General features: G+C 56.8%; 58 protein-coding genes, 1 tRNA gene and 3 pseudogenes (2 of these 62 running past the window's edge). 33 read left to right on the top strand and 29 right to left on the bottom strand.

From position 1 onward, the window contains the following. The 8 genes from C4J90_RS09440 to C4J90_RS09475 all read left to right on the top strand — a co-directional run. Positions 1–443 carry the 3' portion of a hypothetical protein gene (locus C4J90_RS09440; protein ID WP_124419687.1) on the top strand. 178 nt of this gene lie to the left of the window's left edge, so only the last 443 of its 621 coding nucleotides appear in the window; its start codon lies beyond the left edge, outside the window; the stop codon is at positions 441–443. A gap of 202 nt (positions 444–645) precedes the next feature. Continuing rightward, a complete protein-coding gene (locus tag C4J90_RS09445; RefSeq protein WP_124366566.1) occupies positions 646–990 on the top strand; it encodes an FKBP-type peptidyl-prolyl cis-trans isomerase in 345 nt (114 codons plus the stop codon). 11 nt (positions 991–1,001) lie between these two features. Next, a complete protein-coding gene (locus C4J90_RS09450) occupies positions 1,002–1,601 on the top strand; it encodes a GNAT family N-acetyltransferase (protein WP_124419688.1) in 600 nt (199 codons plus the stop codon). 562 nt (positions 1,602–2,163) lie between these two features. Continuing rightward, a complete protein-coding gene (mgtA, locus tag C4J90_RS09455) occupies positions 2,164–4,869 on the top strand; it encodes a magnesium-translocating P-type ATPase (protein ID WP_124419689.1) in 2,706 nt (901 codons plus the stop codon). Between the two features lie 28 nt (positions 4,870–4,897). Further along, a complete protein-coding gene (locus C4J90_RS09460; protein ID WP_124362147.1) occupies positions 4,898–5,614 on the top strand; it encodes an MgtC/SapB family protein in 717 nt (238 codons plus the stop codon). Between the two features lie 303 nt (positions 5,615–5,917). After that, on the top strand, positions 5,918–6,544 hold the full coding sequence (locus C4J90_RS09465) for a response regulator transcription factor (RefSeq protein WP_124362148.1): 627 nt from the start codon (positions 5,918–5,920) through the stop codon (positions 6,542–6,544). Between the two features lie 6 nt (positions 6,545–6,550). Beyond that, a complete protein-coding gene (locus C4J90_RS09470) occupies positions 6,551–10,165 on the top strand; it encodes a transporter substrate-binding domain-containing protein (protein ID WP_124419690.1) in 3,615 nt (1,204 codons plus the stop codon). Positions 10,166–10,298: 133 nt separating this feature from the next. Continuing rightward, a complete protein-coding gene (locus C4J90_RS09475) occupies positions 10,299–10,721 on the top strand; it encodes a chemotaxis protein CheY (RefSeq protein WP_124419691.1) in 423 nt (140 codons plus the stop codon). Between the two features lie 43 nt (positions 10,722–10,764). Here C4J90_RS09475 and C4J90_RS09480 read toward each other — a convergent pair whose 3' ends face one another. Beyond that, complete coding sequence (locus C4J90_RS09480) at positions 10,765–11,844, bottom strand: 3-deoxy-7-phosphoheptulonate synthase (protein WP_124419692.1); 1,080 nt, start codon at positions 11,842–11,844, stop codon at positions 10,765–10,767. A gap of 340 nt (positions 11,845–12,184) precedes the next feature. Further along, positions 12,185–12,319 carry a hypothetical protein gene (locus C4J90_RS27055; RefSeq protein ID WP_256658946.1) on the bottom strand — a complete coding sequence of 45 codons (135 nt, stop codon included), beginning with the start codon at positions 12,317–12,319 and terminating at the stop codon, positions 12,185–12,187. A gap of 141 nt (positions 12,320–12,460) precedes the next feature. Here C4J90_RS27055 and C4J90_RS09485 point away from each other — a divergent pair, with 141 nt between their 5' ends. The 8 genes and pseudogenes from C4J90_RS09485 (at position 12,461) to C4J90_RS09520 (ending at position 19,571) form a co-directional block, all read left to right on the top strand. Further along, the gene (locus tag C4J90_RS09485; protein ID WP_124419693.1) at positions 12,461–13,210 is read left to right on the top strand and encodes a carbon-nitrogen hydrolase family protein; all 750 of its coding nucleotides are present in this window, start codon (positions 12,461–12,463) and stop codon (positions 13,208–13,210) included. After that, a complete protein-coding gene (locus C4J90_RS09490; protein ID WP_124414350.1) occupies positions 13,211–13,648 on the top strand; it encodes a GNAT family N-acetyltransferase in 438 nt (145 codons plus the stop codon). A 141-nt stretch (positions 13,649–13,789) separates the two neighbouring features. Then, entirely contained in the window at positions 13,790–14,155 is a 366-nt protein-coding gene (locus C4J90_RS09495) for a helix-turn-helix domain-containing protein (protein ID WP_124366573.1), read from the top strand. A 151-nt stretch (positions 14,156–14,306) separates the two neighbouring features. Continuing rightward, positions 14,307–14,948 (top strand): UvrY/SirA/GacA family response regulator transcription factor, encoded by a 642-nt coding sequence (gene uvrY / locus C4J90_RS09500; protein WP_017530522.1) that lies wholly within the window; start codon positions 14,307–14,309, stop codon positions 14,946–14,948. 1 nt (position 14,949) lies between these two features. Further along, on the top strand, positions 14,950–16,773 hold the full coding sequence (gene uvrC, locus C4J90_RS09505; protein WP_124362155.1) for an excinuclease ABC subunit UvrC: 1,824 nt from the start codon (positions 14,950–14,952) through the stop codon (positions 16,771–16,773). Between the two features lie 32 nt (positions 16,774–16,805). Continuing rightward, complete coding sequence (gene pgsA / locus C4J90_RS09510) at positions 16,806–17,366, top strand: CDP-diacylglycerol--glycerol-3-phosphate 3-phosphatidyltransferase (RefSeq protein WP_034119069.1); 561 nt, start codon at positions 16,806–16,808, stop codon at positions 17,364–17,366. 59 nt (positions 17,367–17,425) lie between these two features. After that, positions 17,426–17,501: transfer RNA gene (locus C4J90_RS09515), tRNA-Gly, on the top strand. Positions 17,502–17,736: 235 nt separating this feature from the next. Further along, positions 17,737–19,571: pseudogene (locus C4J90_RS09520) on the top strand (tyrosine-type recombinase/integrase). A gap of 82 nt (positions 19,572–19,653) precedes the next feature. Here C4J90_RS09520 and C4J90_RS09525 read toward each other — a convergent pair. The 5 genes from C4J90_RS09525 to mobH all read right to left on the bottom strand — a co-directional run bounded on the left by C4J90_RS09525 (position 19,654) and on the right by mobH (position 24,380). Continuing rightward, positions 19,654–20,325 (bottom strand): hypothetical protein, encoded by a 672-nt coding sequence (locus C4J90_RS09525; protein WP_124403688.1) that lies wholly within the window; start codon positions 20,323–20,325, stop codon positions 19,654–19,656. Then, positions 20,322–20,699 (bottom strand): hypothetical protein, encoded by a 378-nt coding sequence (locus C4J90_RS09530; RefSeq protein WP_124403689.1) that lies wholly within the window; start codon positions 20,697–20,699, stop codon positions 20,322–20,324. The genes C4J90_RS09525 and C4J90_RS09530 overlap by 4 nt, the downstream gene beginning before the upstream one ends. 181 nt (positions 20,700–20,880) lie before the next feature. Further along, positions 20,881–21,459 carry a hypothetical protein gene (locus tag C4J90_RS09535; RefSeq protein WP_124409517.1) on the bottom strand — a complete coding sequence of 193 codons (579 nt, stop codon included), beginning with the start codon at positions 21,457–21,459 and terminating at the stop codon, positions 20,881–20,883. Beyond that, positions 21,452–22,429, bottom strand: a complete 978-nt coding sequence (locus C4J90_RS09540; protein ID WP_124362159.1) for a hypothetical protein — start codon at positions 22,427–22,429, stop codon at positions 21,452–21,454. Before C4J90_RS09540 ends, C4J90_RS09535 begins: the two co-directional genes overlap by 8 nt. Positions 22,430–22,652: 223 nt before the next feature. Then, positions 22,653–24,380, bottom strand: coding sequence for a MobH family relaxase (mobH, locus tag C4J90_RS09545; RefSeq protein ID WP_124403691.1), 1,728 nt, complete (start codon positions 24,378–24,380; stop codon positions 22,653–22,655). 221 nt (positions 24,381–24,601) lie between these two features. On the opposite strand from mobH, the gene C4J90_RS09550 reads away from it, so the two are divergent. Further along, positions 24,602–24,799, top strand: coding sequence for a hypothetical protein (locus C4J90_RS09550; RefSeq protein ID WP_007901093.1), 198 nt, complete (start codon positions 24,602–24,604; stop codon positions 24,797–24,799). 131 nt (positions 24,800–24,930) lie between these two features. On the opposite strand, the gene C4J90_RS09555 is transcribed toward C4J90_RS09550, so the two are convergent. Both C4J90_RS09555 and C4J90_RS09560 read right to left on the bottom strand, forming a co-directional pair. Beyond that, complete coding sequence (locus C4J90_RS09555) at positions 24,931–25,893, bottom strand: ArdC family protein (protein WP_124403692.1); 963 nt, start codon at positions 25,891–25,893, stop codon at positions 24,931–24,933. 132 nt (positions 25,894–26,025) lie between these two features. After that, a pseudogene (locus tag C4J90_RS09560) lies at positions 26,026–26,354 on the bottom strand (hypothetical protein). Between the two features lie 437 nt (positions 26,355–26,791). Here C4J90_RS09560 and C4J90_RS09565 point away from each other — a divergent pair. The 3 genes from C4J90_RS09565 (at position 26,792) to C4J90_RS09575 (ending at position 28,679) form a co-directional block, all read left to right on the top strand. Beyond that, positions 26,792–27,523 (top strand): hypothetical protein, encoded by a 732-nt coding sequence (locus C4J90_RS09565; protein ID WP_011334428.1) that lies wholly within the window; start codon positions 26,792–26,794, stop codon positions 27,521–27,523. Continuing rightward, on the top strand, positions 27,523–28,116 hold the full coding sequence (locus C4J90_RS09570) for a hypothetical protein (RefSeq protein ID WP_124403693.1): 594 nt from the start codon (positions 27,523–27,525) through the stop codon (positions 28,114–28,116). The genes C4J90_RS09565 and C4J90_RS09570 overlap by 1 nt, the downstream gene beginning before the upstream one ends. A gap of 179 nt (positions 28,117–28,295) precedes the next feature. Continuing rightward, positions 28,296–28,679, top strand: a complete 384-nt coding sequence (locus tag C4J90_RS09575) for a DUF3742 family protein (protein WP_124419694.1) — start codon at positions 28,296–28,298, stop codon at positions 28,677–28,679. 9 nt (positions 28,680–28,688) lie between these two features. On the opposite strand, the gene C4J90_RS09580 is transcribed toward C4J90_RS09575, so the two are convergent. From C4J90_RS09580 to C4J90_RS09600, 5 genes are all read right to left on the bottom strand, one after another. Further along, positions 28,689–30,233, bottom strand: a complete 1,545-nt coding sequence (locus tag C4J90_RS09580; RefSeq protein ID WP_124403695.1) for a conjugal transfer protein TraG N-terminal domain-containing protein — start codon at positions 30,231–30,233, stop codon at positions 28,689–28,691. Between the two features lie 10 nt (positions 30,234–30,243). Continuing rightward, entirely contained in the window at positions 30,244–30,552 is a 309-nt protein-coding gene (locus C4J90_RS09585) for a hypothetical protein (protein WP_124403696.1), read from the bottom strand. A 3-nt stretch (positions 30,553–30,555) separates the two neighbouring features. Continuing rightward, positions 30,556–31,938, bottom strand: a complete 1,383-nt coding sequence (locus tag C4J90_RS09590; protein WP_124403697.1) for an integrating conjugative element protein — start codon at positions 31,936–31,938, stop codon at positions 30,556–30,558. Next, positions 31,935–32,891, bottom strand: a complete 957-nt coding sequence (locus C4J90_RS09595; protein WP_124403698.1) for a TIGR03756 family integrating conjugative element protein — start codon at positions 32,889–32,891, stop codon at positions 31,935–31,937. Before C4J90_RS09595 ends, C4J90_RS09590 begins: the two co-directional genes overlap by 4 nt. Positions 32,892–32,996: 105 nt before the next feature. After that, positions 32,997–33,251 carry a helix-turn-helix domain-containing protein gene (locus C4J90_RS09600; RefSeq protein ID WP_093432220.1) on the bottom strand — a complete coding sequence of 85 codons (255 nt, stop codon included), beginning with the start codon at positions 33,249–33,251 and terminating at the stop codon, positions 32,997–32,999. Between the two features lie 169 nt (positions 33,252–33,420). On the opposite strand from C4J90_RS09600, the gene C4J90_RS09605 reads away from it, so the two are divergent. The 3 genes from C4J90_RS09605 to C4J90_RS09615 all read left to right on the top strand — a co-directional run bounded on the left by C4J90_RS09605 (position 33,421) and on the right by C4J90_RS09615 (position 35,230). Next, positions 33,421–33,693, top strand: a complete 273-nt coding sequence (locus C4J90_RS09605) for a LasR-specific antiactivator QslA (protein WP_124403699.1) — start codon at positions 33,421–33,423, stop codon at positions 33,691–33,693. A gap of 248 nt (positions 33,694–33,941) precedes the next feature. Beyond that, complete coding sequence (locus C4J90_RS09610; protein ID WP_124403700.1) at positions 33,942–34,511, top strand: hypothetical protein; 570 nt, start codon at positions 33,942–33,944, stop codon at positions 34,509–34,511. Further along, complete coding sequence (locus C4J90_RS09615; protein ID WP_124403701.1) at positions 34,505–35,230, top strand: hypothetical protein; 726 nt, start codon at positions 34,505–34,507, stop codon at positions 35,228–35,230. Before C4J90_RS09610 ends, C4J90_RS09615 begins: the two co-directional genes overlap by 7 nt. A 200-nt stretch (positions 35,231–35,430) precedes the next feature. Here C4J90_RS09615 and C4J90_RS09620 read toward each other — a convergent pair whose 3' ends face one another. From C4J90_RS09620 to C4J90_RS09660, 9 genes are read right to left on the bottom strand one after another with little or no spacing between them, the layout of a single operon-like run. Further along, the gene (locus C4J90_RS09620; protein WP_124403702.1) at positions 35,431–38,184 is read right to left on the bottom strand and encodes a conjugative transfer ATPase; all 2,754 of its coding nucleotides are present in this window, start codon (positions 38,182–38,184) and stop codon (positions 35,431–35,433) included. After that, complete coding sequence (locus C4J90_RS09625; RefSeq protein ID WP_124403703.1) at positions 38,184–38,600, bottom strand: TIGR03751 family conjugal transfer lipoprotein; 417 nt, start codon at positions 38,598–38,600, stop codon at positions 38,184–38,186. The genes C4J90_RS09620 and C4J90_RS09625 overlap by 1 nt, the downstream gene beginning before the upstream one ends. Continuing rightward, a complete protein-coding gene (locus tag C4J90_RS09630; RefSeq protein WP_124403704.1) occupies positions 38,563–40,080 on the bottom strand; it encodes a TIGR03752 family integrating conjugative element protein in 1,518 nt (505 codons plus the stop codon). The genes C4J90_RS09625 and C4J90_RS09630 overlap by 38 nt, the downstream gene beginning before the upstream one ends. Next, a complete protein-coding gene (locus C4J90_RS09635; RefSeq protein WP_124362172.1) occupies positions 40,070–40,882 on the bottom strand; it encodes a TIGR03749 family integrating conjugative element protein in 813 nt (270 codons plus the stop codon). The genes C4J90_RS09630 and C4J90_RS09635 overlap by 11 nt, the downstream gene beginning before the upstream one ends. After that, positions 40,879–41,520, bottom strand: a complete 642-nt coding sequence (locus C4J90_RS09640) for a PFL_4703 family integrating conjugative element protein (protein WP_124362173.1) — start codon at positions 41,518–41,520, stop codon at positions 40,879–40,881. The genes C4J90_RS09635 and C4J90_RS09640 overlap by 4 nt, the downstream gene beginning before the upstream one ends. Then, positions 41,517–41,930, bottom strand: a complete 414-nt coding sequence (locus tag C4J90_RS09645; RefSeq protein WP_124362174.1) for a TIGR03750 family conjugal transfer protein — start codon at positions 41,928–41,930, stop codon at positions 41,517–41,519. The genes C4J90_RS09640 and C4J90_RS09645 overlap by 4 nt, the downstream gene beginning before the upstream one ends. A gap of 7 nt (positions 41,931–41,937) precedes the next feature. Next, complete coding sequence (locus C4J90_RS09650) at positions 41,938–42,309, bottom strand: TIGR03745 family integrating conjugative element membrane protein (RefSeq protein ID WP_124362175.1); 372 nt, start codon at positions 42,307–42,309, stop codon at positions 41,938–41,940. 17 nt (positions 42,310–42,326) lie between these two features. After that, complete coding sequence (locus C4J90_RS09655) at positions 42,327–42,566, bottom strand: TIGR03758 family integrating conjugative element protein (RefSeq protein ID WP_124362176.1); 240 nt, start codon at positions 42,564–42,566, stop codon at positions 42,327–42,329. Next, on the bottom strand, positions 42,563–42,898 hold the full coding sequence (locus C4J90_RS09660) for an RAQPRD family integrative conjugative element protein (RefSeq protein ID WP_124365133.1): 336 nt from the start codon (positions 42,896–42,898) through the stop codon (positions 42,563–42,565). Before C4J90_RS09660 ends, C4J90_RS09655 begins: the two co-directional genes overlap by 4 nt. A gap of 329 nt (positions 42,899–43,227) precedes the next feature. Between C4J90_RS09660 and C4J90_RS09665 the strand changes: the two genes are divergently transcribed. From C4J90_RS09665 to C4J90_RS09680, 4 genes and pseudogenes are all read left to right on the top strand, one after another. After that, entirely contained in the window at positions 43,228–43,446 is a 219-nt protein-coding gene (locus tag C4J90_RS09665) for a hypothetical protein (protein ID WP_124403705.1), read from the top strand. Between the two features lie 244 nt (positions 43,447–43,690). Beyond that, a complete protein-coding gene (locus C4J90_RS09670) occupies positions 43,691–44,020 on the top strand; it encodes a hypothetical protein (protein WP_124362178.1) in 330 nt (109 codons plus the stop codon). A gap of 107 nt (positions 44,021–44,127) precedes the next feature. After that, a pseudogene (locus C4J90_RS09675) lies at positions 44,128–44,768 on the top strand (transposase); the annotation flags it as partial. A gap of 14 nt (positions 44,769–44,782) precedes the next feature. Next, on the top strand, positions 44,783–45,727 hold the full coding sequence (locus tag C4J90_RS09680) for an MFS transporter (RefSeq protein ID WP_256657463.1): 945 nt from the start codon (positions 44,783–44,785) through the stop codon (positions 45,725–45,727). On the opposite strand, the gene C4J90_RS09685 is transcribed toward C4J90_RS09680, so the two are convergent. After that, positions 45,640–46,551: a LysR family transcriptional regulator gene (locus tag C4J90_RS09685; protein ID WP_124403706.1), complete on the bottom strand. Its 912-nt coding sequence runs from the start codon at positions 46,549–46,551 to the stop codon at positions 45,640–45,642. The genes C4J90_RS09680 and C4J90_RS09685 overlap by 88 nt on opposite strands. Positions 46,552–46,694: 143 nt before the next feature. Here C4J90_RS09685 and C4J90_RS09690 point away from each other — a divergent pair, with 143 nt between their 5' ends. Genes C4J90_RS09690 through C4J90_RS09700 form a run of 3 tightly spaced genes read left to right on the top strand, consistent with a single transcriptional unit; the run spans position 46,695 to position 49,432 of the window. Continuing rightward, positions 46,695–48,092 (top strand): amidohydrolase family protein, encoded by a 1,398-nt coding sequence (locus C4J90_RS09690; protein ID WP_124403707.1) that lies wholly within the window; start codon positions 46,695–46,697, stop codon positions 48,090–48,092. 11 nt (positions 48,093–48,103) lie between these two features. After that, on the top strand, positions 48,104–48,577 hold the full coding sequence (locus C4J90_RS09695; RefSeq protein WP_124362181.1) for a DMT family transporter: 474 nt from the start codon (positions 48,104–48,106) through the stop codon (positions 48,575–48,577). A gap of 39 nt (positions 48,578–48,616) precedes the next feature. After that, a complete protein-coding gene (locus C4J90_RS09700) occupies positions 48,617–49,432 on the top strand; it encodes an SMP-30/gluconolactonase/LRE family protein (RefSeq protein WP_256657465.1) in 816 nt (271 codons plus the stop codon). Between the two features lie 413 nt (positions 49,433–49,845). On the opposite strand, the gene C4J90_RS09705 is transcribed toward C4J90_RS09700, so the two are convergent. Further along, positions 49,846–50,034, bottom strand: a complete 189-nt coding sequence (locus tag C4J90_RS09705; protein WP_124403708.1) for a hypothetical protein — start codon at positions 50,032–50,034, stop codon at positions 49,846–49,848. Here C4J90_RS09705 and C4J90_RS26865 point away from each other — a divergent pair. Next, a complete protein-coding gene (locus tag C4J90_RS26865; RefSeq protein WP_164484523.1) occupies positions 50,033–50,296 on the top strand; it encodes a hypothetical protein in 264 nt (87 codons plus the stop codon). The genes C4J90_RS09705 and C4J90_RS26865 overlap by 2 nt on opposite strands. A gap of 520 nt (positions 50,297–50,816) precedes the next feature. On the opposite strand, the gene pip is transcribed toward C4J90_RS26865, so the two are convergent. Further along, a complete protein-coding gene (gene pip / locus C4J90_RS09715) occupies positions 50,817–51,797 on the bottom strand; it encodes a prolyl aminopeptidase (protein WP_124362182.1) in 981 nt (326 codons plus the stop codon). A gap of 120 nt (positions 51,798–51,917) precedes the next feature. Further along, complete coding sequence (locus C4J90_RS09720) at positions 51,918–52,592, bottom strand: SOS response-associated peptidase family protein (RefSeq protein WP_124362183.1); 675 nt, start codon at positions 52,590–52,592, stop codon at positions 51,918–51,920. Positions 52,593–52,866: 274 nt separating this feature from the next. Between C4J90_RS09720 and C4J90_RS09725 the strand changes: the two genes are divergently transcribed. Then, a complete protein-coding gene (locus C4J90_RS09725; RefSeq protein WP_124403709.1) occupies positions 52,867–53,865 on the top strand; it encodes an NAD(P)/FAD-dependent oxidoreductase in 999 nt (332 codons plus the stop codon). Between the two features lie 37 nt (positions 53,866–53,902). Here the strand turns inward: C4J90_RS09725 and C4J90_RS27060 are convergent, their stop codons facing one another. Beyond that, a complete protein-coding gene (locus C4J90_RS27060) occupies positions 53,903–54,322 on the bottom strand; it encodes a hypothetical protein (protein WP_256657894.1) in 420 nt (139 codons plus the stop codon). A gap of 157 nt (positions 54,323–54,479) precedes the next feature. Further along, positions 54,480–54,785 carry an alpha/beta fold hydrolase gene (locus C4J90_RS27065; RefSeq protein ID WP_256657469.1) on the bottom strand — a complete coding sequence of 102 codons (306 nt, stop codon included), beginning with the start codon at positions 54,783–54,785 and terminating at the stop codon, positions 54,480–54,482. Positions 54,786–55,079: 294 nt separating this feature from the next. Here C4J90_RS27065 and C4J90_RS09735 point away from each other — a divergent pair, with 294 nt between their 5' ends. Beyond that, positions 55,080–55,742 carry the 5' portion of a hypothetical protein gene (locus C4J90_RS09735; protein ID WP_124403710.1) on the top strand. It continues 513 nt past the right edge of the window, so 663 of the gene's 1,176 nt are visible here — the first part of the coding sequence; it begins with the start codon at positions 55,080–55,082; its stop codon lies off the right edge, out of view.

The raw sequence follows: 55,742 nt of genomic DNA on the forward strand, positions 1-55,742 counted from the left end.
CGATCATGTATCAGGAGTCGGGCTTTCGCTACGACGCCAAGACGCCGCGTAAATACCTGTTGTGGATCATCCCCTGGGGGCGCGTGTCCACCGCGTCCGGCTATGCCCAGGCCAAGGATGAAGTGTGGAATGACTACCGCAAAAGCACCGGCCGCAGCGGCGCCGATCGCGAGGATTTCGACGACGCCATCGACTTTATCGGTTGGTACATGGACAAGACCTACAGCATCAACGGTGTCTATAAATACGACGCCTACGGCCAATACCTGAACTACCACGAAGGCTGGGGTGGTTATCGTCAGCGCACCTATGCCAGCAAAGCCTGGCTGCCGCCGGTGGCGAGCAAAGTGCAGGCCCGTTCGCAGATGTATGCGCGGCAATATGCCGGGTGCAAGGATGAATTGGGGCGAGGGTTTTGGAGCCGGTTCTGGCATTGGTTATAAACGCCGATTACTGGATGCATGCAGATCGAAATGTGGGAGGGGGCTTGCCCTCGATAGCAGGGTGTCAGTCAATGATGGGGTGACTGATGCACCGCTATCGGGAGCAAGCCCCCTCCCACATTGGATCGCGTGGTCATGACACTTGCAAAACCCACCCGGTTCTGGGAAAACCGCAGCCTTTCACGCCTTCAATGAGAGCCCCATGAGCAACGACGAATTGCAGATCACCGACATCCGCCTGGGCGACGGCAAAGCCGTGGTCAAGGGCGCGCTGATCACCACTCAATACACCGGCACCCTGGAAGACGGCACGGTGTTCGATTCGTCTTGGGAGCGGGGCAAACCGTTTCAGTGCGTGATTGGTACAGGTCGGGTGATCAAGGGTTGGGACCAGGGATTGATGGGCATGCAGGTTGGCGGTATACGCACGTTGTATGTACCGGCGCACCTGGCCTACGGCGAGCGCTCGATGGGTGCGCATATCAAGCCAAACAGCAACCTGCGTTTCGAGATTGAATTGCTGGAAGTGCTGACGCGGGATGATTGAAAGGATTGAATATGGACGTTAATCCACATGTGTTGCCCAGGTGCACCCTCGAAGGCATTCGGGTGGTTGAGCTACTTGGTTGTGACGAGGCTGAGCTGCAAGATTTTTTTGAACAAGCGCCGGATTACTTCAAGGCGGTTAACGGCGAACCCGCTACCCCGATTGAGGCTCGGGAAGAGCTAAACGGCCAATTGCCCGCAGGCTGGCATTGCAGCCGTATGTACTGGCTGGGTTACCGCGATGCGCAAAACCAATTGGTCGCCGTGGTGAATATTGCCGCAGATTTGCTTGCCGTCGGAGTGTGGCATATCGGATTGTTGATGGTGCATACACGTTGGCATAGCAGTGGGCTGGCGCAGCGGCTGCACGCGGACCTCCAGGCATGGGCGGTGGGGAAGGGTGCCCACTGGCTGCGGTTGACGGTTGTGGTTGGCAATACTAAGGCCGAGCGTTTTTGGCCCAGGCTGGGGTATGTGACGGTGCGCATTCGAGAGGGAATTGCAATGGGGCGGCAGGTGAATAGGGTGCTGATTCAGGTCAAGCCGATTGCCGAAAAGGGTATTGACGCCTATCTGGCCTTGGTCGAGCGCGACCGTCCCGGTGCTCCTTAGCCTGGAACTTACACCGATCCCATGTTGTGGGCTTGCCTGCGAATGCAGAGTGTCAGGCATGAATTAGTAGCTGACACACTGCCATCGGGAGCAAGCCCCCTCCCACATTGCTCATTGGTGTGGTCGAGAAAGGGGTTCCTGAACCCATCCTGAAGAAATTTCTTATTCATCATGTGGAAACTTTCCTACGGTTTACTCTGCATAAATCGCGGCGTAAGCTTCGCGCGTTTTCATCAATAGCGGAGACCCTCAGTGGGTACTTGTTCGAGTGACAGTAGTCGGCCGGTTTCAGTAACCGGCACATACTTGGCAAGGTAACGCGCATTTTTTCGATGCCGTTGTCTCGCCAGAAAAGCGAGAAGCGGCATCCCGGCAGCAGCCATTCCTGGCGCCTGCCTGATCCCTCTCATCGACGCTGACCAGCACCCGAGTTGCCTCGGGAGGCTACGGACGCGCCTGCCTTTTACGGTGGGCGGGCCAGGTTCGGCTGCGCCTGTTCGGCAGGCGCGGTGCGGATGGGCGGTACCTGCACGAGGGTTTTTCATCGCGCAGGAGTAACACCATGAACCTCACGCTGCTCAAAGAGTTCTTCGCCGGTTTTCTGCGGACCCGGCATATCGCCCGGCATTTTCGGCGCCTGACGATGCTGGAGACCGTGACCGACGCCAGTGTCAGCCGCGAAGTACCGCCTAGCCTTGCGCAAACCCTTGTGGCCGCAGCCAACGGCAGTGCCGTGCAGTTGCTGGGCATGCTGGGCAGCCACGCCGAGGGTTTGAACGCCCAAGAGGCCGACGCGTTGCGCGGGCAATACGGGCTCAATGAAGTCGAGCACGAGCAGCCGCTGCCTTGGTGGGTGCACGTGTGGCACTGCTATAAAAACCCGTTCAACCTGCTGCTGACGTTGCTGGCGGTGATCTCCTGGCTGACCGACGACATGAAGGCCGCTTTGGTGATTTTCTCCATGGTGGTGCTGTCGACCCTGTTGCGTTTCTGGCAGGAGGCCAAGTCGAACAAGGCTGCCGACGCCTTGAAGGCCATGGTCAGCAACACGGCCACAGTGTTGCGCCGGGATGCGGCCAAGCGCCTCGAACTGCCGATCAAGCAACTGGTACCGGGCGATCTGATCGTGTTGTCGGCCGGCGACATGATTCCTGCTGATTGCCGCGTACTCAGTGCCAAGGACCTGTTTGTCAGTCAGGCGGCGATGACCGGTGAATCGATGCCGGTGGAGAAGTTCGTCCAGCAACAGGATGCCCAGGTTCGCAACCCGCTGGACTTGGAAAACATCCTGTTCATGGGCACCAACGTGGTGTCCGGCGCCGCCACGGCGGTGATTCTCGCCACCGGCAATCACACTTACTTCGGCGCCCTGGCGCAACGCGTCACGGCGACCGACCGTGCCACCACCTCGTTCCAGCAGGGAGTCAACAAGGTCAGCTGGCTGTTGATCCGTTTCATGTTCGTGATGGCCCCGCTGGTGTTGTTCATCAACGGGTTCACCAAGGGTGACTGGACTGAAGCCTTGCTGTTCGCGCTGTCGATTGCCGTGGGCCTTACCCCGGAAATGCTGCCGATGATCGTCACCTCGACGTTGGCCAAGGGCGCGGTGTTCCTGTCGCGCAAGAAGGTCATCGTCAAGCGCCTCGACGCGATCCAGAATTTCGGCGCCATGGATGTGTTGTGCACCGACAAGACCGGCACGCTGACCCAGGACAGGATTTTCCTGGCGCGACATGTGGATGTGTGGGGCCAGGAATCCGAGGATGTACTGGAAATGGCCTACCTCAACAGCTACTACCAGACCGGCCTGAAAAACCTGCTGGATGTGGCCGTGCTTGAGCACGTCGAAATCCATCGTGACTTAAAGGTCGGTACCGCGTTCCAGAAGGTCGATGAGATTCCATTCGACTTCAATCGGCGTCGCATGTCGGTAGTGGTGGCGGAGCAGGACCAGCCGCATCTGCTGATCTGCAAAGGCGCGGTGGAGGAGATTTTGGCGGTGTGCAGCACCGTGCGCCACGGCGAGGTCAACGAGGCGTTGACGGACGAGCTGTTGGCACGCATTCGCCAGGTGACCGCAGCGTTCAATGATGAGGGCCTGCGTGTGGTGGCCGTGGCCGCGCAACCGATGGCGCCAGGTCGCGACACCTACAGCCTGGCGGATGAAAACAACCTGACCCTGATCGGCTATGTGGCCTTCCTCGACCCACCCAAGGAAAGCACCGCGCCTGCGCTCAAGGCCCTGAAGGCCCATGGCGTAGCGGTCAAAGTGCTGACGGGCGACAACGAACGGGTCACCGCAAAAATCTGCCGTGAAGTCGGCCTGGAGCAGCAAGGGCTGCTGATGGGCAACGACATCGAGGACATGACCGATGCCGAGCTCGCCCAGGCCGTGGAAACCACCAATGTGTTCGCCAAGCTCACGCCCAGCCACAAGGAGCGCATCGTGCGCCTGCTCAAGGCCAATGGGCATGTGGTCGGGTTCATGGGGGACGGCATCAACGATGCACCGGCACTGCGTACGGCGGATATCGGCATTTCGGTGGACAGCGCAGTAGACATCGCCAAGGAAGCCGCTGACATCATCCTGCTGGAAAAGAGCCTGATGATCCTGGAGGAGGGCGTGCTGGAAGGCCGCCGCACCTTCGCCAACATGCTCAAGTACATCAAGATGACCGCCAGCTCCAACTTCGGCAACGTGTTCTCGGTGCTGGTGGCGAGCGCGTTTATCCCGTTTCTGCCAATGCTGCCGATGCACCTGCTGGTGCAGAACCTGCTGTATGACATCTCGCAGATCGCGATTCCGTTTGACAACGTCGACGAGGAGATGCTCGCCAAGCCGCAACGCTGGCAGCCGGCAGATGTGGGCCGCTTCATGCTGTTCTTCGGGCCGATCAGCTCGATCTTTGACATCACCACGTTCGCGCTCATGTGGTACGTGTTCGATGCCAACACGCCGGACCACCAGACCCTGTTCCAGTCGGGCTGGTTCGTGGTGGGGCTGCTCACCCAGACGTTGATCGTGCACATGATCCGCACCCCGAAAATCCCGTTCCTGCAAAGCCGTGCGGCGATGCCGTTGATGGTGATGACGGGCGTGATCATGGCGGTCGGGATCTTCCTGCCGATGGGGCCACTGGCGCATTACTTCAAATTGCAGGCGCTGCCGTCGCTGTACTTCGTGTTCCTGCCCTTGATCTTGCTGGCATACATGGCACTGACCCAGGCAGTGAAGGGCTACTACATCCGCAAGTTTGGCTGGCAGTAGTTGCCGCAGCAGTCATGGAGGTTTTTTTATGCAGGCAATCAATAACATCAACCTCGACTCTCTGGTGGATACCGTTGTCAGCCTCACGGCGGCGTTCCTCCTCGGCGGCTTGATCGGCTTCGAGCGCCAGTACCGCCAACGCACCGCAGGCTTGCGCACCAATGTGCTGGTGGCGGTCGGCGCAGCGATCTTTGTCGACATGGCCAATCGCCTGGGCGGTGCGGAAGGCGCGGTGCGCGTGGTCGCGTATGTGGTGTCGGGCATCGGCTTCCTGGGGGCCGGGGTGATCATGCGTGAAGAGGGCAATGTGCGCGGGCTCAACACAGCCGCCACCCTCTGGGCGTCGGCCGCAGTGGGAGCCTGTGCGGGGGCCGACCTGATCCTCGAGGCGTTGCTGGGGACGCTGTTCGTACTGGCCGCCAATACGTTGCTGCGGCCGATCGTCAACAACATCAACCGCCAGCCTCTGGACGTGGTGTCGGCCGAGGTCACCAACATCCTCTATGTCATCGCGCGGCGCAGCCAGCAACAGGCGGTCATGGTGCTGCTGGAAGCCGAGCTGGCGCGATGCAACTACCCGGCCAGTGATGTCGACGTAAGGCCGTTCGGCAGCGAAGAAGTTGAAATCGAGGCCACCCTGGCCGCGACGTCGGTCGACGGTGACGAGCTGGATGCGTTGGTGGCGCGTATTTCCACCTCCAGCCTGGTGGTGCAGGCGTTCTGGAGCCCAAGTACCACCGACTGACCTGCCTGTGCGCAACCCCGTCGAGCAACGTCGGCTAAGCTTTTTTGTGGAGGAAAAATCCTACAGATAGTCAGGAATATCCCTTCAATCAAAACGTCATTGCATTGTTAAGGTTGGGCACTTACGGCTGGACGCTCGTTCTCTTCCAGCCGTTATTGCTCGTGATGTTTCAATGCGAGGGGCCTGGCTGTGAGTGGTTATCGTCCTGAGAGTTTGCAGTACCGTTGGTCGGAACTGTCATTTCTCACAGGTGACGAGGTCCCATTTGATCTGTAAGGGTACGTTGACCGCCAAGGGGTGTGTATGAGCAAGGCATTAATCGTGGATGACCATCCGTTTATACGTGCGACGGTCAAGCATTTGCTGAAGTTGGAAGGATTCGATGACATTTATCAGGCGGGTGACGGTGCAGATGCAATGCAATTGGCGCGGGAGCAACGTCCCGAACTGATCATCCTCGACCTGGCGATGCCCAAGCTGGGTGGGTTGGAAGTTATCTGTCGGATCAAGTCCCTGGGCCTGCCGTGCAGGATCCTGGTGCTGACCTCTTACCTGGCCGTATTCTTTTCCACCCGTTGCATGCGGGCCGGAGCCATGGGGTTCGTGGCCAAGACCGGCGAGCTGGACGAACTGCAAAAGGCCATCAGAGCGATCCAGTCCGGCTACAGCTGTTTCCCCAGCCTGCCGACCAGCTCGGTACGCCGTGACGATCTGCAAGAAACAGAACGGCAGATGATCGAATGCTTGTCGGACCGTGAACTGACTGTGTTGCAGAAACTGGCCCTGGGGCTGGGCAACAAGGAAATTGCCGAAGACATGCTGTTGAGCCACAAGACGATCAGCACCTACAAGACTCGCCTCAAGGAGAAATTACGTATGTCCTCAGTGGTGCATCTGTCCAAATTTGCCCAGCGCAATCATCTGATCTGATTTGAAATGACCGCCATCGCGTTCAAGCGGTTCGCCACGATCCTCTGGTTGAGCCTGTTGCCCATGGTCGCGATGGCGCTTGATGAGCCCAATGTCTTGCGGCTATTGGGCCACTCCCGTATCACCCCTCCGACCGTCACGCTGCAAGAGGCTGACTGGAGCTGGTTGCGCGAACGGCGCACATTGCTGATGGGGGTGTCCGCTCCTGATTACGCCCCGTTTGACCTGACCAATAACCGTGAAGAACTCGAAGGCATCACCGCCGACTTTGCAGCGCTGATCAGCCAGGCCCTGAATATTCCCATTGAGGTCCGGTGTTACGAAACTCGAGATGAAGTGATTGAAGCCCTCAAGCGGGGTGATGTGGACTTCCTCGGCTCGGCCAATGGCTATGAAGCGGCCGACCCGCAACTGGTCCTGTCCCGTTCCTACGCCAATGACCAACCCACTCTGGTGACCCGCACCAGCGATAGCCAGGCGCTGACCGAGGACTTGGCGGGCAAGCGCGTGGCGATGCTCTATCACTATCTCCAACCTGAAGTGGTGCGGGCGTTTTACCCCCATGCCCAGGTAGAGTTGTTTTCTTCGGCCTTCGAGGCCATGGGCGCCGTGGCGTTCGGCCGCGCCGATGTGTATCTGGGCGATGCTATCAGCACCAATTACCTGATCCACCGAAACCAGCTCAATGTTGTACGCATGGCGGATTTTTCAACCCTTGAAGTCAACCCGTTTGCCTTTGCGTTCACCCAGCGGAATACGCGGTTGCCGCCGATCATCAATGCTGCGCTGGAGGCAATTCCCGCCGGTGAGCAGATGGAAATATTGCGCCGCTGGAGCGGCGGCAACCTCGGGATTGTCGGGGCCGGTCGTTTGCACCTGAGTGCCAGCGAACAACGTTGGCTCCTCAAGCATCCACGGGTCAAGGTCGCGGTACTCGACAAACTGCTGCCGCTGTCGGTCATTGACGACCAGGGGCAGTTCGAGGGACTGAGTGCCGAGGTGCTGGCGCGCATCAGCCTGCGCACCGGTTTGAAGTTCGACGTGGTGCGGGGCAACTCGATACCGCGTCAGATCGACCAGGTCAACGTGGGCGCGGCGGATATGATGGCGGTCGTGACCCCCAGTGTTGAACGCGCCGAAAAGGTGCGGTTTACCCGTCCCTACCTGACCAACGCCTTGGTGCTGATCACCCGAGGTGATCAACACAGCCCGGTCACCTTGGAAGATATGATAGGTAAACGCCTGGCGATGATCAGCGGCAATGGGCTGCGCGATACGATCTCACGGGACTTTCCCGGCATCGTGTTTATCGATGTCGAGAGCGCGGAGCAGGCGATGGCGATGGTGGCGAATGGCGAAGCGGAGGGGACGGTCAACGCCCTGATCAGTGCGCGCTATATGATCGCCCGGTATTACCGCGACCGGCTGCGAATCACCAGTACGGTCGGCTCCGAGCCTGCGCGAATCACGTTCGGGGTCAACCGCAGTCAGTTGGAGCTTTATTCGATCCTCGACAAAGCGCTGCTGAGCATCACCCCGCAGGAAATGGATGAGATGATCTCTCAATGGCGCAGCGAGGTGATCATCGAAGACAGTTATTGGCTCAGGCACCGCAACATGATCATCCAGGGGTTCGGGCTGGCCGCGTTACTGCTGATCATCACATTGAGCTGGGCCATCTACCTGCGCAGCCTGATTCGCAAGCGCGTCCAGGCCGAACGGGCCTTGAGCGACCAGATGCGCTTCATGAGCGTGTTGATCGACGGCACGCCGCACCCAATTTATGTGCGTGACCGGCAGGGGCGATTGATGGCCTGCAATAACGCTTACCTGGACGTATTCGGTTATAAGCTCGAAGACGTGATTGGTAAAACCGTGGTCGAAACCGACGCCGACAACCTGCCCCAGGCTCAGTCGTTTCATCAGGATTACCTGCGCCTGATGGCAGAAGGCGAGCCGCAGATTCATGATCGAATACTCAAATTGCCCAACGGCGATGCCCTGACCATCTACCAGTGGATGCTGCCCTATCGCGACGGTGACGAGAAAGTGGTGGGCATGATTGCCGGTTGGGTGGACGTCAGCGAGCGCCAACAGTTGTTGGGTCAGCTGCAAGAAGCCAAGGACGAGGCTGACGCCGCCAACCGGGCCAAGACCACCTTCCTGGCGACCATGAGTCACGAGATCCGTACGCCGATGAACGCGGTGATCGGCATGATCGAGCTGGCCCTGAAGAATGCCGAGCGGGGCGTGGCCGACCGGGATGCCCTGGAAGTGGCGTCGGAGGCTTCGCGTGGCATGCTGGAGTTGATCGGCGATATTCTCGACATCGCTCGGATCGAGTCCGGTCATCTGTCGTTGGCCCTGGAACCGGCCAACCTGCACGAGTTACTGACCTCGGTGGCGCGGGTGTTCGAAGGTCTGGCGCGGGCCAAGGGGCTGGCGCTGCAGGTTGAACTTGATCCGTTGATCGACCGCGTGGTCCTGATTGACCCACTGCGTTTCAAGCAGGTGGTGTCGAATTTGCTGAGCAACGCCATAAAGTTTACCCACGAGGGCGAGGTCAGGCTCGGTGCTCATGCGGCGTTCGAAGGGGAGCATCTGGAGCTGAAATTCTGGGTGCAAGACACCGGAATTGGCATCAGCGCCCACGACCAGCTGCGCCTGTTCAGCCCCTTTATCCAGGGCAGCAATGGCGAACAGTCGGCACGTAGCGGCTCCGGCCTGGGGTTGGTGATCAGCCGCAACCTGTGCGAAATGATGGGGGGGCGACTGCACTTGAGCAGTGTGCTGGGGCAGGGCTCGCGGGTAGATGTAACGTTGGCCTTGGTCATGACCGCTGTATTGGCGCAGGAGGGGGCGTCGGCAAAGCCTCCGGCAGAGCCGCCCGATGCCCTGAGTATCCTGGTGGTGGACGACTACCCGGCCAACCGCTTGCTGCTGGCTCGGCAGTTGAGTTTCCTGGGCCACCGTATCACCACGGCCGAGGACGGGATTCAGGGGCTCGAGCAATGGCGTGCCGGGCAGTTCGATGGCGTCATCACCGACTGCAACATGCCGTTCAAGAATGGCTACCAGTTGGCACAGGACATCCGCGTATTGGAGCGTGAACGAGGCCTGGCGCCGTGTCTGCTGCTGGGGTTTACCGCCAATGCACAACCCGAAGAGGCCGAGCGCTGTCGGCAAGCCGGTATGGATGGGTGCCTGTTCAAACCCACCGGGCTTGACGATTTGCGCGTGGCGCTGGCGTCGCGCTCCACTTACGCCCTGAGCCCAGAGGCGGCAGCGTTTGATTTGAGCACCTTGATCGCGTTGACAGGCGAGGACCATCACGCGCTTACCGAATTGTTGACCCCCTTGCTCGACAGCCTCGAGGCGGACCGGGCGCTATTGCCGACGCTGCAGCGCAAGGCGGACTTCGCCAGGCTGCACGACCTCGCCCATCGCGCCAAGGGCGGTGCCCGCATGGTCAAGGCACAGGTGTTGATCGCTCGCTGTGAAGCACTGGAGGCAGCCTGTGAAAGCCAGGACCGCAACGCGCTGGGGGTGGCGATCGATGAGGTGGCGCAGGCGATGATCGCTTTGCATGAGGGGTTGAGTCTCCATTGCAATCAGCCTTGATCCCGATAACAACCATTCGGAGCTTTTGGGAGAAGTCCTACGTGCTGGGGGAACATGCCTGATTTTGTCGTCGGGATTTGTCTGGAAAATGGGCCACGCTCACTGACGAGCGCTGCCTGCCCAGGGGCTTGCCATGCCGAACAAAGCACTGACCATCCTGATTGCCGATGATCTGCACTTGCAGCGGCTCTACATCGAAAAGATGCTTAACCAGTTGGGGTATTACCGGATCGTGCCGGTGCAAACCTTCGAAGAAGTCCAGATTCTCACCGCCATTCCGGCCGAACCCTTCGATGTGCTGATCATCAATGCGGGGCTGGCGGCTCATGCGCCTGGGCCCCACCCTCAGGCACGCCATGTATTGATCTACGACAACCTTGACCTGGGTGATCCCGCCGGCGCAATGCCGACGGTAGCGGTACGCCTGCCGGGCGTACCGGATAACGTCAATCTCGAACATTTCATGGACATCATCGACCCCCCCGAGGCCATGACCGGCTTGCGGGTTTTGCCGTGGCTAAGGGCGCTGTCCCGCCAACCGGTGGTCGGCGTCTAGGCCCACGTAACTGCCCAAGTGGCTTGTGCCCGATGACGGCCAATCATTGGGTATGGCTGTGTTCACGAAGGCGCTCGGCGGCACTGCGCAGCAACTGCTCGGTGCCCGCCCAACCCAGGCAGCCATCGGTTACCGACACGCCGTATTTCATTGACGGGCTCAGAGGCTGGCAACCTTCGAACAGGTGGCTTTCGAGCATCATGCCGATCAGCGACGTATCGCCTTGCAAGCGTTGCTCCAGCACCTCGCTGAACACCGCCGGCTGGCGCAACGGGTCTTTGCCGCTGTTGGCGTGGCTGCAATCGACCATGATGCGTGCCGCAACGTTGGATTTGGCCAGGTCATGTTTGACTTGGGACACGCTCTGCGCATCGTAGTTTGGCCCGCGGTGACCGCCGCGCAGCACCAGGTGGGTGTCGGGGTTGCCAGACGTCTGGATGGTCGCCGGATGGCCCTGGCTGTCGACGCCGAAGTGGCGGTGCGGGTGCGAGGCCGAGCGCATCGCGTCACAGGCAATCGCGACGCCGCCGTCGGTGCCGTTTTTGAAGCCAACGGGCATGCCCAGGCCGCTGGCCATTTCGCGGTGGATCTGCGATTCGGTGGTGCGCGCACCAATCGCGACCCAACTGAGCAGGTCATCGAAGTAGCCGGCGGCCATGGGTTGCAGCAGCTCGGTGGCGACCGGCAAGCCCAGGCGCAGCATTTCGCGCATCAGTTCCCGAGACAGCGCAAGGCCTGCGGCCATGTCGTCGCTGCCATCGAGGTGCGGATCGTAAGCCAGGCCTTTCCAGCCAATGGTCGTGCGCGGTTTTTCGACGTAGGCGCGAATGACCAGCAGCATTTGGTCGCTGACTTCAAGCGCCAGCTTCTTCAGGTTACGCGCGTATTCCAGGGCCGATTGCGGGTCGTGTATCGAGCACGGGCCGACAATCACCAGCAAGCGTGGATCATGCCCATTGAGGATGGCGCGCACGGCTTGGCGGTGGGCGTGCACCTGTTCATTGAGGAACGGGCTGAGGGGCAGTTGATGCTTGAGCTCAAGGGCGCTGGGCAGGCGCTGGGTCAGGGCTTCATTGGCGCTGTCCAGGGTGGAGACGGGCAAAGCGGCGACAGAGACGTTCATATTCTAGATTTCCTGGGCAAGCGGCGGGCAATTCCCGCGCGCTTGGCCTACTGGGGTGTTCGACAATTGGCCGTATCGGCTACGTGTGTTGGCTTGCCACCAAGAGGTGACCGGTCGGAGGCGGCAGGCTGTCCCGAACGGGGCTGGCTAAATCGCCATGCAGCGCAAGTGTCGTGACGGTAATAGGTGATGGTGTTCATGGCGTGATTCCTTTATTTAAGTGTGCTGATCAAAAAAAATATCAGGGCCTGAAAAAACAAAACCCCCGGTCGGGGAGCCGACCGGGGGTTAGATTTCTCTGGCAGGCGACCCCTTGAGTAGTGGGCGCCGATTTCAGGTATCAGGCGCGCCAGCGGCTAAACCAATACCCAAAATAAAAGCTGACCAGTGCGCTCGAACCGTTCACACGGGTAGCCGACACCGAGCGCGATGCGCTGGCAGCGGGGCAAACCTGAATGTGGGTGAGTTGCAACATGGCATGTCTCCAAATGATGCGGGGAGCTTACTAGAGCGGCGCAGGTGGATTCAATCAGTAATTTCTATCGCATGGGGGGACTTACGGCTATGGGGGGAGTGTCGATATGCTGAACGCACTTAAGATTGCCAGGACGCAACCATGACTGCCTTGACCCTTGCTGCGGCGCAAACCCTTTCCATCGCAGGCGACGTAGCAGCCAACATCGCGCGACATCTCGAGTTCATGCAGGCTGCAGCTGCACAGGGCGTGCAATTGCTGGTGTTTCCAGAGCTGTCGCTGACCGGCTATGAGCCCGCGCTGGCAGCCAAGCTGGCCATTGCGCCTGAAGACCCACTGCTGATGCCATTACGCGAGATGGCCCAGGAGCTGCAGTTGACGGCGGTGGTAGGTATGCCGATCCGCCTGGCGCCACGGGCGGATGTACTGATTGGCGCCTTGGTGCTGGGGGCTGACGGCTCGGTGGCGGTCTACACCAAACAGCATCTGCATCCGGGCGAAGAACTCACGTTTGCGGCCGGGCAGGGCGGTGCGGCGCTTGAGTGGGGGAAGGATCGTATTGCGCTGGCTGTGTGCGCTGACTTTTCCCACGCCAGTCATCCGCGCCAGGCGGCGCTGGCGGGCGCCACGGTCTATGCCGCAGGCGTATTGATCAGCGAGAGCGGCTACGCCACGGACAGCGCGCTGCTCCAGGGGTATGCGGCCGAGCATCGCCTTCTAGTGTTGATGGCTAACCATGGTGGCCCGTCGGGCGGCTGGGCTTGTGCCGGCCGCAGTGCGATATGGGCGGATGATGGTCGTTTGCTTGCGGCGGTGCCTGGCGTCGGCGAAGCGCTGGCGATTGCCCGTCGCGATGGCGAGCGCTGGGTTGGGCACGTGGTGGCTGTGTAAATGCCTTTCTACCTGCGCGCTGCGACGGACCACGACCTGCCTTTTGCACGATCCCTGACTCACCGGGCGATGGATCGTTATTACGTGCAAAACCAGTTGCTGTGGTCCGACGATGGCTTTGATAGGGCCTGGGCTGCTCGGGAAAACTGGCTGATTTACGCGGATGACTGCGTTGTCGGGTTTATCAGCCTGAGCCGTGATAGCCACGCGCTCTATATCCGCGAACTGCATATGCTCGAGGCCTATCGCGGGCTCGGTGCGGGCACTTGGGTGCTGGAGCAGATGGCGCTCAAGGCCCAAGTGCCGGGCCTGTTGCGTTTAACCGTGTTCAAGACCAACCCGGCCAAAAGGCTTTATCAGCGCACGGGGTTCAGCGTTGTCGGTGAAGAGGCCGGATTCTGGCGGATGGAGCGCGTTTGTCGCTCAACATCCTGTTGACGGTGCCGTTCCTTGATGTTTCAGCCTGGCCTTGTGCAGGGGTACGCATTGCGGGCATAGTTCAAAAAACCGTTTAATTTGTTTAACGAAGTGATAAGCCTGTCACCTCTTGCGGTGTGCCAAATAGGATCATGCATCCAGATGAGTGGAATCGGTTCGCGTTTAAGGCAAGAAAGAGAGCGACTTGGCCTGTCGCAAAAGGTGTTTGGTGAAATCGGAGGCGTGGAAGCCAACGCCCAGGGCAAATATGAAAGCGGTGGGCGCGCGCCCAAGGCCGACTACTTATCTCGCGTGGCCAGCAGAGGCGTGGATGTGCTGTACGTGTTGACCGGGACCGCGACGCCGACTCCACTGGAAAATCTGAGCCAGCTTGAAGAAAAAGTGCTGGTTGATTACCGGGCATTGTTCAAGGAAGACCAAGAGGCAATCCGCCGCCTGACGTCGACCCTGGCCGAGCATTCCCTTTCTCGCCATGGAAAAACCAAGCCTGCGCCGCAGGATTCCTGACCTTTTGCCCAGCAAATCCGGCCGTTCGCCGCTCGATAGAGGCGTGCCGAGCGCTCAAACTCCACATATATGACGCTTGCAGCTAGGTCTGCGCCCTGGTTTTTTGCTAAGGTGTTCAGCAACCTATAAGACCATATCGCGAGGTGTCTGCTTGATTAGGGTGCTAGTAGTCGATGACCATGATCTCGTTCGTACAGGCATTACACGAATGCTGGCTGACATCGACGGCCTGCAAGTAGTCGGCCAGGCCGAGTCGGGGGAGGAATCTCTGATCAAGGCCCGGGAATTGAAACCCGATGTGGTGTTGATGGACGTCAAGATGCCGGGAATCGGCGGTCTGGGCGCCACTACCAAATTATTGCGCAGCCATCCGGATATCAAGGTTGTGGTAGTAACGGTGTGCGAAGAGGACCCATTTCCTACGCGTCTGCTGCAGGCGGGAGCCGCGGGTTACCTCACCAAAGGCGCCGGCCTGGCGGAAATGGTGCAAGCCATTCGCCTGGTATTTGCCGGCCAGCGCTACATCAGCCCGCAGATTGCCCAGCAGCTGGCCATCAAATCCTTTCAGCCCACCAGCGACTCGCCGTTTGACGCGCTGTCGGAGCGGGAAATCCAGATCGCCTTGATGATCGTCGGTTGCCAGAAGGTGCAGTCGATCTCCGATAAGCTGTGCCTCTCGCCCAAGACCGTCAACACCTACCGCTATCGCATCTTCGAGAAACTCGCCATCAGCAGTGATGTTGAATTGACCCTGCTCGCGGTGCGCCACGGCATGGTGGACGCTAGCGCCTGACATGACCACACCGTTTGATCCAAGTGCCTTTCTCTCGACCTGCAGCGGCCGCCCCGGCGTGTACCGTATGTTCGACAGCGAGGCGCGCCTGCTCTACGTAGGCAAGGCCAAGAACCTGAAAAACCGTCTGGCGAGCTATTTTCGCAAGACCGGTCTCGCGCCGAAAACCGCCGCCCTGGTTGCGCGTATCGCCCAAGTCGAAACCACCATTACCGCCAATGAAACTGAAGCGCTGCTGCTTGAGCAGACGCTGATCAAGGAATGGCGGCCGCCGTATAACATCCTGCTGCGTGACGATAAATCCTACCCCTACGTGTTTTTGTCGGATGGTGCCTTCCCGCGCCTGAGCATCCACCGGGGTGCGAAGAAGCAGAAGGGCAAGTATTTCGGGCCTTACCCCAGCGCCGGCGCCATTCGCGAGAGCTTGAGCCTGCTGCAGAAGACGTTTTTTGTGCGCCAGTGTGAAGACAGCTTCTACAAGAACCGTACGCGCCCGTGCCTGCAGTACCAGATCAAGCGCTGCAAGGCGCCCTGTGTGGGCCTGGTGGAGCCGGCGGAGTACGCCGAGGATGTGCGTCACTCGGTGATGTTCCTCGAGGGGCGCAGCAACGCGCTGACCGATGAACTGTCCGGGGCCATGGAGCAGGCGGCCAGCACCCTGGATTTCGAGAAGGCTGCCGAGCTGCGCGACCAGATATCGCTGCTGCGCCGCGTCCAGGACCAGCAGAGCATGGAAGGCGGCACCGGCGACGTCGACGTGATCGCGGCGTTCGTCAACCCGGGCGGCGCCTGTGTGCACCTGATCAGCGTGCGTGGCGGGCGGGTGCTGGGCAGCAAGAACTTCTTCCCGCAAACCGGGATCGATGAAGACGTCTCCGAGGTGATGGCCGCGTTCCTCGGCCAATATTATGTGAGTAGCCCTGAGCGCGACTTGCCGTCGGAGCTGATCGTCAACGTGGTCCACGAGGATTTCCCGACCCTGATCGAGGCGATCCATGAACTGCGCGGTCGCGAGCTAGACATCAGCCACCGCGTTCGCGGCACCCGTGCCCGCTGGCAGCAGCTGGCCGTGACCAACGCCGAACAGGCCCTGGGCGCGCGCCTGGCCAATCGACAGCACGTCGCCGCACGCTTCGAAGCCCTGGCCGAAGTGCTCAACCTGGACGAGCCGCCCCAGCGCCTGGAGTGCTACGACATCAGCCACTCCAGCGGCGAAGCCACCGTGGCCTCCTGCGTAGTGTTCGGCCCTGAAGGCCCGATCAAGGCCGACTACCGGCGTTACAACATCGAAGGCGTTACCGCCGGCGATGACTACGCCGCCATGCACCAGGCCCTCACGCGGCGCTTCAGCAAGTTGAAGGAAGGCGAGGGCAAGTTGCCCGATATCCTCTTGGTGGACGGCGGCAAGGGCCAGTTGTCCATGGCCCGCGACGTCCTCAATGAACTCGCCGTGCCCGACCTGATCCTGCTCGGGGTGGCCAAGGGCGCCACGCGCAAGGCCGGTTTCGAGACGTTGTACTTGAATGATGCCGCGCATGAGTTCACTTTGAAGGGCGACTCTCCGGCGCTGCACCTGATCCAACAGATTCGTGACGAAGCCCACCGCTTCGCCATTACCGGCCACCGTGCACGACGCGGCAAAACCCGCCGAACCTCAACCCTGGAAGGGGTGGCAGGGGTCGGCCCGACGCGGCGTCGCGACTTGCTTAAACATTTTGGTGGCTTGCAGGAGCTCTCCCGTGCCAGCATTGACGAAATAGCCAAAGCACCCGGTATCAGTAAAAAGCTCGCTGAATTGATTTATGCCAATCTGCACAGCGAATAGAATGCCTTCTCACCTCGTAGCCAGTTGTGCCGATGAATATCCCTAATCTGATCACCGTTCTACGCGTCCTGCTTATCCCGATTTTTATCCTGCTGTTCTATTTGCCGTATGAATGGAGCTATGTCGCCTCCAGTTCGGTATTCGCCTTTGCCGCCGCCACCGACTGGCTCGACGGCTACCTGGCGCGCCGCCTGGAGCAAAGCACCCCGTTTGGCGCGTTCCTTGACCCGGTGGCCGACAAACTCATGGTCGCCGTGGCCCTGGTGCTCTTGGTGCAGGAACATGGCAACTTGTGGCTGACCCTGCCGGCTGCCGTGATCATCGGTCGCGAGATCGTTGTCTCGGCCCTGCGCGAATGGATGGCCGAAATCGGCGCCCGCGCCCACGTCGCCGTATCGAACATGGGCAAATGGAAAACAGCCGCGCAAATGCTCGCGCTGGTCATCCTGCTGGCCAATCCGTCGGACTTCTCGTTCTGGGTCCTCACCGGCTACGCCTTGTTGCTCATCGCTGCAGGCCTGACGCTGTGGTCCATGCTGCAATACCTGCGCGCCGCCTGGCCCCACCTGCGCACTACCGTTGAAAAGAAATAAACTTTTTTGAATCAAGGGGTTGACGGGTGCTGGGGATTCTATAGAATGCGCATCACCAAGCGGGAATAGCTCAGTTGGTAGAGCACGACCTTGCCAAGGTCGGGGTCGCGAGTTCGAGTCTCGTTTCCCGCTCCAAATATTGCGCTGCAGAGTTCCACTGAATTCTGTAAGTGATTGAAATCAGGGCCTTTAGGCCCTTTTTTCGTTCCAGCGGGAACCACTGAAATCCAGCTCCATCCAGTGCTTTTAAGTCCCGATTTAAGTCCCGAATGAGGATCTTGGATTTGGATGTGCACTGAATCGGTTTTTTGCTGGAGCAGCTTGGATAGCGAGACGAGCATCTGGCCCTGACTCTGTTCAGGAGCTCGCTATGGCACTCTCGGATACTACCGTTCGGCAAGCCCGAATCACCGGCAATGACTACACGATAGGCGACACGGATGGGCTTGCGCTCAACGTGACGGCTCGCGGCGGAAAAATCTGGCGTTTCAGATACTACTGGGCGGGCGTGCAGAAGCGCATGTCTCTGGGTAGCTATCCGCAAATCAGCCTCAAAGAAGCCCGCGTCCGACGTGACGAGGCGCGAGCCTTGGTCGCCCAAGGCATCAATCCCTATGAGCACCGTAAGCAGCAGCGTCGTGCTGTTCGTTTTGCGGCAGAGCACACCTTTGAGGCTGTGTTCAATCAGTGGGTGGAGTTCCGTAGGCTGAGCCTGAAGGAAGGGCGCCAGAGTACGCTCTCGCAAATCCTGCGAATCTTCAATAAGGACGTTCTGCCCACGCTCGGTGTGCGGTCTATCTACGATATCAGTCGTCATGATTTGCTGGATTTGCTGAGCAGGATCGAACAGCGCAAAGCCTTAACGACCGCCGAAAAATGCCGGACCTGGTTCAACCAATTGTTCCGCTATGCGCTGGTGAAGATCGAGGGGCTGGAACACAACCCAGCTTCAGACCTTGATGTGGTTGCACTCCCCAAACCTCCGGTTACGCATAATCCATTTCTTCGTATGGACGAGCTCCCGGCATTGATGGCTGCTCTTCGAAACTACGGTGGCGCCAACCAAACTCGGCTTGGCCTTCGGTTGTTGCTGCTGACCGGTGTCCGCACGGGCGAATTGCGGTTGGCAACACCCGACCAGTTCGATCTGGAGAAACGGTTGTGGGTGATACCCGCGGAGGTGGTGAAACAGCTCCAGCTAGCCATGCGAAAGCCAGGTAAGCAGACCCAAAGTGTACCGCCTTATATCGTGCCGTTGTCGGTTCAGGCTCTGGAGATTGTGCGTCACTTGCTGGAACAGGTTGTCCCCGCACAACGCTACTTGTTTGCGCATCGAAGCGATCTGAGCAAGCGTATCAGTGAGAACACGCTGAATGGCGCGTTACGCCGGATGGGGTACGCCGATCAACTCACCGGTCATGGCATGAGAGCGACGATCTCGACGGCGCTGAACGAGATCGGATACCCGAAGGTGTGGGTGGATGCCCAGCTTTCTCATGCCGATCCAGACAAGGTGAGTGCGGCCTACAATCACGCGGAGTATGTCGAGCAACGCCGGACGATGATGCAGGACTGGGCGAATCGTCTCGATCTTTGGGGCAGGGCCAGCTGAAAGCGGCAAGCTCTCCGCTTACCATCCGATTGGAGGGGGCCGCTTCGCTGCCGTCGCTGGAAAACGTGAAAACGAATTCCATTCAATTCAACGGCGCCTTTCCGATGACAACCGTCTCGGCGCCCAAGGCTTCGGTTAGCAACGAACCAGCTCTGATTGTGTCGCACCAGCCGCCTGTCGTACCTCTTTCGGCCCCGACTGAAACGCCGCATAAATCTCACGTGTCTGACATCCAGCGCGAACGCGCCGAGATGCTTGCCATTTATGAGGCCGCTAGTAATTTGCCGTTACTGGTTTTCGCGAAATTGGCTGGCAAATCCCGAGATCAGATCAACCGTGATATCAAGGCTCGCCGTCTGCTGTCCCTGAGCCTGGGGAATCGCGGTCAGCGCATTCCGGATTGGCAGCTTGATCCGTTGCGGCATAAGTTGGTACTCGTATTGCTTGAGCGGTTTCCAGATGTAAATGCTTGGACGCTTTATCGGATGCTCTGTGAGCCCCATGAGCGACTAAAAGGCTTTTCACCTATTGATGCTCTTACTCCCGAAAATTTCAATCAAACTACAAGAAAAGTGGTCCAATGCTTAAGCTAAAAACTGTGGTGCTATATCAACGCGGTGACAAGGACTGCGTCGCGTGCTTGAGTGATGAGCGCTCTTGCTATTAGAGCGCTTGTCAAATAATAAAAATTTCAGATTTTAGAAACTCTATAAGCCGGTTGGAATCTTTTCCTGCGGTTTTGAGCCCTCCATCTCTTGTTATAACAAAGCTCGCAACAAAATCCCGAGTGGTTGATTTAAATGTCAATGCCGATATGTAGTAGGCTCTTCCGGCGATCAACTGCTCAACCGTTTCTTTGATGTTCAATCCGCCAGTTGCAGTGATTTTTGCAGAGGTACCCTCGCCAAGGTCTATCTGCGAGATACTTATTGAGGTGTTTTGGAAATTCGAAGCTAAGAAATTATTGGTATAAGTGAGTTTTCTAATGTCCAAAGAGATGGGTTCGATGGAAAAATTAAAACCACTAGCTTCGCCAAGTTTCATTATAAATGTGTTTAAGTTTCTTCCTGGATTGATGATTTCCAAAGTGTTACTGCTAAAAAATATCTTAAACTGTGTGTCCCTATATACGATTCTGCGGGTGGTTATGGTTTCGCCAAATGGATCTTTTTGGGATTCGTCATATTCAATTCTTTCGATATATCTTGCCTCGATTCTATCCTTGCGAAAACTTGAGATTTGAAAACCATCGGAAGAATATTGATTGAACTTTATCTTGTTGATTTTTGAGTTCAAAGTTTCGGCGTCTAAACTAGAGGAAAACTTGTACCATTTTATTCTGGTCATTGCTCGTCTTCCTTTTGGCTGCCATTGGTGTACGAGGTTTGCTCTGTCTTTAAGTTATGGATCACAATTTGAGCTGTCTGCTCAATTAGTGCAATATACTCTCGTTTTTCATCGTCTTTGAATGATCTAATGCTTTTTGTGTATTCAAGGCTGCTAAAGTTGTAATACCCTTTGATACTGAATTTAAAACCTTCCCCAGTTTCAGGTTTCTCAAATCCAGCAAAAAATTCTACTCGCTCTCTTTTTCCTGAAGTTTTATCGGACCTCCATACGATAGAGGCTATGTAGAATCCTCCGTTTTTGAGATCTTGGTATTGTTTAGAGCTGAGAAGGCTTTCTCCACGTAGTGCTGCGTTTTTTACTACGCCTAACATCTCATCCCGGGCTTCATCACTAATGTCCGCTTCCTCCTCGTCATCGCTAGGCAGATTGTTCTTTGTGTGGCTGGACTCAACTTTTATATTGGTAACATTGCTAAGTCTAAATCCGGGTAGTGATGTGATAAGTCGTGTGAAAAATTCAGTTTTTGCGAGATGTCCCGAAATGTCAATTAGCTCAATTTTTAAGATAGGAATGATTTCTTTCTTTTTTTCTTCTATCCTGTTTGTTAGTTTTTTTTGCTATAGATTCTCCTTTGCTGTTTGCTGGGAATCTCAAGATTGTATTTTTTGAATTAACCTCAAACTCAATGTCGGCTTCTTTTTTGATGCGTTGCATCAGTCTGCTTTTGGCGTAGTTCAAGTCGGAATATTCTATCTTTACGGTGATCTTGTTTCCGTCTTGAACTATCTTTACTTTCTCATCCTCCTCAGGACTCTCTTGGAACTCCTTGGCAATTTCCTTGATCTCTTCAATAGTCAGACTTCCATTAAGCGTTTCACTCTTGATTTTGTCACTTCTATTGTTTTGCTCACGCCTAGAGAGCAAAACATTCAGGTCGTAATAATCATGCGGGAGAAGTGAGATTTTTTCTGCAAGATCATCTCTATCTTCATTTGCAGAGTAGAAAATCCCTTTGTCTTTTGCGAGCTCTAAAAGAACGTGTTCAGTTAATCGTTGCTTGGCTGATTTTAGAACGTCAAAAATTTCTTTATCAGTAGCACAATAATAGAGTGGATTTTTTTTATCAGTCATCACGCATACCTATTTCGACCTCTGAAAATGTTTGGGTGGTAGTCGTCATTTGGGAGAATTCTATGCTGTTCAATATTTTTCCGATTTCTCCACCGCCGCAACGTTCCGCATATTCGTCGACAGCTAGCTTGAATTTAGCGTTTGCTGATTGATGGGGGTCAAGAATTTTTATTGTCACTTTGTTTCCGCTGACTAGAACCTGATAATGCATAAGGCAGTCGATCAGGTATAAAAACTCGGCTTGTTCAAAGCCTCGTTTCCTATAAAAGATTACAAAATCATTTTTGGGAGCGTCGGGAACCATAGAGTACTGCATGATGATCCAAGAAGAGGTAAGCATTTCAAGTGTGGCAGCTGGGGCCTTTTCAAGCTTAACGTTTTTTTTGTTTGATAGATGAGGGTAGAAAAATTTGCATTGATTGCGAGATGGTAAGTCTTCACTGCCTCGCATTCTAAGTATTTCATCCTTGACATTGTTAAGCCAGAATATATCCGCAGGGCTTAGTACGACGAGCTTAGAACCTTTGGGGATGTTGAGCTCTTCGCTTTTTATATTTTCAATTCTTTTGGAGAAATCCGCATCGAACTTCCCATCATGGTTGTAAATAAAAAGCAATCCGCAGATATTTTTTGCGACATGTTCGTGAGTGTATTCAGATTGCCACGGTTGGCTTTTTTCTGCACACTCCAAGCTGTTGGCCAAACTCTTTACGGCCACTTTAACTTTTTCAGTCGTAATTGTTTCTTTCTTGTAGCTTTTTAGGTCGCAGTTGATATAGGTTCGAGCTTGTGAATACGGCTCTTCGTACCAAAAAACAATATCGGTTGGGTGGGTCGAAACGCTATGTTTTTCAGGTTCTTCGCAAGTCCAGTTCCTATCGTGCGGGCCAACTCTGTTCCATAAAAACTCTCCGAATATACCTTTCGAGAGTATTTCCGCCATTTTTGCAATATTAGCTGTCTCAGCCATGTCATTCCTTGATTATTGATTTTAAAATATCACTGTACTGTCTCATTGCTATTGCGTCCATCGTAGTTAAGTCGATTCTAAAGCTCTAGGCAAGTCCGGAGGCGCACGCCTATGAAGTTTCAGGAGTGTGCCGCACGACGGTTCGGGAGGAGGCACTGGAGGCCTATCGGGAGGAGTCTGGAGGGCGCCAATTTTTATGGTGACGTTGTCGAAATCTCTACATTTAGGTACTGCCGGTTATTTCTAGGAACGGGTTATCCTCTGGTAGTTTCTCGAATAGGTAGTCGGGGCTTTGTAAGATATATCCTTGTATTTTCGAGGTTTTTCGTGGCCCCCTCACCGTACATACCCAGATATTCATACCGTTGCCACGCTTTCTATGAACCCTCAGTTTCTCAAACTGCTTCTGCACCCAACGCCATTCTTCGATCTCTTGGCAGGCGCCCAGAGAGATGCCGGGGAACTCCTGCGTATAGCGTTGAAAGAGACCAGGGGTGACCAGAAATACGTTCCCACCCACCGTGTGGATTTTGGCCTTGCTGTCATTGATGATCAGCCTGTGACTCCGGATGCCTTCTTTGACCCAATTCAGGAATGCCTGGCCAGGGTCATCCGACGAGGGATTTGAGATTTCGAGAATGTGTGCTGACGATTCGTCGCTGACCTCAGGCTCTTCCAGCTCGAACATATCCAACAGCGTGCCGAGAGAGTCAGCGTCTTCCATCGCCATGGGATTTGTCAGCGAAGAGCTTTGACGCGATCCATTACTGACAGTCTTAGGCGCTGGAGGTGATGCCGAAGCGTCAGACGGATGGTCATCGGTTACCACGCTCACTGTTCCGCTGAAAGTCTCAGGCCGGTCTTCGTTCCCCCAAATCAGTGCCGGTTGAAGGCGCAGAAAGGTGAAATGCTGCTGCCAATTTCCCTGTGCCACAAGCGCGGTCCAGATGGCTTTTCCTTCCGGCGTGGACTCAACCAATCCGTGCGACTGCAGCTCATCGAACACTGCGAGGTTGGACGAGGGAATGCCCTCAATCGATTGCGACAGTAGATAGGCTCGCAGCTTGTCCGTGACCGTCTTGTTGACGAGCCAGAGCGCGTCCTGGGTCAGCCATCCCGCGGCACCTGGCTGGTTGAGTTTCAGTTCGTGCTGAACCAGATGACGCAATCCGCTGATCAAGTGATGTTGCAGCGAATGAATCGGTGCTTGCAGCGCCTTGCTCGGGTTACCACCGATGTTCTGTGCGGTGGAAACGCGGTCGGCCTGCATCACCAACTCACCGAGCACGCCGGCACGTTCGTACTGGCCCGCCAGGACATACAGCAGATTGGCCCACAGAGGCGGAAATCCACTGAGCCAATCGAGAATTGGCCGGTCGATAATCTGGTTGTAGAGCAAGCCTGCGGCCGCGCCGTGCAAGTGGTAGTCGCGCCCCTTGAGATAGCGGAAACGATACGGCTGATCCAGGGAACCCTGCCAAGGATGCCAAACACGGCCATCCTGGCGTTCGACAAACAGGTCCACGGCAATCTTGCCGATGTCATGGAGCAACGCGCCATAGGCGATGCCAGCGGACCAAGCGTCAGTCTGGGCGGCCTGGTCTTCGGGCGCCGCACCAGTGGGAAGCAGATAGGATTGGCGCAGTTTCAAACTGCAGGCGACCAGTTCCAGTCCATGGTCGAGCATGCCGCCGAGATACGCATGGTGGTGCGTCTCGCTGGCCGGGAGTTGCTGGACCTGTTCGGCGTAGCGATGGATCGGATTTAAATAGAGCTGGATGAACTGCGCGTGGGAGAGGGCGGTGTACTGCCAGATGCGATCGAGCAGCTGGCGGCGGTGCTCCGCGGCTAACAAGTTGTGAGCCGACTCGATGGACAGGTAACCTTCGGCGACGTTGACGGTCGGTGGCAGAGGGGGCTTCTGCCTTTTGCGGCGAAACAGGCTGAGCATCGTGACCTCCGGAAAGTGGCTGGGTCAGTGGCCTTTTAGCCTTTTCGGATAGCGCTCTTACCCTTGAGTCCCCATTCCCTTCCAACCCTTACCCGTCCTTTTGGCTCGTGTCCCTTTGCATGGCAATCGGAATATGGATACGGCTAGGCATCGTTTTGTTGGGGCTAGTACGGCAAAGACAAGAGTCGGTACACTGCGGTGCATATTTTTTGGGTCTAGCCATGAACCTCACTGACGCCACGCTCGTGCTGCTGCTCGCGGCACGTATCCATGGGACCGACGAAGCCGTCCGGGCCTCGGCGAAGAGCGTGGTCAAGAAGTTACCGCGCAGTAAACGCGATCTGATCTACAAGGTGATCGATAGCCGGAGTCCGCTCGAGCTGGTGGATTTTCTGGCGCAGAACCTGGATGCGGAATGACAGGCTGCGGGTGTGTGCCCATCCCTGACTCTTTGCGTCAGTGCCGGCGGCAAAAGTTTTTTTCTGGGCGCAGAAAAAAGGGTCCAACTCGTGTTGGACCCTGTGAGGCGTTTGCAGCGGAGAGGTAACGATCAAGCTCCATCGTTCATGCAGAGTGAGTCGTCCAAGACCGCTCGCTTCAGTTGCTGCTCCAGGTTGAGTACATATTCCGAGGCGCTTCGGGCCTGACCACTGGCGCGAAAGATCGCGCGTTTGTCAGCCTTGAGCAGGCCGAGCCAGGAGTCGATATAGCCCTCGTGCCGCACCTCTCCCTGAATGCCGGCGTAAGCACATAAAAAAGCAGCGCCCATTTCGGCGATCAACTCCTCAAACGCGTAGCCTGGCGAGCCGAACGGACAGGATGAAGTCACCCCCTCGCGCTGCAACCGAGCGTGATGCCCGGTCCAGTGCGTCAGCTCGTGAAGTGCGGTGGCGTAGTACCCACCTTCATCGTGAAATTGCGCTTTTGTCGGTAGTTGGATGAGATCCCTGATCGGGTGGTAAAAGGCTTCGTCGGCAGATCGATGAACGATGTGTGCACCCGAACTTAACAGCAGATTCTCCGCGGCGCCGTTGGGCTGGAAGGGATCACTCTGTTCCGTCTCGATCAGGGTGTCATTGAGCATTTCGAGCCCTTCCGTTTGCTCGATGTTGAACAGAAAATGTGTCCTGAGAATGCCGAAGTGAGCGACCTTGGGCTGACCGTTTTCATCGAGTACGGGTTGGCCTGACTCGGTCTGTTCCTCGCGCTCCATCGGCTTGTAGAGTACCGCCAGGGCGCTGTGCTCACCCTTACGGATGTGCCCGCCGGCCTTTTTGGCTTGATTGAAGGTCAGCCAACGATCTTGAGTGAATCCCCGCAACCTGGCCTCGGCCCAGAGCAGCGGTAAATTGATGCCCGAATACGGACGTCGCGTGATGGCGTTGATGGGGTAGGGTTGATGATGACCGACGTCAGCGGAGCCACTTGAGGACCAGGGTTTGATCCAGGGAGCAACGCCTTGGACTAACGCGGTAACGATCTTGTCAGTTACGTCTTGGTAGATATCGCGCATGGCAATTTCCTCGAGAGAAAAACGGAGGAACGCCTTGCCCGTCGGGGGAGGGTTCCCCGGTTGGGTGATGGGTTGGATTGATGCAGGTCTTGCATGCCGTCCAAATGTGGAGGTGGGCGCCGCCAATTGCGCTTAGAGCAGGTGTTCTCCTGCAAGCGCTATCAACAAGGCGTCAGGCTGGTCCGGCTCTTGGAGCAGACTGAGGCTCAGTTGCAGCAGCGGGTCATGGTGTGGATGACCCGTTGGCGCGATGTGGGCTACCTCGAACAGCACATAGGGCTCGTGTGGATAGGCCAGGTGAGCCTCGAAAGCTGCGCGCAATACGTGGCTCAGCCGATCGACCTGCAGCCTCTCAGGACGACCTGAACGCTCGAGCAGTACTGCGCATTGCCACGCGCCAGCGTGAACACAATGGGCAACCGAAGGGTGTTCAGTGTTTCCGGTGTAAGTGAGTCGGGCATGGAATGTCTCCGTTGAAACGCGAAGAAACCTGTCCCGTGGGGGAAAGAATTTCCCCGCTGTGGGTTGAAGAAAAACAAGAAGGTTTGCCTGGCGAGCAGAGCTCGAAAGGCGCTCAGGAGAGCAGTAGGCGTTCATCACCGTAGAAACGGTCACCGTGCGAGCCACCGAACGCTAATCGCACTTGGGGAGAACCATCACCGAAGTGACGTAGCCTTGAAGGTTCTGGCTACCTGGGAAAATGCTGTCGATAACAGCGATCCGTACCCGGGTTTAGCCGAGCTGTTCGCGAATAGCAACGAGATAAACCAACGCTTTAGACGAACTGAGTCTACTGAAAGCCAGCCTTGTTTTTCGACCGGATTGACTGACAAACGGTTAGGCTTGGAGCGCTACCGGCAAGCTTCTAAAGGGCGTGATACTAGGGTGATGATGTTCAATGAAGTTGTATGAAAATGTGGTTATCGGAAATTTTCTCTACGGGCTGGGGTTCGCTCTTGGTTCACAGCTGAGATCCGGTCAGTTACCAAGTATGGTGAACTTGCTTCAACAAACGCCAGACGATAAACGATTGGGGGATTTGCTGATGGCATTCCCTGGCACAGTACGTTTGATCGAGTTTAAGACTGAGGCTAACAAGTCAAAAAAAGAGGCTGGTCGTCACCAGTTTCTATCTCGAATTTTTTCCGAAAAATTGGACGAATTGCCTGACCTGCCAGGTACTTCGCGGCGGGTGCATTGGTACATCGAAACGGCGCCTCTTCCCAGCGCTGCACTGTCGGCACGCATTGAGCCCTATCTCGATGCATTTGGCGAAGGCGCCAGGCAACGGCCTAAGTCAAGCGAGAGGTTCCAAAATTTTATCGAGGAGCTGGCTGCTGGCATTCTGCAACGCAGATCGGCTGAGATTACAAGGGCTGAGCGCGACTACATCGATCTGGTGCGGCTTGCTCAAGGGCCAGAGGAGACCGGAACAGGCGGATTGGTGCTGGTGGCCGGCAGCGGTGGAGGTCTGCATTTCGCCGCCTTACAGGATTTGATGGATTTGAACCTGTCCCACAAACAATGGATCGAGTACAGCCAGGAGCGATATCTTTCCCTTCAGAGAGAGATGAAGCAACCAGATCACGAGATGCCCGATCTAAAAGGTCCAACTTTAGGAAGATATTGATGGCCGGAACAAGTCAAGAGCAAGCGCACGATCGAAATTTTCAGGCCCTCTTTGGCGCGGCTCGCAAAGTTCTCGAAGCTGTAGAGATCGATGAGAGCAAGTCTCGACGGGCTACTGAGGCGTTGCGTGAGCTGCAGGATAGCGTCGAAAAGAAGCTGGTTCGACTGGAGGCGGGCGTCAAACAGAGCATCGAGAGTTCTGCACAGTCAACTGCGAATCAAGCCGCTGAGCTGTTGAGCAAGAGATTCACGGAGGCAGATGCTGCCGCTCAGCGGGCTGCTGAACTGTACAACATGGCAGCAAAGAAATTGAATAGCAGGCGTTGGCTCTACTTCCTGTCGGCGCAGGCTACGATCCTTACATTGGTAGTAGTGTCTCTCTATCTGTGGGTGCCGTCGTTAGACGAAATAAAAGCGCGTCGAGGCGAGGTGGCGAGGCTGGACGAATTACGCAGTCGGGTTGAGTGGTCGAAATGCAACGTTGGGAATGGTCAGACGCGCGATTGCATACGCACGGACGAATCGGAGCATGCGGACTTTTTCGAAGACCGCACAAAAAAGGGCAAGACCTATCGCATACCGAAAGGTTACTAGCCGTTTACGGGTCCTATTCTTGGCGGACTAGGATATGGGGGCTGTTTTCAACGCGCAGCCCATATCAACGCTCGCGGCGCCGTCTGAGCAAACTGATAAACGGTCAGATATCGACCGCTTTCAGTAGTAGGCTAATACTCTTGCCTCAACCATGAAAACGCTCAGAAGAGGGCGAGACCATGCCGACTCAGCAACCTGTTCAAAGTTTACGTGCCCACCGCTGGGCGTACGCCTGTGGTCTGTCGGTGAAGCGTGGTTATCGTAAGGTGAAAGCGTTTGAATCCCGCGTGGTTGAGAGTGCGGAGACGGCAGGAATACCCGCAGGTAAATTACTTGTTCGCGGGAGTTTTCTAGTTATCAAGTTGGCAATAGCCGCCGGACTCCTTCTAGTTAGCTTATGGTTCACAGTGTCGGTGATGATCCTTATTGTCTTGTGTTGGGCCATCGCCAATGGAACGCCTATCAAACCTAAGGATGCTCTCCGGTACAAGGCATATGGCGACCCATATGGTGAGTATGAGTATGGCCGCGCACCCGGTCAGCCTGATTTAAAAGACCTGTAGTGGAGTTCTTCACCCCTTCCTTAAGGCTTTTCCAGCAGATATCAGAGCTCCAGCGCCCCTTGCACCGGCGTCCTGCGCTTGAGCTGCTCCTTTGCTAAGCATGCCGTCGGCAATTGAGCCAACGCTATATCCTGCCCAGCTCATTGCAGCCAAAAACAACATCGGAAGCACGACGAACATTGCCCCCATCACGTACTCGATCACCTGCGCGGTGACCGTCCCATCCATAAGTCCGGATGTGGGCAGCGACAACAGCACCTGATTTGAAGCCGAAACCTGGTTGTACAAGGTATCGAGCATACTGGAGTCGACCCAACGCGCCAGTTCCCACCAGAAGCTCAGCATGTGTAAGGTGAACAGCGCGAACGTCACGGTCATGACGGTCTTCAACTGGTAGGTACTGACCAACAGAATCAGCGGCAAGCTGATGATGACGCCCATGATCAGGAAAGCCTGCACCATCGGTAGGGCGGCGCGTAGCGCATTCATCGCCGGAAAGTTGCTGAAGGAGCCGAGGGCCAGCCCGGTGTTGGTAGCCAGGTTATTGAGACTCTGATTGATTGAGCCCCCGCGGGCGCTGGAGCCATAGTCCTGGTACACCTGTCCGGGCGACATGGACATCGTTTGCTGGCGCGGGCTGACCAGTTCGCGCAGGGTGGCATCTTCGATCTCGTTGCTCGAGCGGCCAGTCAACCAACCTTTCAGCTGAGTCAGCAGCGATGGATCGACCTGCTCGATCAAGCGCTCGCGCAACCCGACACCGCTGTCGCTCCACCACTGCTTGCAGGTGGGGTAGCCCGCACCATTTTCTAACCGCGGCAAGGATACATCGCGGTTGTCGTCATACGGCCAATTGACGCGCGGTGTGCGTGAACGATCCGTATCGTAGTAGCCGGGCGTATCGAGCAAATAGCTTGAGCCGATCCAGGAGGCGTCATGACTTTGTGCCTTGTCCAACTGCGGACGGTTGGTGAACAGCCGAGAACGGGAATAGCCGTAGCAGTCGCGGGTGAAATCGGCGACCTCTTGCAGCAGCACCTGGCTGTCGATGCGCGAGCTGTCGATCTCCATGCGCATTTGCCGGATATCCGGTGCGCAGGGGATGGAAGCGGTGGCCGCCGCGGTCACGCCTTTGCTCAAGGCATGCACCAGAAACCACCAGATCGGTACGTTGGCGGAGCGTTCGCCGATAGTATTGAAGGTCATCCCCCAGGCGGTTTCCGTCGGTTGGGCCACACTGACGCCGCAGCGCTGGCTTGCCGCATCATTGAACGCCATTGATGAGAGGCTCAACGGAAACACAGGCGCGCAACCGAACAAGACGACGATGTAGGCCAGCCACAAACGGTTCTCTATCCGTGGCACCGAGAGCAGCCCCTTGTTACCTTCGTCCGCGCCTTGCTGACGGGCCGACAACCATTCCTGGAGGATGATTGCACCAAAGGGCGCGGCGAACAGCCCGGTGTCGGACAGGACACTCCAGAGGCCGTTGTTGATGATCCAGGCCAGCAGAGAGAGGTAAAACTCCAGGTAGCTGTTGGTGCTCATAAGCATGGTGCTGACCTCACAGTCGGGTGAGTTCGACGCAGGTAAAGAGCACGAGCCCTATTGTCCCGATGCGTTTCAGGCGCAGTCGATCCTGTGGTCGATGTCGGTAGCGCCGAAGCAGGTCCCACCAGAGCGCAAAGAGGGCGGCGTAGAGCAGGGCGCGCCACCACCGCAGATAAGGTCGTGCGGATTCGAATGTCTGCTGCCAGACCTCGAAACTACCCAGCGCAGTGCGGCCAATCCAGGCGACCAGTGCGGCGGTCAGGATCATCGCCGCGGCAATCCCCAGACTCGAAAGCAAAGTGAATAGCGGTGAGCGTTTCATGGCTCACTTGCGCCTGGCGTCAGCATCATTGAGTCGACCGGGCTCGGGGTCGCCTTGCTCGACGGTGCGCGAAGCATCGGCACCACCGGCATGCCGATCGAGCACCAGGCTGGCGGTATTGGTCGTCAGCATCTGCCTGACCTGCAACTCGGTCTGCAGCAGGCGAATTTCGCGCTCCAGGGTTTCGATATTTTTCGTCAAGGCGGTTTGGGCTGGCTCGGCGGAGGCGATGTTCGGTTCGTGACTGCCTGCCAGCAGCGTGCGCAGTAGCAGCAGTGCTTTGTCGAGCACACTGGACAAGGCCGTCTCGCTGGCCAAGCGCCGTGTCAACAGATCCTGGTCGGGATCGTCGCGCAGGGCTTCAATCACGCCACGGGTCACCGGCAGCATTGGGCTGGAGGCTTTAGTCAGATTGTCAGAAGTAGGCGGCAGCGCGCCAGACAACAGCCCTTGCAGGGCCTTGAGGCGCTCGTTATAGGCCTCCTGGATCAGCGGCGTCAGTCCGCTGCCAGCGGTCGCACGCAGAGTTTCGCAGCTGTCGCAGGTCGCGACTTCGTTCTCGCCCAACACCCGAACGGCCCAGTCGGACTCCTCCTGGGGCGAAGCCCATGTCTGACAAATAGCCCCTCCCAGGCAATCACTGCTACTGATCGAGGCACTGTCATCCACCGACCGGTTATGCAGCAGGTTATAGCCTGCGCGGACCACGTCGGCGGTCACCCGAATGGGTGTCTGTCCGTTACCTCCGGCTTTCGAACCGCCGACCCAGGACACCCCATTGTTGCCGTTATGGGCCTCGGTGTTTTTCACCGCTGCCACCGCATCACCGCCGGTTTGCTCCAGATTGCCCTGCATCTCCTGGTTTTTGGCCAGCGCACCCCAACCGGCTTGACCGACCTTATCCGCCATCTTTTCGGCCATGGCCTGGCAGGTTAGCTTGGAGCGGTCGAAGTCGATCCGACCTTGCATCACCCCGTTACTGAGCAACTCATAGAGACCGGGGTTGGCGCGTTGGATGATCAACGCCGGCAGCGACATCACCGCTTGGGTCGCGTTCTGCACGATGCTGCCCATGATCTGCTGGAAACCTTCGGTGACGCCGTTCAGCTGGTTTTGCAGGGTGTTGGTGAGGCTCATGTTTCCGCACATCATGTTCGCTCGCCAGGAGCCGCCGACACCGAGACCACTGGGTCGGTAGAGCGAACTCGGTGAGCCGACTGCCGAGCCGCCACCAATGGTGTACATCACTCGGTCATCGAGCACTTCGCCTTGAGTGCCCAGGCGGTAATCGCCTTCGGCGGCGTGGGCATGCGTGGCCATGGCGAGCAGTCCACAGAGCAACAGACTTATCATGCCCAACCAGGATCGTACGAGAAACCGACTCATGAAGCACCTCCTTCGAAGTCAATGCTGAACAGGAAGGTCTGCCCCTCACGCTTGCAGCAGCTATAGGGGCGCCACAACGACCAGGCGTAGCCGCCATCCGTGCTCTGGACCGGATCGCTGGGGAAGATGGCGCACGTGGGCTGAACCTGGGGGTAGAGCAACTGCCATTTGTGGGTTGAGGCGTCGTTTTCGACGATCGGGCCAGGCGGCCAGTAGCCGTCGCGTGGTATGGGTGTGAGCGGTACATACACATGCGGCTGCCAGCTGCGGGTCATCACATCGCCGGCCCGTTGCGCCATGACCGCGGCAGCCTTGAAGTCGTCGGGCTGTACCAGAAAACCCTGCCGGGGATAAACGTTACCCCACATGTTTCCCGTGGCCTGACGTCCGATTTCACGGATCCCCGGCACGAGCGACTCGGGGTAGAAACTTTCCGGGATGCCATGGCGCCAGGCCAGTGAGTCCAGGGTACTCAGGTAGTAAGGCATGAGTGCAGTTGCACCGCTGGCGCAGGCATAGCCGGATTGCGAAGCCAGTTGCGTTGCGATCCAGCCACCGGGGTGGCCGATCCCGTCGACGTTCTTAAAGCGGGGCAGGTTGTCGCGGTGGGTGTTCGGGGTGATCAGGTTGCCGCCACCTTCCGCACCGCTGATGGGAGATGAGAGGGCAGCCATCTCGGCCCAGGGATTGTTGCCGGTGGTGGTATAGCTCGAAACCACCAGTTCAGGAATGAAATGACGAACCTTGGTTGAGGTTTTGACCTTGCAGCCGAAGGGTGTGCAGAGGAGCCAGAAACAAATGCCTACGACCTTGTATGCGAGGCAATTTGGCGAAAGCACAGAGGCGGTGATGCTGCCGGTATCCAGCGCCATGCTTGGGCCGCACGCCAGCAGGACGCCCAGCGCCAAGGGCCGTAGCTTTGTGGGCGTGATTGACGAGCAGGCAACAGGCATGATCCAGGCTCTCAGTGTATGGCCTGGGCAGGTTCGGTTAGGAACCGAAGACTGTCAGTGGAAATTATGAAGGCGGATGTATCGGGTTTGTGAGACGTGAGACTATTATTTGACGTGAAGGGAGCTGCGCAGGATATCGGGTTCCACAAGTAACTGATCTGCGGTAATTTCGAAAATATTGGCGAGTTTGCACAGGACCAACAGCGACGGATTGCCCGTGCATCGTTCGATTTGACTGACGTAGGTGCGATCCACCTCGGCCATGAGCGCGAGCTGCTCTTGGGTAAGGTTTTTTACGCGTCGCATCCAGCGGATGTTTTCCGCCAGCTGCAGACGAAGCTGTTCGTAGTCTTGAGTCATGCGCGCAAATTGCGCCTTGAGGGACTCTCAATCCACGGGATATAGTCTACATTGGTATTGATCTAGGCCATTTGAGGCTTATGCCTGTTATCGAGCGTTCATTTGGTGTCGTTAAGATTTCGAGGCTGGGTCCAGCGTCTAACAATAAAATCAGACATCTAGGGTGTGTATGGACGAAAACTACATTTCAATTCCCGCGGCGGATGGTTGCCCAAGTCTTCTGACACCTTGGGGTAGCGAATTTTCGCCGATGATCGAGCTTGGTGTGCAATGTGCCCAGGCTTGGCTTGAGGCAACGACCGATACTCCTTTGTGGTGGGAACTGGTTCAAACCCGCAAGACCTTTCCTGTCGGTGACTGCCAAGATGCTTTTGAAGCAGGATTCTTGTTGAGGATTCAGCAGCGGCTTCAGCGCGGTACACGGATACCTGTATCGACTTGACCACCCGTTTGCATTTAGCCTGGCCTATCGCATTGGCACAGTCCAGCAGGTTGCGGTCCTAAATTACTTTTGGTTTTTAGGTGCGGCGTTTTGTCCCGATGTTTGCTCTGCGACTCGCGCTGCCCTCGACGAAAGCGAGCGGGCATCAGGTTGCGCAAGGAGTCCAGATATGTGGCAGCAACCCACCGATCTCTCTCATTCTCCGCGTCGGTAACAGCACCAGCATATCTTCAAGAGGGCACATCACTATGGCAAACAAACTCGATCTGCATCACGAAATGAAAAAGATGCTACGCGTAAAGACTGCCATTCTACGTCGCTCACCAGGTGATTCCCTCGCAGACATCGTCGCTTCTGATCGTGAAGCGTTCTCGGGCATTCGTGTGTTGTTCGCGAGCGATGAGGGAGGGGTTCCATTGCAAGCTTTGGGCCGGTCAGATAATCCAAATGTGCCCGTGGTTCCTCTATTTGCTGGAAAGGGCATTTTTGCGTTTTCCGATGCAATCGAGAGGCAGATGAGGAGCGGTAGTGCGCCTTTGGAGTTTCCCTTTTTCTCACTACTCGATACAAACTTTCTTACTGAGTTACCTGGTTTTTTTCGTCATGAAGATTCGAGTCACCGCGAAAAGGTGCGGGCGACCTTGCAGTTCATTGAAGATCAAGGCGGGCGTGGTTTTGATTGGATGTTTGCGGCACTGGAAAACCTACGTGAGGTTGTAAAACCTAATAACCCTTGGCCGTACCAGAAAGTTGCGGCGGCAAAGATGTTTGATGCCATGATGCATATCCCCGAAGTTAGGGGAAGGGAAGGGTGCTGAACGGGCATGCCGAACAGATTCAGGACTACATACCGGCAGCTGAGGAAATGTGGGATGCATTCTTGACCAATCGGGAGGTATGGGCCTGTATCCAGCGGCGAGATATGATGCAGTCGATAATTTTACGCGCGATGCTAGAGTGCTGGAGTGGCCAAAGCGTAGATGATGGTATTCGCTGCTTGGTGGATTTTTGTCTTGATAATTTTGACGTCATACCCCTAAAGGAACTTTACTTCGGATGGAAGGCCCTGAGCGGATTCGCTGATAAGCAGAATAGAATGCCTATCTTTGACGAGCCAGCATTGCGGAACCCGAACGGAGATTCGAATAATAGGATTTCCGCGCTTGCGTGGGACCTTTATATGTTTCGACATTGCGAAACGCTTATGACAGAAAAGAAGGGTAATCAATTCATGATTCCTGTTGTAACTACGCTTGATGATGGTTTGTTAAAAGCCATTAAGAGCTGTCCACTGAGGGCGCTTTTGATTCATGATGAGGCTCGAAAAGTAGAAGCTATATTTGATGATGAGATGGAATTTTCCACTTGTCTAGATCGCGCGCTTTCGGATAAAACAAAGGTGCGAATAAATGACCCAGTACGTATGGCCAGACCGAAGCGTATTTCGAAGCATGATTTGAGTTATCTGATAAACAGCTTGGAATCAGAAGTGAAGAAGGCTGCTAAAGCAAGGTCACAACCAGGGTCGCATCATTAATCATAGAAAGTGGTGTTGCATTTTGCGGATATAAAAAATATTTGAAGTGGCCCCGCGCGGGCGATGGCCAGCAACAGACCGCCCGGTTAAGTGTGGAATACGAATGCAATCAACTGTTCAGTTGCCGTGCAAACGTCTGGTCAGTTGCGATGCAATTTCATAGTTCACTCTCTGGAAGAGCAATGCCTGAATAGCTATTCCTATGTTGATTCTATTCCTCGCGCTCTATCGATCCGTTCAGCTACCCGGTAAGCCGCTTCCAACTCTGAGCAAACGTTCTCCTGCATCAGTGTCCAGCGCTCGGCTTTTTCCTCGGGCTCCGTCATGGCCAGGGCGAGATAGAGGCTGGGTGGCACGGCCCGAAACAGCGTTTCGAGCTTCTTCGATAGCACGACCCCCTCAGTGTATTTACCCGGCTCCTTACTGGCGGAGAGCAGCAAGGCTTTCTGTGCCGGCGTGAGTTTCTTGAACCGTGCGATCTCTTCGATTTCCGCGGGCGGCATGTTCAAACAAATCCACCATTCGATCATGTTGAGCATGGTCTGCGCGGCAGCGGGAAAGTCGGCAAGGTTTTGCGTCGCCAGCCAGAACCAAGCGCCGAGCTTGCGCCACATCTTCGTCCCCTTGACCACGAATGGCGCCAGCAGCGGGTTTTTGGTGATGATATGGCCTTCGTCGGTGACCATGATGATCGGCCTCCCCAGGTACTGGTCGCGTTCGGCGAGGTTGTTCACGGTGTTCATCAGGCTGAAGTAGCTGATGGACATCTGTGCCTCGTAGCCTTCGCGAGCGTAAGTGGCCAGATCGACAATGGTCACATCGCTCTCAGGCCAAGGCGTCCCCTCGCGATCGAACAGTTCACCCTCGAAGCCCTGGCAAAACAGGTCGATGGACTCGCCCATTTCCTGGGCACGCTCACGACGTTTCTCCGGCAAGTGCGGGTCAGCGGCGACGCGCAGCAAGGCATTGCGCACGTCGCGGGTCAGCACCTGGCGATCCGCAGCGACACAGGTATGCGCCGCATCCAAGATGCACTCGCGAATCAGACTGCGATCGGCCCGGCTCAGGCGCGCTTCTTCCTTGGCCTCACCGCCGGTGATCATCAGCCGGGCGGTGATTTCCAGTTCGCCGAGGACATCGCGCTGGTCTTCGCGATTGGTTACCACCTCATCGTCCAGCTCATCGATCGACAGACTCGCCACCTGATCCGGCTGCTCGACCAGGCGCCAAGCATCGGCAAAGGGGGCGAGACTGACCGAAGCGCCAGGTTTCAATTGGACCTTATTGACCGAGAGGCCCTGTGTCGCGAAGTAGTCACCCTGCAAACCGAATGAGTTACCGGCCTCGACGATAAACAGGCGAGGGCGGTACACCGCCATGACCTGCATCAGCAGGGTGACCAGGGTGGCCGACTTGCCGGCACCGGTGGGGCCGAACAACAGTAGATGGCCGTTCATGGCCCGGTCTAGACGTGACAACGGATCAAAACTCAACGGCGAGCCACCACGATTGAACAGGGTGATGCCCGGGTGGCCGGTGCCGGTACTGCGGCCCCACACCGGAACCAGGTTAGCCAGGTGCTGGGCAAACATCAGGCGGGTGTACCAGTTTCGCGTGTCGCGGGCCGGGTTGTAAGCCATCGGCAACCAACGCAGGTAACTGTTGCAGGCGGCGACTTCATCGCCTTCGCGTACCGGCTGTAGGCCCGCACCCAGTAGTGTGTTAGCCAGGCTGACCGAACGCTGGTGCAATTGCTGCTCATTGTGACCGCGCGCGTAGAACGCCAGGGTGCCGCGGTACAGCTTGTGCTGGCGACCGATGATCGCGCGAGCCTCTTCAACATCTTGGCGGGTCTGGGTCGAGGCCAGGTTTTCACCGATGGCTTTGCGCGCCAGGCGGTTCAACTGGTCCTCGAGCACATCCTGGGGTTTGACCACCAGGGTCAGGCTCATCACCGTACCTTCGGGTAACTGGTCGAACAGTGCATTCACCGCGTCTCCCTTGCGGATTTCGCCAGTGAGTTGACCAATCAATGGCGCCCGGCGCAGCTTGTCCACCACCATGACCCGGTGGGGCTGACCATCAAAAAACCAGAGTCCCTGCTGCACGTCCGAACGCGGTTCGTTGAAGAACAGGCGTTCGGCAAAGTCATGATCGAAGGGCAGTTCCAGCGACTCGCTCTCGCCAGACTCCGGATAGGCCACACGGCGGTAGAAATCTTCGGGCGATTCGTCTGTGAGCTTGGGGGCTGGATTGAACCAGGGCAACAACCAGGCATACAAACCTCGGCCATCGACGCGCGTCGATTGCACCCCGCACGCCTGCAACGAAACAGCGACACGTTCGCAAGTTTGTCGCAGCGATTGCACTGGCTTGAGTCCCGCTTCCTCACCGTCAGACTCAAGCCAGCGATAGATCACCAATCGCACCCGACGGTTGTTTCCTCGCCAGGGCAGGCGCGTGACTGCCTTGTCCTCGAACAGGCCGCCAGGCTTGGAGATGGCTTTCAGATGTCGGCGAATGAGTTCCAGGTACGCTTCGGTGAAAACCGTGCCTCGGGCGCTGTCATGAATATAGTCGGTGAGCCGGGTGAGGTAGGGGGTGAAGTCGTTGTCGTCCTGGCAGAAAAACTGCGCCACCCAAGGTGCTTGGTCCAGCTCGTCAAAGCTATCCTGCAGGGCATCCTCAAGGGCATCGCGGGCTGCCGTTAGCCAATCGGGTTCACGCCCTTCGGTGCCGATGGGCAGTAACTCGAACACCGCACCCACAGAGCGATTGTCATCTAGTAGAAAACACTGCTCGGTTTCGAGGTATTCGACCCACGGCAGGTGATCGGCGAAGCTGGGATTGTGCGCATAGAGCGCAGCTTCATCGGCCAGTGTCGCGCGGGGGCGCGATGGGTTGCGCCAGTCTTTCCATGCAGACGTGCGGTCGCCCGTATCGTCGCTACACATTACAGATCTTCCTGACGTTCACCCGGCAGTGCGTACTGCACCCGCTGGTAGAATGGAAAGACGGTCGAGTACCCCGGCACTGGTGCCTGCTCGGTACCACTCAGATGCGGATACACGTACATCACCAAATCAGGATTGGGCAGGCGAGGGAACAGGTTGCGAATTTCATTCGCTGCTGTACGCGTATACGGTTCCTGGAGCGCAGTGGAGAGATCTGTTTGAGCCAACGGGCGACGCAACTGTCGCCGAGCATCCAACAGTTGCTGTTGAATACCCTGTGAGCCGGCGCCGTTCCAGATATCCAGCATGGTTTGCTCGCCATGGGGCAAAAGTGTGTCCTTGTCGGTGGAACACCCCGTCAGGACCCCGCAGATCAAGCTAATCCAGGTTAGGCAGAGAAGCATGGTCTTTTTCATGGCGAACACTCCGGCCCTTGGGCTCGTAGTCGATGGTGATCTCATGGTCGAGGTGAAGGGCGACTTCTGCTGCCGGTGGTACGTACACGGCAGCAAAGGCTTCGCCATACAGTTTGTTGACCCACTCTCGAATGTCGCTGGCCCCACTACTGAGAATTGAGGTCAGTGCGCTATTACCACTGTTGTTAGTGACCCCGAAGGCACTGCCGCCCGAACTGATGACGCTGCTGTTGTTCTGTTCATTCCCGAGCAGGGCGGCGACGCCAGCACCGGCGGCAGTGATCAGAGTCTGACTGCCCAAGTACTGCTGAGCATTCGAGCGACGCTCGCCGGCAATGCAAGGAATGCCATACGGATCGGAGAGGTAACCGAGTCCACCGCGGATCTTGTCGGTATTTGAGCTCTGGGTGGTGGAGGCATTGCGGCTGGAGACCGTCTTTGGCTGAGGCACCGTGCGGATGGTGCCATCCGTAAACACAAAGGTGATCGACTCGACCTGTCCGCGTACGCAAGACAAGGTCCAGTCACCGGAGGCTGTGCCGCTCATCACGGCCCCTGCGACGTCCGGCAGGTCGATGCCGTTGGCCGTTAGGTTCTCGGGGCCGACCAGCACCTTGAAGGGATAGGGATCATTCACGGTGCCGTCCACAGGGACTCGGCCGATCAGCGCGGTCATGGCGACCGAGCCCATCAATGTCGCATTTTCGGGAATGGTGTAGACCGGCTGCGCACCTTCGGTACGATCACCGGATCGCGTCAGGTCACGCTCACCCTTGGTGACCTCGCGTAACTGCTTTTGGCTGCGGTTGATGGCATTGTCCTTCAAGCCCTCGAGCGAGTTGAAGGCATTAGGCAGACTCGGTGCGGAAGAGGTCTTGGTTTTACCTCGGGCTTCGGTGGAGGGAGCATCCGAGGGTTCAATCCACTGCAGCGCATCGTTGGCAGTATGCCGCCCTTCGAACTGGTCCCCATCGCCCGGTTCAAGACCCAGTCCGATCGGCATATCCTTGCCTTTGCCGGTCAGCCCCGACAACTGTTCCTGCAATTGCGTCAGCAGACCGCTAGCCTGACGACTGTCTTGTTCCGCTTTGATGCGTGCTTCATTGGCTTGCCGGCGGCCTTCGTCTACCTGCTGGGTCACACTGCCAAGTGCCGTCTGAATACGCGAGTCGACGCTGTTTTCCCGCTCGCGCAGGCGGTTGTTCTCCGTCTGCAGCGAATCGTTGTGTTTCTTCAAACCTAGCATGTCGCTGCGCATGGCCTTCACTTGGCCTACCAAGGTGGCGACCGTGTCGCGTGGGGTATCGCCCGCAATGCCGAGCGACTTGGCTTGCTCGGCAGATAATTGAATATCGCCCTGATGAACTGGGTGCTCTGGAGACGGCTTGCTGCCTCCCGCGACCCAGCTTTTCATGATGATCAGTACCACGGCCAGCAGCGCAGCCGGTACCAGCCATTTGAGCAAGGCGTTAGCCTTCATCGTCAGCACCCCGCGCAACGGGCGGAAGCATCAGGGCGTGTTCGAGGCCGGCACCGCGAGTGATGAGGTAGGCAATCGTGGTGTCTTCCGCGCTGCCGACCGGCCCGAGGAAAGCATGCTGGAAGGTCGCGGCGAACAGCTTTGCCTGCAGTCCACGTGGATCTAGTTGCACCGTAGCTGTACCTCGATTGCGCAACTTCACGGTCGTCACCCAATAGTCACCAAGCCGCCAGGCGGCGATAGGTGTGCTGGAAACGTTTTCGCTCGGCAGCAGGGTCGGCAGTTCGGTGCGCAGCTTGAGCGGGACGCGGCGTACACCGGGCAGGGACTCCACGGTGCGCAGCGGCGCGTACAGGCTTTGCGCGGCGTAGCGCGTCAACGCGTCCGGGATCGGTGTACGTTCGGGAACGGGGACGGTGCTCGATTCAGACTCGATAGCTTGCATCGGAGCATTCTTGAGAATACGCACGGGCTCCAGGGGTTGATCGCCAGGCGTGGCCGCGATATCCAAGAGGATGATCTCGCCCGTCTTAACCGATTGCAGCTGCAGTCGTGTCGGTGCAATGGCTTCCGACGCGCGCAGGTACAGCGTGCCTCCGGTTGATTGCACGCGCAGTTTATCCTTCAGAGCGGAAGGCACGCCGACACGAACAGCTTCATCGATAAAGACCACTCGTTCCTGATTGATCACCAGTGGGACCGCGAGCGGTAGGCGTTCCCAGTGCATCAGTTCGATGGCCTGCGCGGCTGCGCCCGATAGCATCAGTGTGAGGCTGAGTCCCAGGGTAGAAATCCGCTTCATGGTTCACCTCCAGGCGGGGAGATTTTTTGCGGCGTGCCCTGATAGCAATCCAGTGCAAGGCCCCACTTATTGCGTTCGGGGTCCAGATCGAACCGCACCACCCGTAACGGATAACGCACGACCACCCGTTTCACCGGTTCGGCGGCGTAATACTCATCAGCGTTGAGGTCGAGTGTGACCAACCAGCTGTCGCGATCAAGTTGCTTGACCCGCAGTTCCGGATCTTCACTGTAGCCTCGGCCTAGAATTTCGTAGACGCCACGCACCCGTTGACGCAGTTCGCCTGCGGCCTTGCGATACTCGTAGTCGCCATCGAGGAAGGCCTTGCAGGCGGGTGTCAGGTAGGACTGCAAGCCATAGATCGCGCGGCGATAATCCTGTTCGCCATCCGAGGGCCAGCGGTTGAGTTGGCCAAAGATGTACAGGGCAAAGGCATACACATTCTCTGGGGGAACATCCCACCACTTGCGCGTGCTGCCCGCGCGCAGATCAGGGGGGACATGCACGGTCAGATCGGTTGGTGCTGAGCGCCAGCCATACCATAGTCCGGCGCTGAGCAGGGCGAGCGTCACTATCGCCAGACGTAGGCTGAAGATATGGGCCTGTTGGGCATCGACCTTGTTTCGAAATCGACTCATGGCTGCCACCGAGACAGGGCAGGGCGCAGTCGACGCGAACGGCGAACTGTCCAGGCACCGGAGTGGAGAATCAAACTTCCACGCCCCAGGCGCCAACGGCTGGCGAGTATCCATTCGAGCTTGCGGTACAACCAGGTCTCCGGTCGAGCCCGTTTGGCCCGACGCAGTAGCGTGCCCCCAACCAACAACACCACTGTCATGCCTGCGATCATGCTGGTCGGCGCCATGGCAATCGAGGCGGTGGCGATTGCCAGAGGAACGCCCACCAGCAGGCCAATGACGGCGCCGGTGCCTAGGGCCACCCACATTTCATCATTGGTTAAACCGCGCAATACGGCGGGATCACGATTGAGTCGCTCCGGCAGAAAGACCAAAGTGCCGTCGGCAAGGCGTTCGATGGTGTCGTTCATGCCAACCTCAGAGAATCGCGGAAGCTTTGGTGAGGAACCAGATGATGATCACCACCAACAGGGCGCCGATACCAACTACCGCGCCGAGGTCTTTCCAGGTCTTGCGCTGGTTTTGGACGTCGGCAAATACGGTCAGGGAATGCCAAGCCACGCCGAGAAACGCGAGCAGGGCAATCAGCAGACCTAGTAGAATGCCGGCGTCGTAGGCGTAGTTTTTGATCGTCTCGATCAATCCCGAACCTTCGCCTCGGGAAGGCGCCTCCATGGTCGGTAGCTCGGCAAAGGCTAGGCCTGGCCCAAGGACCAGCAGCAGACCGATCAGGCGTTGGCTTGCACGATCACGCAGGTTGTTTTTAAGGGGGACAAGGCACTTGAGCATGATGGCGATCTCCGGTGTTAGGACAGGGTGAAGAACATCAAAATCAGCAAGGTAAGCAGTACGCGCGCAGCGTTTCCGCCGAAGGCTCCAAAACGCACATTGCCGGTGGCCCAACCTCGGTAAGCGGTCCACATCACCCAGGCACACCACAGCAACGCCAGGACCATAACCATGGAAATCCAAAGCGCCGAACTGCTCTGTGCCGAGAAGCCGGAAGCGTTTTGAAAGGCGGCGGTCTGAGCGTCAGTCATGCTCATGGCGAAGGCTCCGCAGACGGGGTATCAAGTCGGTAATCACCGACCATTTCACGGGGATCGCGAGGTTGAGCGCGGGAGGGGGAGAGATAGTCCTGCACACCCTGGCGGATGCGCTGGATGTCTCGAGTTAGGTGGGGATAGTCGAAGCGATAACGCTCGGTTGATTCATCCTGGCTAGCTGTCTGGGCTCTTGTCGCAAGATGTTCGATAGCGTCGAGTTGCTGCAAAATCAGACTCAACTGCTCCTGTTCATGAGCAGATGCGGCATAGCTGCCACTATTGAACGTGGTCAGTACGAGCAGGCAGCAGATTCGGCAAAATACAGTTGGCATGTGCATAGCCCATTTGGTTATGGGGCTAGCATCCAACTGACGAATAGGGCTCAGCAGTAAAAAATACGAAGTGCGCGACGTCATTTTACTTCGATACCGGCGCTGACGATGTAGCGAGCTTGTTCCCTGTGTCGAGGTTATGTCGCGGAGAAAGGAAGTGAATTGGAGCGCAAATACGAGCTCGATTTATGAGGGCTTACTGAGGTCGTGCAAATGAGTCGTTAAGTCAGTGCAAATACCTCCAGGTGTCAGCGGGTCTGGGAGAAATAGCTCCAGCCAACGGTGTGTTTAACTAGTCTTCCAATACCACTTACTCAAGGATGATCCCCATGTCAGATAACTCTGAAGCCAACATAGCCACAGCGGACGCTCTCACACTGCTCCTGCACAACCAGCACGCCCTAGCAGCCGCCCTTGAAGAGGTGACCAAATGGATCTCAGAGAATGGAGTGGAAAGTGTCGCCGTTAACGCAATCGGGACCATGGAAACGCTCGACCAAAATGCCCGAGCCATCACTGATGCGATTATGCGGCTACGTCAGTTATAGGCATCCTCTAACGCCCGCTACACGCTTGCAAGTACCGAAGTGATTCTGTTGAATTAACCTGTAACCTGTCGCTTTATTCGTTGGATCTGATCATTTGAGATGTGGGGAGTCCGATGCGAATTGACCAGCCTTGTTCCCCACCGGAGAGTAGTGTTCAGGAAACATTCCGGTAGCTGGAAACTGCCTCGCCAAGATTAGCTGTTAGAATTACACCGGTTTAGTGATCAGGCGCTTGAGAACCAGCATGAACAAAAAATTGACCGAAGAAGAGATGCGCCAAGCATTGTTCGGCAACGCTGAAATAGCTGCGCCGATGAGCACCGTTCCCGTGGAAAAAATCCAGCCGGACTTCGTTGCCGCACCCGTATCAAAAATGGCGAAAAAGAAAGCCCCCAAAGCCTTTACCCCAAGGCTTCGGGTAACTCTTCGTGTGAGCAATGAGTTTGAAGGAAAGACGCTTGAGATCGCCCATGAAGCCGATACTCTCAGTACGTTGCTGGCAGAGCAGGAAGCCACCAAAGCAGCCAGAAAAAAATTCCGGTATGTAGAAGTGGCGTCGGTCCAGTCGATGTAAACCATATTTCCGAGTATGCGGTAAGTCAGTCTGCTTCTGGCCCAGAGTGTGTAAAAACGCCTTCGCGAACACTCGCTATGATTTCAGAATTCATCGCAAGGATCGCCATGACTTTTATCCAAGGGGAATATCGAGGCCAAGGCACGTTACTTCCCGAAAGCCTTGACGATTACGTCAGCGATACAAATCCGGTGCGCATAGCCGACGCCTTCGTCGATGAACTCGACGTGGCCAGTCTGGGTTTTGACGGTGCTATTCCTGTTGATACAGGCCGGCCTGGTTACTACCTCGCAATCCTGCTGAAGATCTATATCCACGGTTATCTCAACCGCATCCAGTCGAGCCGACGTTTGGAACGAGGAGCCCAGCGCAACGTCGAGCTGATGTGGCTGCCCTGGCGTTTGATGCCAGATTTCAAAACCATCGCTAACTTCCGGAACGACAACAGCAAGGCCATCCGAGGCGTCTGTCGCCAGTTCGTTGTGCTGTGTCAGCAGTTGGGACTGTTCGGAGAAAATTTGATCGCCATCGATGGCGGTAAATTCAAAGCAGTCAACAACCGCGACCGCAATTTTACCAGCGCCAAGCTGAAGCGGCGAATAGAAGAAATTGAATCGAGTATCAATCGTTAGCTGGCGGCACTCGACTCTGCCGACCAGCAAGAACCCACAGCTTCCGAGCCCAGCGCCGTGCGGCTGGAAGAGAAAATCGCCAAGCTTAAATGCAAATGAAGGAGCTTCAAGCGATGGCAGCGCGTGGGCGTTGTACGCCAGTACGATATTGATAGGCACTGGGGTCGCCCTGGGCAACGTGCTGCTGCCCGGCCTGATCAAACGCGACTTCCCGACAAAAATGGCGTCCATGACCGGCCCTTATTCCATAACGATGGGCGCAGCGGGCGCTGTCGGTTCAGCCGTAATAGTGCCGCTGACCCAATCATGGGGATGGCCGATGGCCCTGAGTTTGTTGGTCGCAGCCCCATTATTGGCGCTGGTGGTGTGGCTGCCGCAGTTGAAAAAACACGGACACGTAAATCTGTCCGGTCCGAAACAAGCGCCAACCGTGGCCGTCTGGCGTTCGCCGCTGGCATGGCAGGTCACACTCTTCATGGGACTGAACGCGATGCCTTTTTATGTCGCCGTCGGCTGGCTGCTGACGATTCTGATAGACCATGGCATATCCCCGGAGCCAGCAGCCACCGTACACGGCACGCTTCAACTGACCACGGCCATTCCCGGCCTGATTCTAACGGCCACGCTTCGCCGTCTCAAAGACCAGAAACTGGCAGCCGCTACCGTCAGCCTGTTAACCGCCTCATCCCTGATCGGGCTCATTTACGCGCCAGACTACGCCATGTTGTGGGCCGCGTTCCTGGGCTTGGGCTCTGGTGCCATCATGATGCTCGGTCTGACCTTCATCGGCTTGCGCACAAAAAATGCCGGTGACACGGCGGCACTTTCAGGAATGGCGCAGTGCGTCGGCTACCTGATGGCAGCTGCAGGCCCCTTGCTGCTGGGCCAACTGCACGATTGGACCGGTGGCTGGACAGCACCGCTGCTGATCACAGCCGCAATCTCCGTAGCCGGCGCATTCACTGGCATGCTGGCCGGGCGCAACGTTCAACTTGAACATGCTGAATCATCGTCGCGAACAAGCCCGGCAATCCAGTCAGCGAATGCACTCACGGCTGGCGAAAGAAAGCGCTGATGAGGGTATAGCAGGTGCACAGGAACCGATGCAGGCTGCCAGTCAGCAAGCACTTCGACCAGCCGCCCTTCTCGCAGATGCTCGCTGACCACGTTCTCGGCGAGCTGCACCAACCCAAAACCTTCAAGGCACATTTTGATGTAGAGCCCAGTCTCGTTGACGGCCGCTGTGCCGTTGACCGGGACTGAGACCTTTTCAGTGCCACGGGCAAAGCGCATTTCACCTGCTTGCCTTGCGCGGCCTGATAAGTAATGAATGGATCGATGGTGAGACAAATCTTGCGGGGTTTGCGGAGTACCGTTCTCTTCGAGATAGGCGGCAGACGCACAGGTCACCCAGCGAAACCGTCCGAGTGGGCGCGCAACGAGCGTTGAGTCATCGAGCTCGCCTGTACGAATGACGCAATCGACACCCTCCTGAATCAGATCAACCTGCCGGTCATTGACGCCTATCATCAGATAGATATCCGGGTAGCGCCGGTAAAAGTCTTGCAGATTTGGCATGACGATGAAGTGTGCAATGCCACCCGGCATATCGACACGCAAACGCCCCTGTGGCCGTTTTACGGAATCCGTCAGGCTGTTCTCTGTGTGTTCGATCAGCTCCAATATTTCCCTGCATTGCGCCAGATATTGAGCGCCCTCAGGCGTCAGGCTGACTCGCCGCGTTGTTCTGTTCAGCAGGCGCACCTGCAAGTACTTCTCAAGATTTTTAACGCTGCTGGTAACTGTCGAGGCCGGCAGAGAGAGCGTCTGCGCCGCCTGGATAAAGCTTCCTGCTTCAGCCACACGGACGAAAACCTGCATCGCTTGAATACGGTCCATGACTGTTAGCAGCCTCAAAGCAGTGATCGGGAAAGGTCTTATTATTCGTAGAAATTGAATAACTAAAACAGTTTTACACCTTTTTCCCGCAGTATCGCCTTGCGTACATTGCTTCCAACGAAATTTGAAGAGGTGTACAGAAAATGGCTGAATATAACCGCAGCATCGTGCAAGGCCCAGCCGCTCCGGCCGGCCGCACACTTATCCGTGGCGCCACTGTGCTGAGCATGGATGGCGATATCGGCAATCTGGCGCGCGGCGATATCCTTATCGAAGGCAGCACCATCACGGCCATTGGTGAAAACCTCGAGGCAGGCGATGCTGTTGTTATCGAAGCATCCGGCATGATCGCCATGCCGGGCATGGTCGATACGCACCGTCACTCCTGGGAAGGGCAACTGCGTCGAATCAATCCAAATGCCGAAACCCTTGAAGACTACTGCAACGCCACGCACTTCTCGTTCGCTAAATACTATCGCCCGGCTGACATGTATATCGGCAACCTGCTGACTGCATTGGGCTGCATCGATGCCGGCATCACCACCGTGGTCGATAACTCGCACAACAGCCGTACCGGCGCGCATTCTGACGCCGCAGTCGAGGCATTGCTCGATGCTGGTATCCGCTCTGTACACGCCTCCGGTGCGCCAGTTTCCGGTGAGTGGGACAAAGCCCACTGGCCCGGCAACCTGGAGCGCCTGCAGGAAAAATACGTCAAGAACGGCGACAACCCACTGCTCTCGCTGGCGGTGATGGCGCAGCTGGAGCTTGAGCTGTGGGCTGAAGCCCGGCGTCTGGGGCTGCCGATCATTACCGAATTTTTCGGTGGGGACATGGCAGCTGAGCTGGAGGGTTTGCATCGCGAGGGTCTGCTGCGCCCCGATAACATCTTCAACCACTGCACCTCGCTGCCGGACGCCGGCTGGAAAATCCTTCGCGAGGCTGGCGTGCGGGTCAACGTATGCCCGCGTTCAGATGCCCACTACGGCATTGAAGATGGAATGTTCGCCATGCAGTCGGCCCAGCGTCACGGCATCAGTCCGGGGCTGAGTGTCGATAACGAAACCTCCTACAGCGGTGACATGTTCATGGAGATGCGGGTGGCGTTCTACCTGCAGCGCGTCATGGGCATGCACCAGCAGCGCTGCTGCGGCGCAGAACATCATCCGGTGACCCTACCTGCTCATGGCCTACTGAAAGCCGCCACTCTCGACGGCGCTACCTGTGCCGGATTGCAGGACAAAGTCGGCAGCCTGGCCCCCGGCAAACAGGCCGACCTGATCCTTATAAACGCGCAGGACATCAACCTTTACCCGTCAGGCAACGCATTCGGCACCGTTGTACACGCGGCCGAACGCAGTAATGTCGATACCGTCATTATTGGCGGGCGCATCGTCAAGCAGGGCGGCAAGGTGCTGGGCGTGGACAGCGAAAGGCTGCGTGCGGCGATCGACGAATCCCGTGAGCATCTGTTTGCTGCTGCAGGCTATCAGCCGGATATGTTTGCCGAGAAATTCCTGCCGCTTGAGTCAGCCAAGTAAGGAGGCGTGAGATGAACGCAGCCTACTACCTGCTGGCCGTCTGCGCAGGGCTTGGCATCACCCTGCAGACCACGCTGAATGGCCAACTCGCTAAAGGCGTGGGTGGAGATTCGGTCGCGGCGGCGCTGTTCTCTTTTACTGCCGGTGCGTTATGCCTGAGTATCTTTTCATTGATGCGCGGCGGGATAGTGGTCTCACTGGCGGCTATACCTGCCCAGCCCTGGTGGAGCCTGCTGGGCGGTCTGCTGGGTGCCGGCGCGTTGCTTAGTTATGTGGTGCTTGCGCCAAAAATCGGTCTGTCAGCCCTGCTGGGCCTCGCTATCGCCGGGCAGATTATTTCGTCACTGGTTATCGATCACTTCGGCTTGATGGGGGCATTGGAAAGGCCGGTGTCTCTCGTCAAGTTGGCCGGGGCAATGGTGATGCTCGCAGGCCTGGCCATCGCTCTGTTCGGTGACAGGTGGTTAGCGCTTTTCTCCAACTGACTGCCTTGTTTATCCCATCCTGTTTCGTAGGACGCAACCATGTTTAAAGCCCTAACCGACACGACCAGTCTTCTTGGCGAGTGTCCTGTCTGGTGTGAAAGAACCGAACGCCTGTTCTCGACCGACATCCCCGGCCGCGAGTTGCGTGCTCTGGACCCCGAAAACGGCGAAGTGCAGCGATGGTCCCTGCCAGAGCCGCTAGGGTCATTTGCCCTCACGGCAGACGAAGACATATTGCTGATGGGACTGGCATCCTGCTTGGGCTACTACAACCTGAGCTCCGGTCGTTTCAGCAAAGTCACAGCCACCCCTGGCGTGGCAGGAACCCGGATCAATGATGGCCGCTGCGACCGTATGGGAAACTTCGTATTCAGCACGATGGACACCGGCGAGCCGGTGCAAACCATAGGCAGATTTCACCGGCTCAATGCCGCGACGCTCGAGACAGAAACGCTGGACCTTCCCGAAGTGGCGATCCCGAACAGCATCTGTTTTAGCCCGGACGGTTTCACCATGTATTACGCGGACTCCCTGCAAGGATGCATTTTCTGCTGCGATTACCCATCGCTAGAAAACCAGCGTGTATTCACTACAGTCAACGGTCAGGGTGCTCCAGACGGTTCTTGTATTGATGCGCATGGTTTTCTCTGGAGTGCGGAATGGGGCGGTAGCAGAGTCGTGCGTTACGCGGCAGACGGCAAAGTTGACAGCGTGATCGGCTCCCCGTGTATTCAGACCACTTGCCCGGTCTTAGCGGGACCTGGTTATGAAACGCTTTACTGCACCAGCGCAAGGATAGGGCTGGATAAGCCGGCAGATTTCGATGGCACGCTGATAAAGCCGAAGCCGTTTTAGCTGCCGGATTGCCTGAAGAGCGATTTGCAGGACGACTGCACTGAATAGTGGGTTCTAGCCTGTCGCGCCGTTCTGAATGCCAATTGGTAGACGCGTATGAATGACCGCTTCTGGCCGAGGCTGTGTAAAAACGTTTTTGAGCGCGCCATGTGCCCAAAACCGGACTGAAAATCGCGTTTCTACGCAAAATCCACATCTTCAGACGTGCCGATAAATTTCAGATTTAACGTAGACGCGCACACTTCAATTTTGGCGAAGCGTTTTTACACACTCTGGGCCGAAAGCTGCCTTTCCTGACCGGCAGAAATCGGCGAGCAGCGGCCGTAATTCTCCTATAGTCAGAGAGCCCCCGTTGCCCAAACGCCTCACGTGCGAACTCCAAAAAGCTGCTCAGCTTTGGGGGCAGTCTTTGGTCAGGGGCGTAGAGCATATGCGTCCTTCACTGTCTCGATGCCGAAGGCGAAGCCCTCGGCCCGGTCGGCGGCGTGCAACGTATCGGCCACGGTGCTCGCTTGGGCAATACTGTTCAGCAACTTAAGGGCTCGGACATGCACCGCTTGCGGGAAGTCCAACGCCACGAAGGGGTCGATCACGCTGTTCATGCCCATTTCCAGCATTGAAGCTCGCGGGCTGCTCGACCGCAAGGTCGTATTGTTCTGCCTGGATCAACAGCCAGCCACCCGGCTCGTTGCGCCCGTCGGTGATCGGTCCTTGCAGCAACAAGCCACCCGGCAGGATCACGCGCAAGGCGTTCGCTTCATTCGGGCCCTGCAGGTAACGGTCGAACTCGTGCGAAACCGTCCGGTACCGACATTACGCACGCGGGCGTTCAATTCCAGCATGGTGAGGTCCTTCGACGGCTGACCCAAGTACAGTGACAGCACGGTGGCGGTCGCCAGGCCTTCATAGGCGTATGACATGGGGCAGCGTCCGACGCATTGACCAGAAAGTTAGCGTGGCAGACCAGCACCGGGAGAGTGGTTGCCGCCAGCGCAAAAAAAGGCCCCCACGCCTGAGTCAGGTGTTGGGGGCCTGTTGAACATAAACGGCGCATCAAAAAAGCCATCAATCGCGCTAAAAGGCTAACGCGACTCCTTGGCGTTGAGCATCCCAGCCGGCGGCGTACGGCGACGTTCGAGATCGTCCCACTGCTCAGGCCTGCGCTGCTCTCCACAATACGTGCAGACATATTCCTCCGGATTTAAGTCCAGGTAGTAACCCTTGCGTATATAGGGATGACCACACTTTTTTTTGAAGTCTTCACTCCGCTTTTCGAGTTCTTCAGAGACATTCCGAATTCCCTCTCAGACACGATGTTCCGCGCGTCTACTCACTACATATTTCACTGTTCAGTCAACCCGTATGAGCGGACCACGCCTTCGCTTCAATAGAACTTCCCCATTTCCTTGAACTGCTCGGTCGCCTCGATCAGCGCGCTGATAATCCCTGGTTCAGACGGCGCATGGCCTGCGTCGTTTATGATCTTCAGCACCGAGTCTGGCCAAGCTTTGTGCAAGCGGAAAGCGGAATTGGGCGTGGCAATCATGTCGTGTCCACCCTGGATGATTTTGCACGGGAGATGCTTGATCGCCTCAATGTTGGCTATCAGTTGGTCTTCTTCAAGAAACAGACGGTTTTTAAAATACCAAACGTCAAGGCGCCCCATGCCGGTACTGGTTGTTTGATCGGCGGCTTGTTCTTCAACCCCGTCCGGATCGTGGCGTAACAACGAACAACTTGCCGAGTAGCGAACCCAAGCGCGAATGGCTTCTCCGCTTGATTTCTCGTCGTCGCTCGTCATTCGATCGAGATAAGCCTGCAGCAGATCCTGGCGCTCCTCCTCGGGAATGAAGTTCACGAAATCCTCGTGTGCTTGTGGGAAAAACCGACGCATGCCATGGATGAACCAGTCGATCTCATCTTCGGTGCCAAGGAATACGCCCCGTAAGATGAAACCCAGACAGCGCTGCGGATGAGCCTCACCATAAGCCAGAGCGAGCGTGGTGCCCCACGAGCCACCGGTTATCAGCCAGCTTTCGATATCCAGATGCTTGCGAAGTGTTTCCAAGTCGTCGACCAGCGCCTGTGTCGTGTTGTTGCGCAATTCTCCCAGTGGCGTCGAACGGAGGGCGCCACGTTGATCGAACAGCACGATGCGGTAGTGATCGGGATCCCAGAACTGGCGCTTGCCGGGTGGCGCACCTTCACCGGGGCCACCGTGCAGGTACACCACTGGGACTCCGCCAGGGTTGCCGCTTTCCTCCCAATAGAGGGTATGAGGTTCATCGACTTGCAACGTACCGCTGCGTCGCGCTTCTTCGATGGCAGGGAACAAGTTGTAGGTGACTTCACAAGGAGCTTGCATTATTCATCCTCTCGGCAAACTGCTGGTGCCTCATAGATTCCTGACTTCGGCACCGAGTCGATGGCGGGCCGCTCGGAGTGGCCTTGTGAGGTTCCAAGCGGCCCAAGGTCATGTCGGTACTCATCGGCCACGCAGGCTGCGCGTGGAGGTCAGAACATGCTCCAGTTGCGGTTCTGCCAGCGCCATGTGCATGGCCAGGTCCTGCGCCTGTTCCCATTGCAGATCGGGGCGTAACCATACCTGCGCATCCTCGGCAGTGAACGCCAGCAGGCGCTGCTGTCTTGTGGAACTGTCGTTGTGCATGACCAATACGAGCCCGTCACAGCCATTGAAGTGTTCACTGACCTGCGCCAGCGCCGCGAGGAAGATCGGCCCGTTCTCGCGTGACGTGGTGTAGCTGAGGCGGTGGCTGTTTTTCAATTGCTCGGGTTCGCAGGCTTCATACCAACCGTCAACCGCTACTAGCATGCGTCCGTCGCGCTTCACCCGGTCGAATACCCTCGAACGCATTACAAGATGGAGTGGCAGATGAGTCATCGGCGGCATTGTTCCCATCGACCAGAACGGTTTCCAGCCCCAACGAACCTTGATGCATTCTAGGACGCCGTTGCGGCTGTGTATGGCATTGACCTGCATGTTCGGTTTGATCACGTTTCGGCTGTCCTGCGGTTCAAAGGTTCGGTGCAGGCTACTATCCGCAATGCCAGTTGCATTCCCCACGCCTTGGTTTTGCACCTTGGCAAACAGCGCTTCGAAACCCTCGGCTACATCATATTGAACAATGTATTCACACATCGCGAAATTCCTGGCAGTGGCACTTCTAAAGAGTCTGCCGCGTCGCGTCTTATCAATTTTTACGGATTGAATGCGGCAGATTATGTAAATGCGAACCAAGGTGTTGCCTGGCGGTTCGAAACTCCTTTTGTTGAGCAGACGAACGGCAAAAAGAATTTGCGTTTCATCGGCTTAGGTGACCACTCATCGGATGCTGCCGTTTAAAAACTGAGGTGATAGCTCGATCTTTTTGTCGTCATTCAATCGGCTTCCAAGCAAACCAGGAGGGCAGCGGATGTCAGTTAAGTCAGACAAATACCGGGACGTTCCAGAGCGCCCCGAATCACCGTCAGCAGGTCATATCGAGGTCGATTGCTTGATTGTCGGCGCCGGCCCTGCAGGGTTAACGGCGGCGGTTTATTTGAGTCGTTTCCATCGGCGAGTCGTGGTCGCCGACGGGGGGCAAAGCCGTGCAAGCCTAATTCCGCTTTCGCACAATTATCCCGGCTTTGCGCCAGGCATATCGGGCAACGATTTGCTCGATCGATTGCGCGAGCAGGCCGTGTCTTACGGGGCGACGATTGAAGCCGGAAGCGTGGAATGTCTGCGCAAAGACCACACTGGTTTCGTTGCGCAACTCAACGGACGAGCGCTGAGCGCGCGGCGTGTGGTGCTGGCAACTGGAATGGTCGATACCTTGCCGCAGATGGATCGACCCTACGATGGCATTGCACACTCGGTGATTCGGCTGTGCGCCATATGTGATGGCTACGAAGTCAACGGTGACAACGTGGCGGTATATGGCGAAGCACACTGTGCTGTTGAGCACGGGCTATTTTTGCGCAACTTCACCGACCACGTGACGGTGCTGGCCGAGGGTGATAGCGAAGCTGGTGAGGACGTGAGCGCGAGAGCGCGGTGCGCCGGTATACGTTTGATTAGGGACCGGGTCGAGTACATCGAAGTGAGGGGCGGCAAAGTCTACGTAAAAGCGGGGAAAGGTGAAGATTACTGCTTCGATATCGTCTATCCATCGCTGGGCTCACGGTATCGCTCGGAGCTAGCGGTGCAACTGGGCGCGCAGGTGGACGAGGAGGGCGCTTTGTGCGTTGACAACCATCAGCGCACATCGATTGACGGGCTTTACGCTGTCGGGGATGTCGTGGACTCGCTCAAGCAAATTAGCGTCGCTACAGGCCAGGCGGCGGTCTGCGCGACTGCTGTGCATAACAGCCTGGAACTACGTCTTTGGGATCGGTTACGGGACGAAAGAACCGTTCGGGGTACCGCTTGAGTACATAAGCGGAATAGCGTCTTCGGTCAAAATAGTTTCAGCCTAACCAGCGTAACACCGCGAGCTCCACGGTAGAGGTCATCGGACACTTCAATTCACCGTTTCGATCTCTAAATCCTGATAGCACGTATTTATTCGACGTGGAAGTCAGGCAACCCGCGATGGGGGGGCTTGCTATGATGATTTTCAGCACCGAATCTGTCCAGGCTTTATGCAAGCGAAAAGCGGAGTTGGGCGTGGCAATCATGTCGTGCCCCCCTTGAATGATCTTGCACAGTAGGTATTTGACTGCCTCAATGTTATTTATCAGTTGGTCTTTTCCAAGAAACATCCAGTTCTTGAAATACCAAACATCAAGAAGTCCCATGCTGGTGCTGGTCTTTTGATCGGCGGCTTGCTCTTCAATGCCGTCCGGATCGTGGCGCAATAATGAACACTGGCCGAGTAACGAACCCAAGCGCGAATGGCTCCGCCGCTTGAAACCTCGTCATCGCCTGTCATTCGATCAAGATATACCTGCAGCAGATCGTGCCGCTCCTCCTTGGGAATGAAGTTAATGAAATCCTCAAGTGCAAGGGGAAAACCGGCGCATACCGTGGATGTACCAGTTGATTTCATCTTCGGTGCCCATGAATACGCCCCGGCAAGATGAAACCCAGACAGCGCTGCGGATGAGTCTCGCCATAAGCCAGAGCGAGCGTGGTGCCCCACGAGCCACCGGTGATCAGCCTGCTTTGATGCTCGCGAAGTTTTTCCAAGTCCCCGACCAGCGCCTGCGTCGTGTTGTTGCGCAGTTCTCCAAGTGGCGTTGAGCGAAGGGCGCCGCGTCGATCGAACAGCACGATGCGGTAGTGATCCGGATCCCAGAACTGACGTTTGCCGAGCGGCGCTCCTTCACCACGGCAGCCGTGCAAGTACACGACTGGAACGCCGCCAGGGTTGCCGCTTTCTTCCCAGTAAAGGGAATACTTGGGTATGCGGCGGTGCGCTGATGCTGCTGGGAATTGCCCTTTACGGGTGCAACCGCTTGGCGACTACAGTTGCGGAGTCTGGTTGCATGTGCGACTAGCCGTCGTAGCTAACCGTTCGTCTGAGGATGATCAAAAAATTTCGATGCCCTCCTCAGATCTCTTTGTCATCAATTAGAGCGGAGAATTCAGGTGCCGGCTCGTTGAAACATTCACTTGGTGATGACTGATGAAGGAGATCGACCAATGTCCAAAATCGATAATCTGCTGGACAACAAGGGCACGCCCTTGGACAAGCAGAGCTTTACCTGGCGCGATCTGGCCGGCAAGCCGATCAGTAAGCTGGACGATGATGCATTCACCCGGGTACGGGTGATTTTGATGAACGGCGTTGAATCCGACGCCTTACGACTCAAGCACTTCGGCTCGCGGTTTCACAAAGAGTTGCAGCTGCCGCTGGCACAGATCCGCCGTGTCGAGCAGCACCAGATGACGGCGGTCAACTGGCTGCTGTCCGCGGATCATTCTCCCTTGGAAACCACCGTTGCCTACGAGCAGGTAGCGATCGAGGTGACCGCCGCCGTCGCCCAGAATGAGCCCGACCCCTACCAGGCCCAAACCTATCGCTTTGGCTTGCTGGAAGACTTCGACCACCTCTACCGCTACGCCGCTATGCTCGACCGGCTAGAGGGAAAGGACGCCAACAATATTCTGCAGGGCTACACCGACCTCGTACCCGGCAGGCCTACCAGCGAACATCACCGCGCCCCCGGCGATGACCTGCGAGACAACTATCAGAAAGACAGTGCCGCACTGATCACCAAGATTCACGCCGCACTGATCACCGGGGCCGAATACCAGACACACGACTATTACATGAACATCGGTCCGCTGTTCGCCGACCCGGTG

It is taken from the genome of Pseudomonas sp. R2-60-08W (genome assembly GCF_003852335.1).
Taxonomy (GTDB): domain Bacteria; phylum Pseudomonadota; class Gammaproteobacteria; order Pseudomonadales; family Pseudomonadaceae; genus Aquipseudomonas.

Bases quoted from the DNA above. Each gene is read 5' to 3' on its own strand.
- C4J90_RS09540 (WP_124362159.1), bottom strand. From the start codon at position 22,429: ATGGCTGAGACAGCTAATATTGCAAAAATGGCGGAAATACTCTCGAAA.
- C4J90_RS09550 (WP_007901093.1), top strand. From the start codon at position 24,602: ATGAACCTCACTGACGCCACGCTCGTGCTGCTGCTCGCGGCACGTATC.
- C4J90_RS09695 (WP_124362181.1), top strand. From the start codon at position 48,104: ATGAACGCAGCCTACTACCTGCTGGCCGTCTGCGCAGGGCTTGGCATC.
- C4J90_RS09485 (WP_124419693.1), top strand. From the start codon at position 12,461: ATGACTGCCTTGACCCTTGCTGCGGCGCAAACCCTTTCCATCGCAGGC.
- C4J90_RS09470 (WP_124419690.1), top strand. From the start codon at position 6,551: ATGACCGCCATCGCGTTCAAGCGGTTCGCCACGATCCTCTGGTTGAGC.
- C4J90_RS09445 (WP_124366566.1), top strand. From the start codon at position 646: ATGAGCAACGACGAATTGCAGATCACCGACATCCGCCTGGGCGACGGC.
- pgsA (WP_034119069.1), top strand. From the start codon at position 16,806: ATGAATATCCCTAATCTGATCACCGTTCTACGCGTCCTGCTTATCCCG.
- C4J90_RS09660 (WP_124365133.1), bottom strand. From the start codon at position 42,898: ATGCCAACTGTATTTTGCCGAATCTGCTGCCTGCTCGTACTGACCACG.
- mgtA (WP_124419689.1), top strand. From the start codon at position 2,164: ATGAACCTCACGCTGCTCAAAGAGTTCTTCGCCGGTTTTCTGCGGACC.
- C4J90_RS09525 (WP_124403688.1), bottom strand. From the start codon at position 20,325: ATGACCAGAATAAAATGGTACAAGTTTTCCTCTAGTTTAGACGCCGAA.
- mobH (WP_124403691.1), bottom strand. From the start codon at position 24,380: ATGCTCAGCCTGTTTCGCCGCAAAAGGCAGAAGCCCCCTCTGCCACCG.
- C4J90_RS09690 (WP_124403707.1), top strand. From the start codon at position 46,695: ATGGCTGAATATAACCGCAGCATCGTGCAAGGCCCAGCCGCTCCGGCC.
- pip (WP_124362182.1), bottom strand. From the start codon at position 51,797: ATGCAAGCTCCTTGTGAAGTCACCTACAACTTGTTCCCTGCCATCGAA.
- C4J90_RS27055 (WP_256658946.1), bottom strand. From the start codon at position 12,319: ATGTTGCAACTCACCCACATTCAGGTTTGCCCCGCTGCCAGCGCATCG.
- C4J90_RS09555 (WP_124403692.1), bottom strand. From the start codon at position 25,893: ATGCGCGATATCTACCAAGACGTAACTGACAAGATCGTTACCGCGTTA.
- C4J90_RS09595 (WP_124403698.1), bottom strand. From the start codon at position 32,891: ATGCCTGTTGCCTGCTCGTCAATCACGCCCACAAAGCTACGGCCCTTG.
- C4J90_RS09635 (WP_124362172.1), bottom strand. From the start codon at position 40,882: ATGAAGCGGATTTCTACCCTGGGACTCAGCCTCACACTGATGCTATCG.
- C4J90_RS09580 (WP_124403695.1), bottom strand. From the start codon at position 30,233: ATGCTTATGAGCACCAACAGCTACCTGGAGTTTTACCTCTCTCTGCTG.
- C4J90_RS09645 (WP_124362174.1), bottom strand. From the start codon at position 41,930: ATGAACGACACCATCGAACGCCTTGCCGACGGCACTTTGGTCTTTCTG.
- C4J90_RS09590 (WP_124403697.1), bottom strand. From the start codon at position 31,938: ATGAGTCGGTTTCTCGTACGATCCTGGTTGGGCATGATAAGTCTGTTG.
- C4J90_RS09575 (WP_124419694.1), top strand. From the start codon at position 28,296: ATGCCGACTCAGCAACCTGTTCAAAGTTTACGTGCCCACCGCTGGGCG.
- C4J90_RS09535 (WP_124409517.1), bottom strand. From the start codon at position 21,459: ATGACTGATAAAAAAAATCCACTCTATTATTGTGCTACTGATAAAGAA.
- C4J90_RS09460 (WP_124362147.1), top strand. From the start codon at position 4,898: ATGCAGGCAATCAATAACATCAACCTCGACTCTCTGGTGGATACCGTT.
- C4J90_RS09475 (WP_124419691.1), top strand. From the start codon at position 10,299: ATGCCGAACAAAGCACTGACCATCCTGATTGCCGATGATCTGCACTTG.
- C4J90_RS09530 (WP_124403689.1), bottom strand. From the start codon at position 20,699: ATGTTAGGCGTAGTAAAAAACGCAGCACTACGTGGAGAAAGCCTTCTC.
- C4J90_RS09605 (WP_124403699.1), top strand. From the start codon at position 33,421: ATGGACGAAAACTACATTTCAATTCCCGCGGCGGATGGTTGCCCAAGT.
- C4J90_RS09570 (WP_124403693.1), top strand. From the start codon at position 27,523: ATGGCCGGAACAAGTCAAGAGCAAGCGCACGATCGAAATTTTCAGGCC.
- C4J90_RS09640 (WP_124362173.1), bottom strand. From the start codon at position 41,520: ATGAGTCGATTTCGAAACAAGGTCGATGCCCAACAGGCCCATATCTTC.
- C4J90_RS26865 (WP_164484523.1), top strand. From the start codon at position 50,033: ATGCCCATTTCCAGCATTGAAGCTCGCGGGCTGCTCGACCGCAAGGTC.
- C4J90_RS09720 (WP_124362183.1), bottom strand. From the start codon at position 52,592: ATGTGTGAATACATTGTTCAATATGATGTAGCCGAGGGTTTCGAAGCG.
- C4J90_RS09565 (WP_011334428.1), top strand. From the start codon at position 26,792: ATGAAGTTGTATGAAAATGTGGTTATCGGAAATTTTCTCTACGGGCTG.
- C4J90_RS09670 (WP_124362178.1), top strand. From the start codon at position 43,691: ATGAACAAAAAATTGACCGAAGAAGAGATGCGCCAAGCATTGTTCGGC.
- C4J90_RS09490 (WP_124414350.1), top strand. From the start codon at position 13,211: ATGCCTTTCTACCTGCGCGCTGCGACGGACCACGACCTGCCTTTTGCA.
- C4J90_RS09705 (WP_124403708.1), bottom strand. From the start codon at position 50,034: ATGAACAGCGTGATCGACCCCTTCGTGGCGTTGGACTTCCCGCAAGCG.
- C4J90_RS09620 (WP_124403702.1), bottom strand. From the start codon at position 38,184: ATGTGTAGCGACGATACGGGCGACCGCACGTCTGCATGGAAAGACTGG.
- C4J90_RS09600 (WP_093432220.1), bottom strand. From the start codon at position 33,251: ATGACTCAAGACTACGAACAGCTTCGTCTGCAGCTGGCGGAAAACATC.
- C4J90_RS09655 (WP_124362176.1), bottom strand. From the start codon at position 42,566: ATGAGCATGACTGACGCTCAGACCGCCGCCTTTCAAAACGCTTCCGGC.
- C4J90_RS09450 (WP_124419688.1), top strand. From the start codon at position 1,002: ATGGACGTTAATCCACATGTGTTGCCCAGGTGCACCCTCGAAGGCATT.
- C4J90_RS09700 (WP_256657465.1), top strand. From the start codon at position 48,617: ATGTTTAAAGCCCTAACCGACACGACCAGTCTTCTTGGCGAGTGTCCT.
- C4J90_RS09650 (WP_124362175.1), bottom strand. From the start codon at position 42,309: ATGCTCAAGTGCCTTGTCCCCCTTAAAAACAACCTGCGTGATCGTGCA.
- C4J90_RS09625 (WP_124403703.1), bottom strand. From the start codon at position 38,600: ATGAAAAAGACCATGCTTCTCTGCCTAACCTGGATTAGCTTGATCTGC.
- C4J90_RS09465 (WP_124362148.1), top strand. From the start codon at position 5,918: ATGAGCAAGGCATTAATCGTGGATGACCATCCGTTTATACGTGCGACG.
- C4J90_RS09685 (WP_124403706.1), bottom strand. From the start codon at position 46,551: ATGGACCGTATTCAAGCGATGCAGGTTTTCGTCCGTGTGGCTGAAGCA.
- C4J90_RS09495 (WP_124366573.1), top strand. From the start codon at position 13,790: ATGAGTGGAATCGGTTCGCGTTTAAGGCAAGAAAGAGAGCGACTTGGC.
- C4J90_RS09610 (WP_124403700.1), top strand. From the start codon at position 33,942: ATGGCAAACAAACTCGATCTGCATCACGAAATGAAAAAGATGCTACGC.
- C4J90_RS09480 (WP_124419692.1), bottom strand. From the start codon at position 11,844: ATGAACGTCTCTGTCGCCGCTTTGCCCGTCTCCACCCTGGACAGCGCC.
- C4J90_RS09630 (WP_124403704.1), bottom strand. From the start codon at position 40,080: ATGAAGGCTAACGCCTTGCTCAAATGGCTGGTACCGGCTGCGCTGCTG.
- C4J90_RS09585 (WP_124403696.1), bottom strand. From the start codon at position 30,552: ATGAAACGCTCACCGCTATTCACTTTGCTTTCGAGTCTGGGGATTGCC.
- uvrC (WP_124362155.1), top strand. From the start codon at position 14,950: ATGACCACACCGTTTGATCCAAGTGCCTTTCTCTCGACCTGCAGCGGC.
- C4J90_RS09725 (WP_124403709.1), top strand. From the start codon at position 52,867: ATGTCAGTTAAGTCAGACAAATACCGGGACGTTCCAGAGCGCCCCGAA.
- C4J90_RS09665 (WP_124403705.1), top strand. From the start codon at position 43,228: ATGTCAGATAACTCTGAAGCCAACATAGCCACAGCGGACGCTCTCACA.